This is a genomic window from Sorangiineae bacterium MSr11367 (genome assembly GCA_037157805.1).
GTDB lineage: Bacteria > Myxococcota_A > Polyangia > Polyangiales > Polyangiaceae > Pendulispora > Pendulispora rubella.
This window is the reverse complement of the sequence record CP089983.1, coordinates 8388261-8445931: the sequence shown is the minus strand read 5'-3', so window position 1 is coordinate 8445931 and position 57671 is coordinate 8388261. Positions and strand designations below refer to the sequence as shown.

The 57671-nt window shown below is 65.4% G+C and carries 29 protein-coding genes and 3 pseudogenes (2 of these 32 cut by a window edge); 16 read left to right on the top strand and 16 right to left on the bottom strand.

The genetic code is table 11. The features are described 5' to 3' along the window. Nucleotides 1-243 carry the start of a hypothetical protein gene (locus tag LVJ94_32625; GenBank protein WXB01650.1) on the bottom strand. The gene continues 321 nt to the left of window position 1, outside the view, so the window shows 243 of its 564 coding nt (coding positions 1-243); it begins with the start codon at nt 241-243; its stop codon lies beyond the left edge, outside the window. A gap of 60 nt (nt 244-303) precedes the next feature. Between LVJ94_32625 and LVJ94_32620 the strand changes: the two genes are divergently transcribed. From LVJ94_32620 to gndA, 3 genes are all read left to right on the top strand, one after another. Next, nucleotides 304-966, top strand: a complete 663-nt coding sequence (locus tag LVJ94_32620) for a cadmium resistance transporter (protein WXB01649.1) — start codon at nt 304-306, stop codon at nt 964-966. Between the two features lie 79 nt (nt 967-1045). Beyond that, nucleotides 1046-1618, top strand: a complete 573-nt coding sequence (locus LVJ94_32615) for a type I-E CRISPR-associated protein Cse2/CasB (GenBank protein ID WXB01648.1) — start codon at nt 1046-1048, stop codon at nt 1616-1618. 202 nt (nt 1619-1820) lie between these two features. Then, the gene (gene gndA, locus LVJ94_32610) at nt 1821-3200 is read left to right on the top strand and encodes an NADP-dependent phosphogluconate dehydrogenase (protein ID WXB01647.1); all 1380 of its coding nucleotides are present in this window, start codon (nt 1821-1823) and stop codon (nt 3198-3200) included. 3 nt (nt 3201-3203) lie between these two features. Here the strand turns inward: gndA and LVJ94_32605 are convergent, their stop codons facing one another. Then, nucleotides 3204-3866 (bottom strand): DUF2625 domain-containing protein, encoded by a 663-nt coding sequence (locus tag LVJ94_32605; protein WXB01646.1) that lies wholly within the window; start codon nt 3864-3866, stop codon nt 3204-3206. A 128-nt stretch (nt 3867-3994) separates the two neighbouring features. Next, complete coding sequence (locus LVJ94_32600) at nt 3995-4750, bottom strand: SDR family oxidoreductase (GenBank protein ID WXB01645.1); 756 nt, start codon at nt 4748-4750, stop codon at nt 3995-3997. A gap of 124 nt (nt 4751-4874) precedes the next feature. Between LVJ94_32600 and LVJ94_32595 the strand changes: the two genes are divergently transcribed. Genes LVJ94_32595 through LVJ94_32585 form a run of 3 tightly spaced genes read left to right on the top strand, consistent with a single transcriptional unit; the run spans nt 4875 to nt 6205 of the window. After that, complete coding sequence (locus tag LVJ94_32595; protein ID WXB01644.1) at nt 4875-5441, top strand: TetR/AcrR family transcriptional regulator; 567 nt, start codon at nt 4875-4877, stop codon at nt 5439-5441. A gap of 45 nt (nt 5442-5486) precedes the next feature. Further along, nucleotides 5487-5813, top strand: coding sequence for a hypothetical protein (locus LVJ94_32590; protein WXB01643.1), 327 nt, complete (start codon nt 5487-5489; stop codon nt 5811-5813). Between the two features lie 2 nt (nt 5814-5815). After that, complete coding sequence (locus LVJ94_32585) at nt 5816-6205, top strand: CBS domain-containing protein (protein ID WXB01642.1); 390 nt, start codon at nt 5816-5818, stop codon at nt 6203-6205. 71 nt (nt 6206-6276) lie between these two features. Here the strand turns inward: LVJ94_32585 and LVJ94_32580 are convergent, their stop codons facing one another. Further along, nucleotides 6277-7935: a thiamine pyrophosphate-binding protein gene (locus LVJ94_32580; GenBank protein WXB01641.1), complete on the bottom strand. Its 1659-nt coding sequence runs from the start codon at nt 7933-7935 to the stop codon at nt 6277-6279. Continuing rightward, nucleotides 7935-8696, bottom strand: a complete 762-nt coding sequence (locus LVJ94_32575; protein ID WXB01640.1) for a cyclase family protein — start codon at nt 8694-8696, stop codon at nt 7935-7937. Before LVJ94_32575 ends, LVJ94_32580 begins: the two co-directional genes overlap by 1 nt. 343 nt (nt 8697-9039) lie before the next feature. Between LVJ94_32575 and LVJ94_32570 the strand changes: the two genes are divergently transcribed. Further along, nucleotides 9040-9342, top strand: coding sequence for a hypothetical protein (locus LVJ94_32570; protein WXB01639.1), 303 nt, complete (start codon nt 9040-9042; stop codon nt 9340-9342). Continuing rightward, nucleotides 9339-10001 carry an HNH endonuclease gene (locus LVJ94_32565; GenBank protein WXB01638.1) on the top strand — a complete coding sequence of 221 codons (663 nt, stop codon included), beginning with the start codon at nt 9339-9341 and terminating at the stop codon, nt 9999-10001. The genes LVJ94_32570 and LVJ94_32565 overlap by 4 nt, the downstream gene beginning before the upstream one ends. A gap of 907 nt (nt 10002-10908) precedes the next feature. On the opposite strand, the pseudogene LVJ94_32560 reads toward LVJ94_32565, so the two are convergent. From LVJ94_32560 to LVJ94_32545, 4 genes and pseudogenes are all read right to left on the bottom strand, one after another. Then, nucleotides 10909-11013 (bottom strand): annotated as a pseudogene (locus tag LVJ94_32560) (transposase). 161 nt (nt 11014-11174) lie between these two features. Further along, nucleotides 11175-12464, bottom strand: a complete 1290-nt coding sequence (locus LVJ94_32555; protein WXB01637.1) for a right-handed parallel beta-helix repeat-containing protein — start codon at nt 12462-12464, stop codon at nt 11175-11177. A 323-nt stretch (nt 12465-12787) separates the two neighbouring features. Continuing rightward, nucleotides 12788-13447, bottom strand: coding sequence for an RraA family protein (locus LVJ94_32550; protein WXB01636.1), 660 nt, complete (start codon nt 13445-13447; stop codon nt 12788-12790). Nucleotides 13448-13461: 14 nt separating this feature from the next. After that, nucleotides 13462-15630 (bottom strand): serine/threonine protein kinase, encoded by a 2169-nt coding sequence (locus LVJ94_32545; GenBank protein WXB01635.1) that lies wholly within the window; start codon nt 15628-15630, stop codon nt 13462-13464. Nucleotides 15631-15744: 114 nt separating this feature from the next. Here LVJ94_32545 and LVJ94_32540 point away from each other — a divergent pair, with 114 nt between their 5' ends. Continuing rightward, nucleotides 15745-17103, top strand: coding sequence for an MFS transporter (locus LVJ94_32540; GenBank protein WXB01634.1), 1359 nt, complete (start codon nt 15745-15747; stop codon nt 17101-17103). A gap of 46 nt (nt 17104-17149) precedes the next feature. Here LVJ94_32540 and LVJ94_32535 read toward each other — a convergent pair whose 3' ends face one another. Together LVJ94_32535 and LVJ94_32530 are read right to left on the bottom strand one after the other, a co-directional pair. Beyond that, nucleotides 17150-18412: a VWA domain-containing protein gene (locus LVJ94_32535; protein ID WXB01633.1), complete on the bottom strand. Its 1263-nt coding sequence runs from the start codon at nt 18410-18412 to the stop codon at nt 17150-17152. Between the two features lie 281 nt (nt 18413-18693). Continuing rightward, on the bottom strand, nt 18694-19308 hold the full coding sequence (locus LVJ94_32530; GenBank protein WXB10766.1) for a VWA domain-containing protein: 615 nt from the start codon (nt 19306-19308) through the stop codon (nt 18694-18696). A 415-nt stretch (nt 19309-19723) separates the two neighbouring features. Between LVJ94_32530 and LVJ94_32525 the strand changes: the two are divergent. Together LVJ94_32525 and LVJ94_32520 are read left to right on the top strand one after the other, a co-directional pair. After that, nucleotides 19724-19843 (top strand): annotated as a pseudogene (locus tag LVJ94_32525) (response regulator). A gap of 519 nt (nt 19844-20362) precedes the next feature. Continuing rightward, nucleotides 20363-21205: a helix-turn-helix transcriptional regulator gene (locus LVJ94_32520; protein ID WXB01632.1), complete on the top strand. Its 843-nt coding sequence runs from the start codon at nt 20363-20365 to the stop codon at nt 21203-21205. Nucleotides 21206-21267: 62 nt separating this feature from the next. Here the strand turns inward: LVJ94_32520 and LVJ94_32515 are convergent, their stop codons facing one another. Further along, nucleotides 21268-22113 carry a hypothetical protein gene (locus LVJ94_32515; protein ID WXB01631.1) on the bottom strand — a complete coding sequence of 282 codons (846 nt, stop codon included), beginning with the start codon at nt 22111-22113 and terminating at the stop codon, nt 21268-21270. A 74-nt stretch (nt 22114-22187) separates the two neighbouring features. Between LVJ94_32515 and LVJ94_32510 the strand changes: the two genes are divergently transcribed. Then, complete coding sequence (locus tag LVJ94_32510; GenBank protein WXB01630.1) at nt 22188-22841, top strand: histidine phosphatase family protein; 654 nt, start codon at nt 22188-22190, stop codon at nt 22839-22841. Between the two features lie 352 nt (nt 22842-23193). Then, a complete protein-coding gene (locus tag LVJ94_32505) occupies nt 23194-24039 on the top strand; it encodes a hypothetical protein (protein WXB01629.1) in 846 nt (281 codons plus the stop codon). A 146-nt stretch (nt 24040-24185) separates the two neighbouring features. Here the strand turns inward: LVJ94_32505 and LVJ94_32500 are convergent, their stop codons facing one another. Together LVJ94_32500 and LVJ94_32495 are read right to left on the bottom strand one after the other, a co-directional pair. Further along, nucleotides 24186-25430 (bottom strand): DUF4982 domain-containing protein, encoded by a 1245-nt coding sequence (locus LVJ94_32500; protein ID WXB01628.1) that lies wholly within the window; start codon nt 25428-25430, stop codon nt 24186-24188. Continuing rightward, a complete protein-coding gene (locus tag LVJ94_32495; GenBank protein ID WXB01627.1) occupies nt 25345-27306 on the bottom strand; it encodes a hypothetical protein in 1962 nt (653 codons plus the stop codon). The genes LVJ94_32500 and LVJ94_32495 overlap by 86 nt, the downstream gene beginning before the upstream one ends. 1136 nt (nt 27307-28442) lie before the next feature. On the opposite strand from LVJ94_32495, the gene LVJ94_32490 reads away from it, so the two are divergent. Further along, a complete protein-coding gene (locus tag LVJ94_32490) occupies nt 28443-29324 on the top strand; it encodes an ester cyclase (protein WXB01626.1) in 882 nt (293 codons plus the stop codon). Nucleotides 29325-29388: 64 nt separating this feature from the next. On the opposite strand, the gene LVJ94_32485 is transcribed toward LVJ94_32490, so the two are convergent. Beyond that, nucleotides 29389-30354 (bottom strand): hypothetical protein, encoded by a 966-nt coding sequence (locus tag LVJ94_32485; GenBank protein WXB01625.1) that lies wholly within the window; start codon nt 30352-30354, stop codon nt 29389-29391. An 81-nt stretch (nt 30355-30435) separates the two neighbouring features. Then, entirely contained in the window at nt 30436-31413 is a 978-nt protein-coding gene (gene sbnA / locus LVJ94_32480; GenBank protein WXB01624.1) for a 2,3-diaminopropionate biosynthesis protein SbnA, read from the bottom strand. A 342-nt stretch (nt 31414-31755) separates the two neighbouring features. Here sbnA and LVJ94_32475 point away from each other — a divergent pair. Together LVJ94_32475 and LVJ94_32470 are read left to right on the top strand one after the other, a co-directional pair. Next, nucleotides 31756-31968 (top strand): annotated as a pseudogene (locus LVJ94_32475) (MbtH family NRPS accessory protein). 407 nt (nt 31969-32375) lie between these two features. Next, nucleotides 32376-57671 carry the 5' portion of a non-ribosomal peptide synthase/polyketide synthase gene (locus LVJ94_32470; protein ID WXB01623.1) on the top strand. Its footprint extends 12072 nt past the window's final position, so only the first 25296 of its 37368 coding nucleotides appear in the window; the start codon lies at nt 32376-32378; its stop codon lies off the right edge, out of view.

Sequence of the window (57671 nt, the reverse complement as noted above, 5' to 3'; positions counted from 1 at the left end):
GGGGGCCGCCTCGCTCAAGCCCCGGACCGAAAGCCGTGTGCGCGTGAGCGGCATCGCCCCGAGCACCTTCTCGCCCACCGCCGGCGTCGGGTCGGCCTGATCGCGCGCCGAGCGATCGTATTGCGCGGGGGTGATGCTCGCGTAGGCTCGTTCCCATTCGCGGGCCAGGCTCGAACGACCGACGAAATAGCCAATGGCTCCTCCGAGCCCCAACCCGATACATCCGATGAGAACGCTACGCATGCTGACGTGAAGCATTGTACGTTCGACGCGCGACGAAGTGTCGTCGCTCGAGCATCGCGGATGTCAGAACTCCTCACCTTGGTCGGCCTCGGTCTCGCGCTCTTCGTGTCGACGAACCTCGACGACATCTTCATCTTGCTCGGATTCTTCGCCGATCGCCGCTACCAGCGGTGGCAGATTGTCCTCGGGCAATACCTCGGTATGGGCGCGTTGGTGGCCCTCAGCCTGGGGGGCGCATTCGCCGCCGTAGCGATCCCGGCCAAGTACATCGGACTGCTGGGTGCGTTTCCCTTTCTGATCGGCGTCAAGAACCTGGTCTCGGCGTTCCGTGGCGAGCCCGCGCAAAAGGAGCCTTCGGCGGCGCCGTCCGTGTCCTCGGTCGCATCCGTCGCGCTGGTCACGCTCGCAAACGGTGGAGACAACATCGCGGCCTACGTGCCGGTATTTGCCACGCGAAAGGCGCACGAGCTCGCGGTGATTCTCGTCTGCTTCGCCGTGATGACCGGCGTGTGGTGCGCGGCAGGATCCTTCCTCGTGAATCATCGAACCCTTGGCGCACCCATTCGCCGTTATGGGCAGATACTCCTTCCGTGGGTCCTGATGGCCCTGGGCATCTCCATTTTCGCCTCGTCGAGAAGCGCAGCCGGTCTGCGCCCGAGCGTGGACAGCGACGCTCCGAACCAAACGGTCACCGCGCCGATTGGAAATCCTACCGAAGGTTAAATGTTCATTCAGGCCGCGTTGAAAGTGGCATTCGACGAGCGCGCCGGCGTAGCATCGACGCGCTTCGAAGGGGGAGCCCATGACACGACCCAACATGCAGGCCGCGCGCACCGCGTACGAGGCACTTTACGAGGGCACGCGAATCGAAACGACCATCCGCCATGCCGCGAGTTCCCTCGAACTCGTGCCGGCCCTTCATGCCATCACGCTGCCGCATCAGGAGATCGCACGGGCCGCAGGTGTCGCGGCCGAGGATCTCGCTGCGTGGTGGCGGCTCGGGATTGTGCTCCTCTTGTATCCCTACGCACGTCATCGCGTCGATGGTGGCTTCAACTTTGGTCGGCACGTCCATCGGCACGCGCCCCGCGCCGAGCGCTATTTCGATGTGCTTCTGACGCAAAAGGTCCCCGAGCGCGGCATGTTCGTCCGGGCCCTGCGCACCATTTTGATCCGAACGCGCCGGCAACATGCGCCGGTGGATTGGACCCTTCTCGGCGAGGACATCCTCTGGTGGAACTCGGAGACGAGCACCGCATGGAGGCAAGGCTGGAAGGGTGGCGATGGCGACGAAGAATCCCCCGCAAGCGGCGTTCGACCCGCGGCGGGAATCGTCCAGGACGAGCTGGCGCCCCGACGCGCTAGCGTCTCGTAAAAAATCGTCAGCGGCTGCTGCGCTCGCTCGGGAACTCGACCGGTTGCACGAGCGGAGGGATGAACGGCGCACGAATGCGCCAGGGGACCACACGTCCCCTTGAGCGTGTCGGTCGACTCCCTATACTCACGCCCACGGCTGATGCCCGGCCCATTTTCCAGGAGAACGAACTGTGAGCAAGCAGGCAATAGGCGTAATTGGCATGGCCGTCATGGGCCGCAATCTGGCACTGAACATCGAGAGCCGGGGTCATGCGGTCTCCATCTACAACCGCAGCCGCGAGAAGACGGACGAGGTTCTCGCCGAGAGCCCCAAGGCCAAGCTCGTGCCGACCTATACGATGAAGGAGTTCGTCGATTCGCTCGAGACCCCGCGCCGCATCCTCTTGATGGTCAAGGCGGGGGAGGCCACCGACAAGACGATCGCCGAGCTGCAACCGCTGCTCGACAAGGGCGACATCCTCATCGACGGCGGCAACACGCTGTTCACGGACACCGTGCGCCGCAGCGAAGACCTGGCCAAGGCGGGGCTGAATTTCATCGGCACCGGCGTCTCCGGCGGCGAGGAAGGCGCACTGCGCGGTCCCTCGATCATGCCGGGCGGTCAGAAGCAGGCCTACGAGTTGGTCGCGCCCATCCTCAACGAGATTGCCGCGAAAGCACCGGACGGTGACGCGTGCGTGACGTACATCGGTCCCGGCGGCGCGGGCCACTACGTCAAGATGGTGCACAACGGCATCGAGTACGGCGACATGCAGCTCATCGCCGAGAGCTACGCGGTGCTCAAGCACGTGGTCGGCCTCTCCAACGCAGACCTGGCCAAGGTCTACACCGAGTGGAATCAGGGCGAGCTCGATAGCTACCTCATCGAGATCACCTCGAAGATCTTCGGCAAGAAGGACGAGAAGACCGGCAAAGAGCTGGTCGACGTGATCCTCGACCGCGCCGCGCAAAAGGGCACGGGCAAGTGGACCAGCCAGAGCGCGTTGGATCTGGGCGTACCTTTGCAGCTCATCACCGAGTCGGTGTTCGCCCGCGTGCTCTCCTCGCTCAAGGACGAGCGCGTCGCCGCGAGCAAGGTCCTCCCGGGACCGAAGACCAAGCCGTTCGACGGCGATCGCAAGGCCTTCGTCGAGTCGGTGCGCCGCGCACTGTATTTGAGCAAGATCGTCTCGTACGCGCAGGGCTTCGCGCAAATGCGCGCCGCCTCGGACGAGTACAAGTGGAACCTCGACTACGGCAACATCGCCAAGATCTGGCGCGGTGGCTGCATCATCCGCGCGCGCTTCCTGCAGGACATCACCGACGCGTACAAGCACGACGCGAAGCTGGCGAACCTGCTCTTGGCGCCGAAGTTCCGCGAGATCGCGCTGAACTACCAAGACGCGCTGCGCGACGTCGTGGCCACCGCGGTGAAGGTGGGCGTGCCCACGCCGGGCTTCTCGTCCGCGATTGCCTATTACGATAGCTACCGCGCGGAGACGCTGCCCGCCAATTTGATCCAGGCGCAGCGCGACTTCTTCGGCGCGCACACCTTCGAGCGCGTCGACGAGAAGGGCAGCTTCCACGCCGACTGGGGTTAGCCTTCAGCGACCCGCGCGCGCGTGAAAGTCCCAGAGTTCCTCGATGGGCACGGTGTTGCGTGTCCGATGAGCAATCGGGGGGCCTTCCGCGGATAGAAACGGAAAGATCAAAATGCCCGATAGGCCGTCGACGGTGGCGATTTCCTGCTCCCAACCCGGCCATCGGGCATTTTCGTAGAATTTCGACAGGTCGCCGGTGAACGCCCAGTAGACCCAATCGGAATAGGCGAGGTCCATGTCTTCCCAGCGCAGTGTGTCCGGCGCCAAGTAAAAGACATTGCCGCGTTTGCCCTTGAAGCCCCCGCCGTTGACGGCGAAGAAGCCGCCCACCACGTCGTCGCCGACCAAGTAAGCCCCATCGAGGCGGTGCGGTGTGGCCTGCGCGGTCATGCCGTTCCAATCGGCGATGCTACGCGGCAATTGCGGGCAGCCTGCGCCGAGAATGCGCAGCCAGCCCCCATCGATCAACAGGCCGCCCGTCTCGTACGCAATCGCACCCATGGGCGAGCGCGTGGTGATCTGAAGCGCGAGAAGTGTGCGCTCACCTTCCGCCGGATCGCATGGAAGGCATTCGATCGAGTTTCGCGCGGAGGCCGTCCAACTGCGGACGAGGTCCATCCCGGGTTCGGTTTCATCCACGAGCTCATGCAACGTGCGCGCGGCCATGGCTTTTTCTCCCATGAATCGCCGCCACCGTCGAGATGCCGCGTTTCTCGATCGGGGCCTACCGCTGGCCTGGGGGCCTCGCGCGCCATGGCCTCGAGCGCATTTCTGCCTGGTCGTCTACCGGCCGATCATGCCCCGGCACCTCCGTCGGCCGGTACCACGGCGCCCGTGATGTAGGAAGCGCCCGGGGAGGCGAGGAACACGACGGCCGCGGCGATTTCTTCGAGCCGGCCGCTGCGCTGGATGGAGAGCAAATTGTTCAGGATGAGTGGCCAAGCGGTGTCGCGGTAGGGCGCGGCCATGTCGGTGTCCATGAGGCCTGCGTCGACGACGTTGACTGTGATCTCGCGTGGGGCCAGATCGCGTGCCGCGGCCTTGGAGTAGGAGACGATGGCGCCCTTCGTGCCCGCATAGTCGGCGATTCCGGGAAAAGCGGCGCGGTGCCAGACGCCGGAGCCGATGGTCACGATTCGTCCGCCTTTGGGGAGCACCTTGGCGGCGGCTCGAATGGTACGCACCACGCCCAGGGCGTTGACCTGCCATTGGCGTTCGAGCGCAGCGATGTCCGCGTTAATGTCGTCGAGGCGGCTCGGAATCGAGACGGCCGCATTGTTGACGAGGATGTCGAGCTTCCCAAAGCGTTGGACCACGGCGTCGACGAGGCGTTGCGGAGCTTCGGGCTCGCCTTGATCCGCTTGGAAGGCGGCGGCGCGAACGCCTTTGCGTTCGATCTCGCGAACCACGGCGGCGGCCTTTTCTTCCGACGCCACGTAACTGATGGCCACGTTGGCCCCTTCGTCGGCGAGCGCGCGCGCGAGTTCGACCCCGAGGCCGCGTGAGCCTCCCGTTACGAGTGCCACTTTTCCTTCGAGCTTCTTCGTCATGGATGCCTCCTTAAAATGTACCGATAGGTACATTACTGATGCGCAGAACATAGGCGCTGGACGGCCGATGGCAAGGTGGTTATGTTCCGATCGATACAAAATGGGACGTCCTCGGGAGTTCGACGTGGAAACCGCTCTGGTCCGTGCGCTGGAGCAGTTTTGGCGTCACGGCTACGAGGGTACGTCGCTCTCCGACTTGACGGCGGCCATGGGCATCAACCGGCCGAGTCTGTATGCGACCTTCGGAACGAAGGAGGAGCTCTTTCGAAAAGCGCTCGACCTCTATTTCGCGCGGTACACGAACATCGACGCGATCCTCGGGGAGCCGACGGCGCGCGCCGTGGCCGAGCGGCTTCTCTTCGAAACCGTCGTCCTGAACACGGGGATCTCGACGCCGCACGGCTGCCTGGGGACCGTCGCGGCGCTCGCGTGCTCGGTCGAGGTCGAGCCCATTCGGCAGGAGCTGATCGCGCGCCGCGCCTGCAACCAGGAGCGACTGCGCTTGCGTCTCGAAGAGGCGAAGTCCAGCGGCGAGCTTCCGGCGGACGCCAACCCGGCCTCCCTGGCCTTTTACCTGATCACCGTTGCCCAAGGCATTGCGGTGCAAGCCGCATCCGGTGCCTCCCGGGAAGAGTTGCGGCGGGTGGCCGAGCTGGCACTTCGCGGATGGCCTGCGCCACGGCACGAATAGTGGAAGTCCTCGTGGCGTAATCCGATTTGCACGGAGGAGCCGCGCATGCGAGTGACAGTGAAGACGGAAGAAGGGAAATCCGATTTTCCGCTTCCGGCGAAACCGGTGGTCGTCGATACCGAGGGGCTCGCCCCTCATATGGCCGACCGGCTTCGAGCTTTGGTATCGGCATCCGGCTTCTTTCACCTTCCCACGGCCATCGGCGTGCAAATGCGCAGCGCGGCCGGTGCCCGCAAACATACGATTTTCGTCGAGGATGGACCGCGCGCCCACCGCGTTTCGACGTTGGAAAGTAAAGCACGAGCGCCGCTGCGCGACCTCGTCGACTTCGTGGTGACCTATGGCACGCGCGTTTCAGGAGGAGTCGAGTAGCAATGATCCAATTAACGCGCACGGCACGCACCGTTGCGGAAATCATGAATCGCGATCTGGTGTCCGTATCCGAGGGGGCGACCAGCGAGACCATTCGGACGACGATGCTTCTGAGCGGCATCACGGCCGTGCCGGTGCTCGACCGGGATTCGCGGCCGGTGGGCATCTTTTCCTTTCGGGACGTCACCACGCGGGCCGCGCGCATCCCCAGGGCGCGCGCCGTGGCCACGGTCCCCGCCGATACGACCATCGAGGAGGCGAGCCGTCAGCTCGCCCGCATCGAGCGCCACCATTTGGTCATCGTCGACGACGACGGCAGGGCCATTGGCACGCTCTCGGCGATCGAGCTGCTCCGCGAATGGCTCGGCATCCCCAGTGCACGCAGGCGCTGAGCGCCGCGGTCACCCGTGGTCACGCTTACGACCGCGCTGGTAGGTCGTGGTTCCGATGGGTCAATTCGCTCTCAGTGGCCAAATGCCTCTTGGAGCCACCATGCCCCGCCGCGTGAGGTAATTTTCGCATCGAGCAGGAACGGCTGATCGCGCGGCCCCGCGAGCCAAGCCTCGAGCGGCGCGAGATCGGCGCGTGTGCGCACGGTGGTGGCATGAAAGCCGAAACCGCGTGCCATGGCCGCGAGATCGCGCTCGGGAAAGGTCACATGGGCCAGCGGGTGGCCGTCCGGCCCGAAGTGGTGGACCTCCGCGCCGTACGCGGCATCGTCGTAGACGACGACGAGCATCGGGATTTTCAGGCGAACGATGGTTTCCAATTCGGAGATGCCCATGAGGAATCCGCCATCGCCGAGGGCGGCCACGGGAAGTCGATCGGGGCGCGCAAGCGCGGCGCCCATGGCGGTGGCCAGGCCGAGGCCGATCGATTGAAAGGCCTGCGAGAAGCAGAATCCCTGTTCGTCGGGTACCTGCAGGTACATGGACGGGTATCCCATGAAGTTGCCCGAGTCGACGGCGACGATGCGTTCGACGGGCAGCATGTCGTCGAGGGCCACCGTCAGGGTGCGCGGGTCGATGCGCTCGGAGGTCGAATCGTCATCGTAGGGGATGTCACGCCAGCGTGACTGCGTCGCGATGCGTTGGCGGAGTTCTTCGGAGCGGTAGCCCGAGCGGGTCGGGTGCAGCCGCTGCCATGTTGCATCGATGCATTCTGCAACGTGGCGCACGTCGCCTGCGACGCCGCAATCGATGCGATGGTGGGCGCCGAGATCATCCGCGTGCAGGAGAACCTGCGCCACGTTGGCCGAGGGATCCACCAGCCGCCCGTGCCGCGTGGTCCACATGCTCAGGGCTGCGCCCCACGCGACGACCAGGTCTGCATGCTGCACGAGCTCCGCGGTGAGGGGCGAGGCGAATCCGCCGGAGACGTCGAGGTAGAAGGGGTGGCCTGCGAAGAGGCCTTTCGCGCGGGCGGATACGGCGAGGAGTGCGCCGCATCGGTCTGCGAGGCGGACGAGGGCATCGCGCGCCTGAGCGCGCACCGCTCCGTGCCCCGCGATGAACAGCGGGCGACGGGCGCTCGCGAGCAGGGCGGTGAGGCGCTCGGCGTTGGCCTCGTCGAAGGACGCGGCGGGGGCGGTGATGTCGGGCGGGGCTGGCGCCTCGTCGGCGAAGGCGCCGTTTGCCAAGAGATGCAGCGGGAACCCGAGCACCATCGTCCCTGCGGCCTGCACGGCGGCGGGGGAGGGAAGATCGGCCGCGCGCGCAATCGGCAGATAGCGCGCGCCCACGCCTCGGGCCAGTGCCTCGGCATCGAGGTAGAAATTCGACTTTCGCGACGTCGCCTCCGGCACGAGTGCAAGGAGCGGTGTGCGGCTCTTCGCCGCCTCGGCGAGGCCGGTCAATGCATTGGTGAACCCGGGCCCTTGGTGCACCGTCAGCACGCCGGTGCGCTGCGAAACGCGCGCATAGGCATCGGCCATGGTGGCCGCCCCGCCCTCGTGCCGTGCCGCGACGAAGTCGATACCGGCTTGGGTCAAGGCATTGACCAAATGGAAATTGCCACTTCCCACCAAGCCAAAGACGCGGTCCGTATGTGTCGACACCCACCGAGCCAGGACCTCGAGCGCGCCCGCCTGCCCGCCAGCCTGGTTCTCGACCCCGAACCGCATCAGCGCTCCACCAGCGCCAACACCCGGCACGGACTTCCCGAGCCGCGCACGATGGGCAACGGCCCCGCGATGACCACCGCACCGCGCACGGGCAGCTCGGCGACCCGCCGCAGCTGCGTGAGCCCGTATTTGTCATTGCCGAGCAAGTGCGCATGGCATGGAAACGGCGGCGCGAACGAATGGGCCGCCCCCGCATCCGTCCCCACGGTTTCCACACCGACACCGAGGATGGACGTTTCCTCGGCAAGCCACTTGGCACACTCGCCGGCCATTCCCGGCGTGCGCCCCTCGTTGAGGAAATCGTTTTCGCGATCCCCGCGCGCATCCCATCCCGTGCGGTACAAGAGCCACCCACCTTTGGGCAGCGGGCCATGCACACTCTCCCACGCGCGAACGTGCTCGATCTGCAGGAGGAAATTCGGGTCGGCCGCCGCCTGCCTCGTAAAATCGAGCACCACCGCCGGCGCAATGAGCCGCTTCACCGGCACCATCGACACATCGTGCCCATCCCGTCCCGTCACCCAATGCACCGGCGCATCGAAGTGCGTCCCCGTATGCTCCCCCGTCCGAATGTTGTTCCAATACCAAGCCGGCCCGCGCTCATCGTACCGACTGATCTCCTCGAGCTCGAACTCCGCCGTATTCCCAAAGGGAGCAGGCAGCCTCAAGATCGGCGTCTTCGCCTCCAGCGGCGCCGTCAAATCGATCACATCGATGGCACCCGTCGCGAGTCCATCGACAAGTTGGCCCAGGATTGACATCACGCCAGCATAGCCGGCCCCACGAAGCCGTGAAGGGCATGGAGAACGGTTCGGCTACCAGCCGGCGGTCCGCCGCCTTCCGGGCGGCACGCGCCTCCGGCCGGCGCTCCATCGGTGGGCGCACACCTCCTTCGCGCTTTGCAGATGGTCGATTGTGCTTGACGGCATTGCTCGATGAACGGGACGCGACGTCGTCGGCCGAGTCCAGAAGGGGCCATGAATCCCATTCAACGGCGCACATGCGGCGCTTTCGCACGCGCAACATCTCCGAGAGGCTCCGTGCCGACCATCCTTCGAGGATGGGGCGATACGAAGGACGAAAAAGGCGGGTATAAGACGAAGCATGAATATCACAGCTCTCTCGAACAGCGAATTGCTCTCGGGCATTCATGCATTGGTCGGCCAGGGGCGGGTGATTCTCGCCCGCTTGCTTGCATACCTCGCCGAGGTCGAGGAGCGGCGGCTGGACCTGCAATCCGCGTGTTCGTCCCTTTTCGACTTTTGCGTGCGCCGCCTGGGCCTCAGCGAAGACGAAGCCTGCCGTCGCGTCATGGCAGCACGCCTCGCACGCCGCTTTCCCCTCGCCCTTCGCCTCCTCGAGAGCTCCTCGCCTCACGCTTTCCCCGGCCAGCCGCCGCCTCGATGATTCGAGGCCGATGCGACCCTCTTTCCTCGGAGCAATACCAGGTGCAATTCACCGCCTCTGCGGAGCTGAAAGCAAATCGACCGCGCCGCCGATTTGATGCGCCACTCCAATCCGAGCGGCGGCTCTCCGTGCTCGTGGAGCGCGCCGTCGATCTTCTCCTCGCCGAACTCGAGAAGCGCCGGCTCGGCAAGACGACCCGTCCGGCCATGAAGGCGCCTCACGCAACCACGCGGGCCGGCTATGTGACCAGGTCCACGCGCCGCGAAGTATTCGAGCGAGACGGCGAACAATGCACCTTCGTTGACGAATCCGGCCGACGTTGCGAATGCCGCACGTTCTTGGAGCTCGACCACATCGAACCCCGCGCGCGTGGGGGCTCGGATGACCCGACAAACTTGAGGATTCGCTGCAAATGGCATAACGCCCTTGCGGCCGAACAGGACTTCGGCCGCGAGCACATCGAGAAGAAGAAGGCCGAGAAGACGAATTACCCGCGCCAGCGCGGGTACGAGCCTTCGTTGGCGCTGAGGGCGCTAACCTCGATGGGGTTTAGACGCCAGCAGGCAATCCATGCTCTTTCGATTGTCGAGAATCGACGACCCGGCATCGTTCCACCGATAGAAAGTGTTCTGCGCGATGCACTCGTGATCCTGACGTGATACTTTCTCGTGACGTCCCGGCCACTTACCCGTCGGCAGGACCGTTGTTTCGTAGGGTGACGGCCTGTCTCGCTACGCTAAGGAAGTGCTGTCGATAATCGTTGCGTCTTATTGTCTGAAGAGTGTGACTGCATACGTTGACGTGCATGAGCTCGAACTGTTCGAGCACGTCATGGTTTCCAACCCGGACGCCGAACCGCCATCCCGTTCGAACGTGATGGACGTCGTAACCCGACACGTGATGCCATTGGCTTCCATTGCACAGTTGGTGTTGCGCGCGGTGCACCCTTCCTGCGAGATGGCCTCGCAGGACACGGGGGAGCCCGGCAGGGTTCCGTTCTTACTTACATTGACGATTTGATCCGAAATAGGACCGCACGACCCATTGGCCTGTTCCACGAAATGGCCTATGTAGGTTGCGCCCGGCGTGGCGCATGGATTGGCTTCGTTGGTTTGCGGTGACGTATCGGTATCGCTGCTGCTGCTGCAGGAAACGATTCCAAGTAAAACGAGAGTGTACTTCAGATACTGCATGGAATCTCCCTTCTGGAGAATGCGTCCCTTTTCCAGCGCATGCGGCTTCCTCTGTCCCCGTGGGCTCATTGGCGAGCCGAGATGCCCTTTGGAATCGGGATGACGGGGATGAATCTGTCACCGAAAACCGCCGCCCGCCGCTATTTCCAACGCCAAACTTAGTTGCCTAAATCGTACCTCCGATGCACGGTTCAGCGTCGGTATGGCTCAACTCGAGACGAGCAGGGAGCTCCACCAAGGTGCCTTCTTTGAACCACGCTATGGGTTCGCCTTGATTTCCACAATCGGAGGCACCCGCGGTATACTCCGGCGCAGCGCCTCGATACGGCTACGCCGGCGCCCTTTACGAGTGTGCCGTGGTGATCGTTGGGGACGGGAGGTAGATAGGGATCGCCCCCGCCGCGGTGATGGTGTTGCGGACGACGCGCATCTTGTGAATATTGAGGTTGTCCATGATGACCACGTCGCCACGGCGCAGCCATGAGCAGAGTCGCTGCTTCACGGGTACGAAACCCCGACGCGCACGCGAGGCCCTGGAAATGATCGAGAAGCATTGGGACGGTCCGGGCTTATCCATCGAGACTGCCATTCGAGAGACACTCTCCATCTTGGCGTGATGCCACGACGACACGCGCCGGATCAGAACTGAATACTCGCGTTGCCGGAAAGAAAGAAGTTCTTCCCGCCCGAGACATCCTCATACCGGACGAGGCCGGGCGCATGCGAGCCATCCGCGTTGGTTCCCTGCACGTTGGGGTGCCATGTGTTGCCGGCGGCGTCGAGGCGCACCGAATCCCCGACGAAGATGCTGCTGTCCCCCAAGATGCGATTGAGCCCTGGAGCGGTGGCGGTGCCAAGATTCGCCATGGAAGAGTGGGCTTCGATCGCATGAGCTTCGCGGGATTCGACCGTGCTCTTTCGCAACGAGAGCCTCGACTCCTCGAGGGCACGAATTCCCCCCGAGCGCGTCGAAATCGTCGATTCCGAGATGGCGGCGGAGCTGCCCACGGCACCGAGGACGGCGTAGCTGTTCGTCGACGTCATCGAGATGGTCACCCGATTGAGCTTGGAGGTGACCGTCTTCGCCACGAACGCGATGCCCTGTTTGATGCACCCTTCGAAGGCGCTGTCCTCTGCTTCGAAGCGCCCGCTAGCCTCGACACAATCGTAGACGTTTTTGAGCGTGGAACGTCGCATTTGTACCATGGCGGACTCGCCATTGACCCAAATCCCGTGATCATGCACGTTCGGGTCGGCCGTGCCGCTTATCGTGCTGTCTTCGATGATCATCGAGGCCCGATCCAGCACGAAAACCTGAATAGTGGGGTCCTTGCACGCTGCCGAGGGCGCCGTTTGGGACACCGTGACGTTGGTCAGTGTGGCGCTGGAATCATTGGCCACGACGATGCCCGTATAGCCGAAATCGGTAAACGTGACGTTGGTCAGCGTTGCGCGGGCTTTCTTTCGCACCTCCATTCCGTTTGCGCAGGAGCCGGTCGCCGTGTCTGACGCTACCGTGCCGCGAAGGGTGGCGTTGCTGAGCGAGAGACGAGCCTCGTCCTCCACGCCCAACGCTGTACCCTGCACGTTTTCGATCGTCACGTCGTTCAACACGGCGTCGACGTTCTCGACGAACCACATGCCACCGCCGTTCACCTTCACGCTCGTGGCGCGAAAGGACCCCGCGTATGCACGGACGGCGAAGGGGCACGACTCGAACGCGATGCCGCGGATCTCCCCGCCTCCCCTGAAATGGAGGCAGTCGTTGCCTATTCCGGACAATACGGTCCTGCCCGTTCCCTCGATGGTCACGGCGTCAGGAACTCCGCGAGGCCAGACCTCGCCATTCGCCTCGCTGTACGTGCCATCGCTCAACGAGATGGTATGTCCTTTCTTTGCAATCTCGAGCGCCGCCTTGAGGGATCTCACCGGGTGCGCTTGCGTGCCCCGATTCCCATCGTTACCTGCGGGAGAAACGAACACCGTACATGGTACGTCCGGTGTCGCATCACACCCTTGTTCTTCCTCGGCGGAGTCGGAACTACAGCCCACGTTCGAAGCCAGCGACGCTGCGCATGCGAGAGTTGCTGCCATGAAACAAAAGCGATGTTTAAGACTGCTCATCTTTGGGTGAACCAAAATAGAACAGTTTGGCCCATACGCCATCGAAGAACGTGATTTCACCGACGGAGGAGCGAGCCCCGCCTCCTTGGCGCGAAATGCCAAATCGCCGGCGGGTTTCGCGAAGTTCCCTAATCCGTAAACGCCAACTTGCTCGGCTTGCCGCTTGCCAAGTTCTCGCGATGCGCGCTCACGTTGAGGCAGTGCACGAGGCTGCGGCCTTGGTCGATTTTCGTAATGGCCGCGGCCTCGGCGGCTTTGATGTCGCGTGCTGCCCGAAGCACGTCCATCGCGCGGCCAGGGGCCAAGACGACGATGCCCTCGGCGTCGGCGATGAAAATGTCACCCGGGGAGACGGTGACGCCGCCGCACGCGATGGGGATTTGCAATTCGCCCAGTTTGTTGGTGCCGCCGGCCATGGGGGTTACGTGGCGGCTGTATACGGGAAGGTTGCACGTGGAGACGTAGCCCATGTCGCGGTAGCCGCCATCGACGACGATGCCGGCGAGGCCGCGGCTTTGGGCGGCGCGGGCGAACAATTCTCCCGCATAGGCGATTTCACGGGCGCCGCCATCGACCACCACGATGTCGCCGGGGCTGGCCGATTCGATGGCCTCCACCACCCCGAAGAAATCGTCGCGACAGCGGACCGTGTAGGCCGGACCGCAGGCCCAGCGATTGTGCGAGCGCGCGCGAATACCGTGCATCACCCGGGTGGTCTTGTCGGCATCGCAAATGGCGGTGACGTCGACGTCGCGTGCAAGATTGCGAATACGTTCCAAGTCGCTCACTGTGAAATATCTCCCTAGGCTTTCCTAATTACCGGAGGCCGGAATTCGGCCCGCATGGTGCGTAGGTGATTCTCGAGAATCGGTGACGCCGCGCGAAGGACACGGGCCACGTCCGCACTCGGCGGATGCGCGGCCAGCAGCCAGCCGCGGTGGTCGCCCGCCAGCGGCGTGAGGAGCATCTCGCTCTCGTAAATGGCCGATTGCCCTACGAGGAAGTCTTGGGCCACTTCTTCGTACGGCGTCCGTTGCATGCTCATGCCGACCGTCTGCTGATCGCCAATGGCCTGCCGCGAAAAACTTCGTCCCAGCGAAATCGAATTGGCCAAGAGCACCGTGCCAATCGATGCGGGGGCCTGCTGCAGCGCCTTCGACGCCTGCCCGGAGAGCAGCGCCTGCGCGACCACTTGATGATCCACCGCGTAATAGACCCGGTCTTGGCTGACCATGACCAGCCAAACCTTGTCGGCCGCCGCCGCGCGGTCATAAATGAAGAACTGCCGGCGGAAGGCCTTCAGCGCCTCGGCCTCGAACGGGCTTCCCAGAGAGGTCAGCGCGCGCTGAACCTGCTCGGCGAGCCAGAAATAGCCCGTGGTGAAGGCATCGAAGATGTGCGCGTGAATCTTGTCCGTGATTTCCGCCCCGAGCGACGCAGGCGTGGTGACCTGCAACGTTTCATATCGGCCAATCGAATTGGGAATATTGATTTCCGTATGCGTATACACCGGGCCGGCGTGCACCTGGGGCGCCGTCGAGTCCTGCAGCAGAACGTGAAGCAGCCGATCGCGCTCCAGATCGGGACGGAACTTCAAAATGAGCGTGCGCTCGCCCATGCGAATCACGTTTTCCAGCGTACGAATCATCCCGCCTTGTTCACGCCCCAAGGACGCGAGCAATCGGTGCTTGCACAAGTTGGTAATCGCATTTTCGATGTGATCCAACTGGAACAGCATCCCGGGGCCCGTTCCCGCGTGGGGCAGGCCTTCGAGCAACCCGTCCAGCGTGGTCAGCAAATCCCGCCGTCGCTCGGGGGACGTGTACCACGCATGCTCCTTCATGCGATCTTCGAACGTGGCGGAGGGCCGTGTGACCTGCGCAGGTTGCGTCACCAGATTTTTCGCGGCTTGAATGGCCAGCATCGACGCCGCGGAATGCTTTTCCGACGGGATCTCCATGGAGACCGGCACTTGCGCCGCCGCCGCCACCTCCGCACCGAGGACGGCCCTCACGCAAGGAGCCACCCCCGAAAGCGGCTGGCGCAAGGTCTGCTCCGCAGCCTCGGCCAGGGCCTCGCGCATCTCGCGCGCCGACGGCCAGCGATCCCCTGCGTCGAATGACAGCGCCTTGTCGACGAATCGAACGATGGCCTCCGGCAAATCCGGCATGGCCGACGCCAGCGAACGCGCGCGCTGCGTCGCGACGGCGGTGAGGTGCTCGCCGCCAGCCCCGCTTGCCCCGTTCGCGCCGGCGTTCCTGCTGTCTGCGATGGGGTGAACGAATTCGCCCGTGAGGAGCGCAAACATCGTGGCGCCGAGCGCCCAGCAGTCGCTGTGCGGCCCGATGGCTTCCGGGTGCCCGGCGGCCTGCTCCGGCGGCATGAACACCGGCGTGCCGAACACCCGATCCGTACCGCCACCGGCCCCTACGCTTCGTGCGACGCCGAAGTCCAGAATGCGGACGCTGCCGTCGGTGGTGACGAACAGATTGTCCGGCTTGATGTCGCGATGCACGATGCCCTTCGCGTGCGCACTCGCAAGGACATCGAGCGCGTCGTGCATCAGCACGGCCACCTCGGCGATGGGCAAGCGCCGGCCAGCCCGCGCCCAGCGCGTCCCTAGCGTCTCGCCCTCGAGGAGCGGCATGATCAAAAACGCGCAGCCCTGGTCGTCGACATCGTCGTCCAGCACGGGGACGGCGCCGGCATGTCCCACTTGATTGGCCACGTACGCTTCGCGACTGAAGAGCTGGCGCAGGTCGGGCTCCGCGTCCTCGAGCAAGAACTTGATGGCCACCCGATGTCCATTGCGGTGCGTCGCGGCGTAGACGGTGGCCGTACCGCCCATGCCGAGCAGCTCGGTGATGCGGTATTTCTGCTGCACCGTGCTGCCAATGCGGGAAAGTGCGCGCCCGACACTGGACACCGGGGAGGACAGGCTGCTGGATGGACGAACCTCTGCGTCTGACATGCTACTGCCTTGTCTCCCGGCGCGACTCCCCATTCACAGCGCTCAAGGTTCCCCCAACGCGTGGCATGATGTTATGGACTCGGTGTCTTTGCAAGCCATGGTGGGGAGTTCGTCATGGGGGTTGAGCCGTTCGATTCGAATCAGGGGGATGCAAACGATTCAAGCGATGCGAACGACGGTGCGCGGGCCGTGCGCCGTGCGGCTGCGCACATCGTGCCGTTCCTCGTATTGAGCTACGTGTTGAACTTCCTCGACCGGGTCAACGTTGGGTACGCCGCCCTCACGATGAACGCCGATCTCGGAATGTCGGCCACGGCGTTCGGCCTCGGGGCAGGCATTTTCTTCGTGGGTTACGCGATTTTCGAAGTCCCCAGCAATCTGATTTTGCACCGTGTCGGCGCCAAGTTCTGGATCAGCCGCATCATGGTGACCTGGGGCCTCATTTCGGCATCCACGGCGTTCATCCACGACACCACGGGCTTTTACATCGTGCGGGTCCTCCTCGGCGTGGCCGAGGCCGGGTTGTTCCCAGGTGTCATTTTGTATCTGAGCTATTGGTTCCCCGCGAAAGACCGCGCGCGAATGACGGCGCTCTTCCTGTTTGCCATTCCGCTCGCCCAAGTTCTCGGGGCCCCGCTCTCCGCCCTCATTCTGCATACGAACGGCTGGTACGCATGGCAGCCTTGGCGGTGGATGTTTCTTCTCGAGGGCATCCCCGCTGTCCTGATGGGCGTATTGGTCTTCGCGTTTTTGCCGGACCGTCCCGCACGCGCCTCGTGGCTGCCACCTGCCGAGCGCGACTGGCTGGTGCGTCGTTTGGACATGGAGCGTCATGCCGTCGGCGGGCATCCATCGCTCTGGCGCGCGCTGTTGGATCCGCGCGTTCTCATTCTGAGCGTCGCCTATTTGGGAATTGTATACGCATTGTATACCGTCTCCTTCTTCCTGCCCCAACTCATCCGTGACATGGCCAAGGAACGAGGAACGACTTTGTCGCCGCTCGAAATCGCCGGTCCGGTGGCCATCGTCTACATCTTCGCCGCGGGGGGCATGTGGTGGTGGTCGCGTCGCTCCGATCGCGCCGCGGAGAGAATCTGGCACGTGGCGACCCCGGCGTTCCTGGGGGTTCTCGCCTTCGTTCCCATAGCGGCGATGCCCTCGTCCACCGCGGCGGTGCTCACCGGCGTTGTCATCCTCTCCGTCGGCACCTTCGCCGCGCTACCGCCCTTTTGGGCTCTGCCGCCCACGATGTTCGTGGGCAGCGCCTTGGCCGCCGCCATTGGGTTGGTCAATTCCTTCGGCAACCTCGGTGGCTTCCTCGGCCCCTACGTCACCGGCTGGCTCAAAGATCTCACTGGCAGCTTCCACGCCTCGTTGCTCGCCGCGAGTGGCACCCTCGTCGTCGCGGGGCTGGCCGTCCTCACGTTGGGCAAGCTCGCCCGCGTCGTGCGTCCCGCGGTCGCCGGCGCCTAAACAAATGAAGAAGGAACCGCCAGGACGCCCTGGCGGTTTCTTCCAACTAATTGACGATCGGGCCGTCGGGCGTTTGCGTCGGGCAGCCGAATTGGACACCCAGCGAGCCGCCCGAACTTCTCAGGCGCGTGCACGCTGCGGGGCACAACTTGATGGCTTTCGGATCGTCCCAATTGTCGTACCGCCAGCCGTCTCCGCACGTCTCGTTGAAGAGGATGGGCGTCGCCTGGCCATTCACCTGCAGAAGCACGTTGGTGGCTTTCTTGTCGAACGTCTTGCCCTCGGGGGGCGCCGGAATCGCGACATCGCACGAAGCAACCTGAGCGCGAATCTTGTTCAAGGCCTCGAGAAAGGCCTTCTTGGTGGCATTCGCATCATCGACATTCACGATGAAGGCCTGCCCGGTGCCGCCGCTGCGGGCGATGGTGTCCAGGTTGTCCTTCAAACCGTCCTGTCCGGGCGTGTTGACGCCAATGACGTACGTCTTGATGCGCTGGTCGCGTGCCGCTTTGGCCGCGACCTCGGCGGTTTTTGCCACGGTGCTCTCGTCGTTGCAGAAATCCTTCGGGTTCCCATCCGTCGCCAAGACGATGACCGTGCTCTCGGCTTCGTGCCGTGGATCGTTGGCAATCGAGACGGCCTGCGCCACTGCGCCTTGCATCGCCGGATACGTCGGGGTTGCGCCCGCGGGATCGGAATCGTCCAGGGCCTTCGAGAAGTCCGCACTTGGAAGGGCTCGCAGCACGACGTTCGCGCTCGAATACGTGCCCGCACTGCAACACGCCTCCGTGTAACCGGAGCCCAGCACGACGTCCGTATACGCGCCGCAATAGCCCGCCTTGTCGGGAAAGTAGATGCCCTGCTGCGAGAAGAACGTCAGCGACGCATTCATTCCTTTGGACTGGCCATCGCCGAAGAACGCCTTGGCCGCCGCCACGATGGGATCCCATTTGACGGCCCTCAGGGGCGCGTCGGTGTCTTGGTCGACCACCATGCTGCCCGAGCGGTCGAACATGAACACGAGATTCACCGTAGCGGGCTTCGCCTCGCTTCCGGCGGAGGCGCAACCGGGATCGGTGGTCGCGGCATCGCGAGGGCCAGCGTCCTCGACGGTCATGCCGCCGTCGGCCCAAGTTCCGCCCTGGCCTGGACCGCCCTTGTCGCCGGGGGGCTGGCCCGAATCGGCATCGACGTCTGGAGCGGCATCGAGGTCCTGAAACGAGGAGTCGCTACCTCCGCAGGCCGCGAACGCAAGCGTCGCGACGAGGAAGGATGCAGTGGAAACGATCATCGTGCCAAATCGGAGCATGGCGAACCTCGAGCTCGAAACGAAAAATCTCGTTTGCGGCTACGGGTGCGTTCCAATGACCGGCCCAACGCGAATCGTGCAGCTAAATCGAGATTAATCCGTAATTGTATCGGTCACTGTTGGCAAACAACTCGTCTGTAGTTGCAAGCTACGTCCATGACGTACGATGTGCGCGGGCTGCATTTGGTTGCGATCGTTTGCGCTTGGGGTGGACGGCGCTCCCGGCATTTTCCGCGGGCGCCGTTTGCGCTTGCGTCCTCGCCTGCTGAACCTCGCACGGCTTACTTGACGATCGGCCCGGTGGGCGTTTGCGTCGGACAGCCGAATTGGACGCTCAGCGAGCCGCCCGAGGCCTTCAAGCGATTGCACGCCGCGGGGCACAAGTTGATGGCCTTCGGATTGTCCCAATTGTCGTAGCGCCAGCCGTCCCCGCACGTCTCGTTGAAGAGGATGGGCGTCGCCTGGGCATTCGCTTGGAGGACCACGTTGGTGGCCCTCTTGTCGAACGTCTTGCCTGCGGGCGGCGCGGGAATCGTGACGTCGCACGAAGCCACCTGCGCGCGAATCTTGTTCAATGCCTCGAGAAAAGCCTTTTTGGTGGCGTCGGCATCGTCGACGTTCACCATGATGGCCTGCCCGGAGCCGCCGCTGCGGGCAATGGCGTCCAAGTTGTCCTTCAAACCGTCCTGCCCGGGCGTGTCGACGCCAATGACGTACGTTTTGATGCGCTGGTCGCGCGCGGCATTGGCCGCTACCGCGGCGGTCTTCGCCACGCTGCTCTGGTCGTTGCAGAAGTCTTGCGGGTTTCCATCCGTCGCCAACACGATGACCGTGCTCTCCCCCTTGTGGCGCGGGTCGTTGGCGACGGAGACGGCCTGCGCGACCGCTCCTTGCATCGCCGGATACGTAGGCGTTGCACCTGCGGGGTCGGCATCGTCGAGCGCAGTTGCGAAATCCGCACTTGGAAGGGCGCGCAGCCCCACGTTCGCGTTCGAATACGTCCGATCGTTGCAACATGCCTCCGTGTATCCGGAGCCCAGCACGGGATCTTGATACGCCCCGCAATAGCCCGTCTTGTTGGAGAGATCGATGCCGCCCTGCGCGAAGAACGTCAGCGAAGCATTCATCCCTTTGGATTGGTCATCGCCGAAGAACGATCGCGCCGCCGCCACGATGGGGTCCCACTTGACGCTTTTCAGGGACCCTCCGGTGGTCGTGTCGACCACCATGCTTCCCGAGCGGTCGAACATGAACACGAGATTCACGGTGGCGAGCTTCGCCTCACTTCCAGTGGAGGCACAACCGGGTTCCGTTCCGCCATCCCCGCGACCACCGTCGTAGGCGATGCCTCCTCCATCGCCAAAGGTCCCGCCCTGGCCTGGACCTCCCTTGCCACCGGGGGTCTCGCCCGAACCGCCATCTCCGTCTCCAAATGAGGACTCGCTGCTTCCGCAAGCCGAGAATGCCAGGGCAGCCACGAAGGCGGACGCAGCGGAAAAGACGATTTTGCCGAATCGGAGCATGTCGGACCTCGAGACGAAAGGAATATCGTTTATGGCAACCATGCTCCAATGGCCGGGTCCAACGTGACTCGTGGAGCCGACGTGACCTTGATTCGTAATCGTATCTGTCATCGTCGGTAACAACTAGTCCGTAGTTGCGCGCCACTTCGTGACGACCTCCGATGTATGTGGGATGCTTTCGTTTGCCATCATTCGCGCTTGTGGTGGATGCCCCTCGCGGAGTATGCTCACAGTCGTTCGGATGAATGGACCTGCAGAGAGCCCTTGGCTCTCTCGGTATTTCTGCGGGCACCGTTTGCGGACGCATGTACCGTGCAGATTGCACGCGTCGGCTGGAATCGACGGCGATCGTCGAGTGCGAGCCCCGTGCATTCCGCGCAGCGTTTGGAGCAACGGATTGGCCTCTTGGTACAGCACCGCTAGAGACATGACGCACGAGCCCGAGGAAAAGGAAGCGCGTTTGCGTGAATTGGGAGAGTTTTTGCGCAATCGGCGGGGGCGCATATCGCCCGGGAGTCTCGGCTTGTCGGTGTCCAAGGCGAGGCGCTCCACGGGATTGCGGAGGGTCGAAGTCGCCACGTTGGCCGGTGTGAGCCTATCCTGGTACACGTGGCTCGAGCAGGGGCGAAATATCGCCGTTTCCGCGAGCGTGCTGGCCCGCGTCACGAAAGCGTTGCAACTGAACGACGAAGAGAGCACGCATGTCTTCGAGCTGGCCGGCCAAGGACTACCCATTTCCGCGAAACCCGAAGCGGTAAACGAATCAACTCGTGCCCTATTGGACAATCTCGAGCTCACTCCCGCTTACGTCACCGGAGCGCGTTGGGACATTCTGGCTTGGAACGAGGCAAGCTCGGTCGTCTACGATTTTGGCGCGTTGGACCCGGCCGACCGGAATATGGTCACCTTCCTCTTTTGTGTTTCCCGAGCCCGCGCGCTCTATGCCGATTGGGAAAGCGTTGCGCGCCGCGCCGTGGCCCTTTTCCGCATGAGTGCCGGTCCTTTCTTGGGGGAGCCGAGGTTTCGCTCCTTGATCGACGAGCTCAAAACGCGGAGCCCGGAGTTCGAGCAATTCTGGACACACAAACACGTATTACGACCCAATACGTCGCGAAGAGAACTCCATCATGATTCCATGGGGTCGCTGCAATTCGACCGACACGTGCTCGATATGATGGAATCGCCGAATCTGCGGCTCGTGGTCGACAGCCCCGTGCCGGGTACTGGAACGTACGAGAAGATGCGAAACGTCGTGCGTGCGCGACAATGATCGGATGACCAAAACGATTCGGTATCCGTTCGATGGCCGTGAGACATCCGTGCGCCCGAGGGCTATCGAAACGCGATTTCCGTGACCAGCGACAATGGGGCGCCCCGCGTGGCGGTGAGCAGATCCACGCCGCTGTTCAGCGCATTGGCGGGGGACGTCCAGGGCTCGACGCACACGAAATCGCGCCCGCCCAAGGTCCACACGATCCAGCGCCGGAAGGGCTCGGGCGCGTCCACCACGATGATGTGCCCGTCGCCCAAATCGAGCTCGCACCGGCTCGAATCGTGATCCACGAGGTGCAAATCGACCTCGGTGCCGGTGAGGTCGAGCGGCCTTTCCAGCGTGAGGAGCTCCTTCTTCGCATTGTCCCATGCGCGGGTGGCCTTCGTCGGAACGTGCGTGATGCCCTTGGCCGATTGCGCAACTTGAAAATAGGGATGGAACCCTGCACCGAACGGCATGGGGTCATCGCCGGTGGTCTCGATCCGCTGCTCGATGCGCAGCGCACGCGGTCCGAGGACGTAGCGGTACGTGAGAACGAAGTCCCACGGATACACGGCGCGCGTTTCCTCGCTCGACGCGAGCCGCAGGGTCACCTCGTCCTCCGCGCGCGCCGCCACCTTCCAGGCCGCGTTGCGCGCGAAGCCGTGCTGCCCCATCTTCCCGGTGCGGCCGCCCCGCGAAAAGCGATCGTCGGCGAGCTTGCCCGGGGAGGGGAAGAGCACGGGGATGCCCCCGCGCACGTTCTTCGTGGTGTCGACGAGCGTCGCCTCGTCGAGGTAGAGGACGGGGCGCTCGCCCACGAAGAAACGGGTGACCATACCGCCGCGCCCGGGTGCGACGTAGGCACACGCATCGGCATGGGTGAGGACGACGGACTCGAGGGACGTCGGGACGGGGAGGGCCATCCCACCCAGATATCGAAGTGCTCCCGAATGATCCAGCGCGAGCGAGGCCCGGATGCAGGTAACCTTCGAGCATCGTGCAAATCGTCCTTTTGCGTCACGCCGAATCCCTGGGCAACGTCGACGAGTCGGTCTATTGCCGAATACCCGATCACGCGTTGCCGCTGACCCCGCACGGCGAGGAGCATGCTCGTGCGATGGGGCCCGACGTGCGTGCCTTGCTCGAGCCCGGCCCGGTGGCCGCCTACGTGAGCCCCTACCTGCGCACGCGGCAGACGCTGACGTTGCTCGGACTGGGCGGCTTGCTCGAGCGCACCTTCATCGAACCGCGGCTGCGCGAGCAGGATTGGGGCAACTTGCAGGACGTGACCGAGCAACAGGCCCTCAAGAAGCAACGCCAGGCCTATGGCCATTTCTTCTTCCGGTTGCCGCTGGGGGAATCGGGCGCCGACGTCGATGACCGCGTTGCCGCCTTCCTGAGCGAGTTGTGGCTTGCCGGCGCCGACTCGAGTCACCCGCGCACGGTGCTCATCGTGTCGCACGGCCTCACCATACGCCTCCTCTGCCGCCGCCTCTTTTCGTGGAGCGTCGAGCTCTTCGAATCGCTCACCAACTTGAAGACCTGCGAATACCGCGTATTGCGCCGCGAAGATGATCGGCGCGGTGCGTGGCAATTGGACCGCCCTTTCGAACAGTGGCGTGATTCGCCCGACGGCAGCACGCAAATGTGAAGAATTGCAGCGCACCGGGGAAGGAGTGCGCGGACCATGGACGTAGTACCTGGGCATGAAACTTCGGAATGCATTACGACGACTTTCTCGCAACGGTCTTGCGTCTCCGTCGTGCGAGGACGGCGGCAGCGGGACGATACCGGCGGGACCGGCGCGACGTGTGGTTCAGCAAGCAAGGATCGCCGTGACCTTCCGCGATCCTCGCTCCAGTACCGGACAAAAGGCGCCGGCCCCGCCGGGATTGTCCGGCTGCCGCTGGTCGAAAGCAACAGATTCGCGGGGCAGCGACGGGCTATCGAAAGCTGCGTTGGGTTGGACGAGCGCAGTCTTCCTCGCTGGCGCCATTGGCGTCGTGGCTTGTAGTTCCGACGACGACAAGTCGAACGGCGGCGATGACGATCGAGCGCCGAAGTCGGGTTTCGTGAGCGTCTTCAACTCGAAGATTGTCGTGGGTACGGTGGAAGCCGGGAGCTACCAGGCCATTGCTTCGTTCACGGACGCGAGCGGCGTCACCGGGGGCGTGCAAGGTGCGAAATGCGAGACGTCGAAGGACGGCGGTTGCACGCTCTCCCTCTGCCCGACGAGCAGCGGCACCGACGCCGGCCCCGTTGGCGACGCCGGCGCGGCGAAGATCGTCCATGCGGGCGCCATCGACATCACGGGGGCCAGCGAGTCCCCCATCAGGCTCGAACCGCAGTCGGATGGCCAATACAAATCGGCACAAGGCGGAAAGTCGATTTGGGCCGGCGGCGAGGATCTCAAGATTCACGCGGCGGGCAACACCAGCGGCGTCGGTGCCTTCGACGCAGCGTTGAAAGCGCCGTCCAACGTCAAGGTGACCGCACCGGCATGGGGCACCCAGGGACCGACCATCGATCGCTCCAAAGATCTCGAGCTGGCCTGGAGCGTTTCGGGCGGATCGGCATCGGGCCAAATCCAGACGCTCATTTCGGGTCTCGCCGCAGGTGGCGGCAAGTCGGCCACCCTGACGTGCACGCACGCCGTCGCCGACGGAAAGGCCAAGATTCCCGCAGCGCTCTTGGGCAAGTTCGAGGCCGCGAAGACGAATTTCTCCATGCTGGCCATCGAGAAGGGCACCCAAAACGTATCCCCCGATTGGAAGGTGACCCTGCTCCTGCAGAGCACCGCCACGCGCGAAGGCGGCGCCCCCGCCGCGGGCTTGGCCACGATGCAGTAGGCTTCCGTTGCGCAGAAGTGGGATATGGAACAGGGAGATCGGGAGATCGGGAGTTTTTGATTTGTTTCTTTAATACTCCCGACCTCCCGATCTCCCTGTTCCCCCAATCCAGCGAACATCTGTCGAAGATTGGCTTCCCCACCTCGTCAAGGGTGGGCGCGGAGCTCGGTCAGGCGCAAGAATCCCTTGTCGGTGCCGGGGTGGCGGCTCTTCATGGTCAACTCGAGGCGCGTCGTTTCGACGGGGTCGAAGGTGATGGTCGTCACCTGATTCGATTGGCGTGCCCAATCGATGCGCGGGTGCGTGACGGGGACGAAGCGGTTGCCGTTCCAATAGGCGACTCGTACGGAAGCCGGCAGTGCATGGGAGGTGTCGGCGGTGAAATTCGCTTTTAGCGCGGAGACTCGGCGCGGACGTGGCCAGCCGAGTGCGACCCAGTCGCTCGCGTGCGCTTTGCGCAGGCTGGGCAAGAGAGGGGTCGCTTCTTTGTAATAGGCATTCGACCAAGCCGTGTTCGGATCCCCGTCGATCATCGCGGCGGGAAGGGTGGTGGGCGCGCCGGAGTAGCTAGCATCCACCGCCGGGGGCGCGGACTCCTCCGCTGGGCTGCGCGTTCGAGCCGGCGGCGCGCAGCGCGAGAACACCGATGCCGCGCCCGAGAGCAACCCCGGCGACGTTGCCGTGACGACCACGCATGGTGCGCCTGCGTCCGCGCGAACGATGGCCAGCGCCTTCCCATGGAAGGCGCGGCGCACGGGCGATTGGTAATTCTCCTCGCTCTCCTGGCGGCCATTGTCCGTGCCCAATAGCTTTCCACCCTGCACGCGGAAGGTGATCCGCGCATCGGCACCGGGCACGGTGACGCCTCGAGCATCCACCACGTCGGCGGTGACGAACGACAGCGCGCCTATCTCCTCCGTACTCAAGGCGAGAGCATCCGCCGCCCCCGCTGTGGTGACCGTGTCGCGTGCCACCTCGACCCCATCGCGCTTCGCCACCGCGGCCAGCTTGCCCGGCTCGAAAGGCACCTCCCACGTGAGGTGCAGTTTGCCCGCGCTGCCGTTCGGACTCGTGTAGCTGCCGGGGTAGCGACCCGAGGTCACCGTCTTGTCGTCACCGGTGGGCTCCGTCGTTTCCAAGTACGGTCGACCGTCCAGCGTCGTTTTGCGGTCGAACTTCCGCACGCCCAGGGACTTGTCATTCAGAAATAGCTCCACCGTGTCGACATTGGAATAGACCCATACCTGGACCCGCTCACCGGGGTGGTGATCCGTCCAATTCATCGGCGCCATATGAACCATGGGCTCACGCGTCCATTGGCTCTTGAAGATGTGATAGGCATCCTTGGCAAAGCCCGCCGTGTCGACGGCCCCGAAGAACGAGGCCTTCACCGGAAATACGTCGTACGGCGTCGGCTCGCCGATGTAGTCGATGCCCGACCACAGGAATTGCCCGCCGAAGAAACTTGCGGTCGCGGTCCTTCTTCAACCCATATTCGGCGCTCATCGTCCAGCGCGCCAGGTTGTTGTCGTACGACGACGTCCCGCGCTTTCCCGGGGTCTGGTTCTCACCGGTGTTGAGCTGCTCGGGGTTCTCGTAAACTCCGCGGGTCGATGTCTCCGACGAAGACTCCGACTCGAAGAAGAAGGTATTCGGATAGCGTGCGTGCAGCCCATCGACCGCGGCGGCGCTGTTGTAATTCACGCCCACGCCGTCGAGCATCTGGGCCACGCGATCGGTGGCCGATCCCGGCTCTGGCACGCGATGGTAATAGTTCGAGCCGATGACCACGGGCCGGCTGGTGTCGATGGCCTTGACGTCGGCAATCAACCGCTTCGCAATGGGGACGCCTATCTCCATGGACGTCGAATCCGGTATTTCGTTTCCGATGGACCACAAGACGACCGCCGGCGAATTCTTCGCCGCATGGACCATTTCGGCGATGTCCGCATCGCTGTGGGCGTCGAAATAGCGCCCATAGTCATAATCGACTTTGGGCGTGTGCCAGGTATCGAAAGCCTCCACCATCATGACGATGCCCATCTCCTCGCAAACCGAGAGCATCTCCGGCGATGGCGGGTTGTGCGACGTGCGCAATGCGTTGACCCCCATGCTCTTCATGATGCGCATCTGCCGCACGATGGCCTCGCGATGCACCGCCGCGCCGAGGGCGCCGAGGTCATGGTGCAGATTGACCCCTCGAAGCTTGGTATGGGCGCCGTTGAGCGAAAAGCCCTCGGTCGGGGAGAACGTCGCCCAGCGAACCCCGAAGCGGGTCACCTCGGTATCGACGACCTTGCCACCGGCGACGAGCTGCGTGCGCAGCGTATAGAGATATGGCTCGTCGAACGACCACAGCGTCGGCCGCTCGATTTTCAAGTCGACGCTGTCCGTCCGCCCCTCCGCACCGAGGTCTGCGGGCTCCGAGCGGTGCGTCGCGATCGTGCGGCCGGCACCGTCTTCCACCGTGGAAACGATGCTCACCGGCGCCTTGCCGCCTCGCTCGTTCACCGCGCTCGTCCGAACGCGCACCACGGCGAAGCCCGAGGCGAGGTTTCGCGCGAGGTCGGGCGTGGTGACGAAGACGCCGTGGCGGGCCACGTGGACGGGATCGGTCACCACCAGGTGCACGCGGCGGTAAATGCCGCTGCCCGAGTACCAGCGGCTGCTCGGCAGATGGTTCTGCACCCGGACGGCCAGGACGTTGGGTGTCACCCCGTCGGTGTGCACCTTCGAGGTCAAATCCACGCGAAATCCCGTGTAGCCGTAAGGGTGGCTCGCGGCGAGCTGCCCGTTCACGTACACGCTCGACTCCATGTAGATACCGTCGAATTCGACCGAGACCTTCTTGTTCGCGAGCGATCGCGGCAACGTGAACGTCTTGCGGTACCAGCCGAGCCCACCTTGTAAAAACCCAGTCCCGCTGTCCGTTCCCGGGCCGGGTGTGGGATCGAGCTCGATGCTCCAATCGTGGGGCACATCGACGCTTCGCCACGCGCCGCTATCGTAACTGGGCTCGTACGCACGCTGATGAGCGCCCGTCGTGTCCCGAACGTCCGACGCGTTGACGAGGGCAAACTTCCATCCGGTGCCAAAATCGGTACTTCGATTTCCGATTTCGGCCGCCGCCCCCGTGATTCCCGGCGTCGCCGGGATGGTCCGTGAAACACGTGCGCCGGGTGCACAGCCGCCCGGCGCGATGCCCATCGCGAGAGCGCCAATCCAGACTGCATGTTTCGCGGCCGCGAAGCGTAGGTCGATCGTCATGAGCGTCGATGTCGTGCAAGGGGCGAGAAAGCCGAGTGGGGCGCGAGCCTAATCAGAAAGGGCGCACGACGTCGAGATGTGTGAACGACATTTTGCGTCGCTGGTTCGACTGCCGGATATGGCTGCGGAAATCCCAACAGCGGACTGAGTTCGATCCGATCGCCGATAACCGTCCGGACCTCGCGCAGTCCGGGAAGCATCCGATCCGCGACGTCATCCTGTTCTGGCTCGGATCAACGTCCCGTTGACACGCAGGTGCACCGCGAAGTTCAGGCGGTCGCGATGAATCCGCGTACACGGAAATGGCATCGCAATTGCGACTGGAAGAATTCCATTACGCAAACGACGAAGCTCATTTCGTACGGACACGAGAAGTTCGAAAACACACTATTCAGTTTGGGATCACGCTGCTACGAATCTCGTCGTTCCCTGGCGCGCGAAGATGTCGTCCAAAAGACAACATCGCGTCGAGCTTCGGAGGACTTGCGGATTGACCGCCGATGAGACGTCCATGTTCGAGTCAAAGGCGGTATTTCGACGTCTCGTCTCCGTCCGACGATTTGGTGACCGATTGACACGCGGTATTGACGGAGACGGGCTATCCAATCGAATCAACATCGAAATGGCAATGCATTGTGACATTTGCATGACATCGATCGTTCATGGCGGGGGTCTTTCCGAATCCGTCCATGCAATGCGTATCTCGACATCGATGCTGCGAGGAGCCCGCCGCCATGGTAAGAAAAGGTGCCATGTAGTACGTGCACCCCGTCGGGTTCATTGGTGGATCAATTGTATGAGAAGTCGCAATGCTCATACTGCGAAAAACCAAGTCTTTTTGCCAAGATCCGTCGGTGCTTCGGTACACCGCGCGGGCATTGGCGCGCTCGGCGCAATCGAAAATTCGCCGAGGCATGTATCTCGCAACGTGTTTCGCGAGCGTCTCGCGAAAGCCGTTCGGGAGGAGCCTGATACCGTTCTCGCCACGCTTTGCTCGCGTCGGGCCTCGAGTTCGAGGTGCCGAAGAAAGAGACTGTGTCGTCGTCACGAGGCGAGCTCGTCACACCAATGAGAAATCTTAATACGATTTAAGGATTGCCCATCAAGCTTCGTTGGGGGGATGTGCATTGAAGTGCATGCGCCGATTTCGGAGCGGCGCCACTCCGCCGGAGGTGCCATTGTCGCGAGAGCTTCACAGCGGTCTCATCGTTCGATACTTCGAAGAGGTCTGGAATCAAGGCCGCGTCGGAGTCCTCGACGAGCTTTTGCATCCTGATTACGTGAACCACACTCCCGCCCAGGCCGGGCTCCCGACGGGGATCGGTGGGTTGAAGCGGATCGTCGCGCTGTTGCGTGCGGATTCATCGGACATGCGCGTTCAAGTCGTGGACGAGATTCACGATGGAGATCGGGTGGCCGTTCGCTGCATCCACCGCGGAAAACTCGACGGCATTTTGTTCGGCATCGCTCCGACGGGGCGGCGGCTGGAGGTGGAGCAAGTCCATATTCTTCGTTTCCGTGAAGGAAGAATCTTGGAGCATTGGTGGCCAATTGCCTTGGCCACCGACGATGGCGCGAAGGAAGGCTCCCCCGACAGTGAACCGCTCTCCGTTCAGGGGCCGCCAAGCAGCATGGGCCAGCATGCCTCGGAGTCACCCTACAACCTCACCAAGCTTCTCCGACAGTATCTGCGCGGCGCGTTTCAAAGTGGAGCACCGGAAATGCGAGCCGCTGCGCGCCAAATGGGGATCGGCAGCCGCACGTTGCAACGTCGCCTGAACCAAGCGGGGACCACCTTCAGTCAGGAGGTCGATGCTGCTCGCCGAGAGCTGGCCTGCCAATACGTGCTCGAGCCGGATCGCCCATTTCGCGAGATTGCCGTCCGCCTCGGATTCGTGGACATCGGGTCGTTCTTTCGCGCCTTCCGCCGCTGGACGCAAACCTCACCTCGCCAGTTTCGAATGCGCTCCGTCCCCCCTGCGGTGGCACAAGACAGCGAACTTTCCCCGGCATCGTAAGATTCGAAGATCACCCACGGAGGCGCGGAGACGAATGCAACTCTCCGTGCCTCCGTGGTTTTCTTCACTCGAGTTCCTGGCCTCGATCGGTCGCGCGGGCGCGTTCCGCGAAGAAGCTGCCCAGGGCCACGTCGAAAACGGCCATGCCCATCGGATTGAACATCACCGGCATGTCGGGTGCATACTTGGCCATCGCATTGGACTGCACCAAGTCGGCCAGTGAGATGGCGCCCTCCCGTGTCAGCCCACACTCCTTGTGAAATGTTTCGATGTCCGTGGCCTCGCGGCAAACTTCGTCCCAATCATCGACGATGATGGCGTCTTTGACGAACGGGAACACGGCGGTCGTGTAATCGCGAAGCGAGACGTTCAACTGCAGAGAACCGCTCTTGGGGCGCTCGTCGATGTAGGGCGCCTTGGACACCGTGCACGTCATGAAGACATCGGCTTGGCGATAGGCGTCTTGCCATGTCGGCGCGGACACCACGCCGGGCGGGAGCGCGCCCTCGCCGGTGAAGGCTTCCGCGCGCACATCGTGCACCACCGTTCGAACCAGCCGATCGCCGCAGAGTTCACGGGCCATTTCGTAGTGGGCGCGCCCGATGGGGCCCCAGCCGGTAATGCCCAGGGTGATCTCGCGGCGATCGCGCACTGCGAGGTACGACTCGAGAACGAGGCCGCTGACCGCCGCCGTTCGCAAGACGCTCAGCATCGGTGTGTTGATGATGGCCGTGGGGACGCCGGTGGCGGCGTCGTTGAGAATCACCACGCTGTGAGCCCGGGGAATTCCGTGTTGGAGATTTCCAGGGAAGCTGGCGATCCATTTGATGCCTGCCGCCTCGAAGGGTTTCCCCACGTAGGCCGGCATGGCAATGATGCGATTCGTTGGATCGCCGTACCGCAAATAAGGCTTGATGGGTTGCGCAAATTCTTTGCGTCCGAGGCATACCGAGGCGTCGCGGATCACGCCGACGAGTTGACGGTAGTTCGAGTCCAGCGCTCGGAGTGAGCGTTCATTGAGATAGCGCATCGGTATTTCCTCTGGCACCCGGAGTTGGACGGGGCAACGTGTGCGGGGTGCCAAACGAGATTCGCACGGCGTGCCAAATCGTCATTGGAGGTCTGCGGCGACCTCGGCTGCACGATGATGGCCGCTCTGCATGGTGCCGCCGAAAAGCTGATCGCACCAATCGGGATTGTAGATGGTTCCAGCGTAGCGATCGCCTCGATCGGGGAAGATGGTGGCCACGACCGGCGCGGTGTCGAACGTCTTGCCGTGGAAATAGCTTCGCATGGCGGCCAGCGCGGCCCCCGAGGACCCGCCCACGAAGATGGAGTGTGCTTCCAGCAGCTCGTGGCACGCACGGACCGCCGACGCCTCGTCCACTTGAACGACTTCGTCGATCTTGGCGGTGCTTAAAATGTCCGGAACGATGCTGGCGCCGATGCCTGGGATCCATCGCGGTCGGGGTGCGCCGCCAAAGATGACCGAGCCGAGGACGTCGACGGCGATGACCCGCACTTTCGGAAAGTGTTCCTTGAGGCGGCGAGATATTCCCGAAATCGTACCGCCGGAGCTCACCCCCACGAAGACGTAATCGAGGCGGGGCAGGGCCTCGCAGAGCTCCGTCCCCAGTGTCGTGTAATAAGCCTCGGCGTTGATAGGATTGGCGTATTGGTTCAACCAATACGAATTCGGCGTGGTGGCCAATATCGACCGCACTTTGCGCAAGCGCGTCTGCAGATACCCGCCGGTTGGGTCGCGCTCGGTAACGCAGACCACCTCGGCCCCCAGCGAGCGGATCAGCATCTCGTTGATCGCGTTGATGCGTGGATCGATGACGCAGCAAAATCGCAATTTGCGTCGCGCGGAGAGCGCCGCCAGCGCGATGCCGAAGTTCCCCGACGACGATTCGACGAGCAGCGTTTTTTCGTTGATTCTGCCGCTCGCGAGCCCGTGGTCGATCATGTAGCGCGCGGCACGATCCTTCACGCTTCCCGTGGGATTGTTGAACTCGAGCTTGCAATACAGCTCCACCTGTTCGAGGCCGCGTGCCTCGAGGCGAACCATGGGGGTGCGACCGACCATATCAAGAATATGCGAGTTCACCATGACCTAGAGCTCCGTTGTCGAATGGCCAACTATGTTCACTGCTAGGATCGGTGCCAGGTGGTAATCGGCCCAATCTATAATCGCATTTAACTGACTCCGCTCATGTTTCGAGCAAGTGCAGAGAGTGCCAAAATCATGCGCTCCGTGTGCCAGCGAACCGCGCCATCGTCTGGCACACCCGGCTAATTTCTTTGGCACCAAGCGCACATTGCCGCCATCGTCTCGGATGCCAGAATCCGTAAAAGATCGGCGAGAACCGATTTTAATTCATCGGAGCACCGCGGAGGACCGCGGTGCTCTTTTGACACGGACGGGGCCATGCGCGACCAAGAAGAAGACACTAGGACGTACAAAGTCGTCGTGAACCAGGAAGAGCAATATTCGATCTGGCTGGCGCACAAGGAACTCCCATCGGGATGGCGCGAAGTCGGTAAGTCTGGGCTCAAGGAAGAATGCCTTTCGTACATCAAAGATATCTGGACGGATATGCGTCCACTGAGCCTTCGTAAAGCGATGGAGGAACTGGCCAAGAATCCTCCGCCGGCGCCCCCGCCGGTCCAGCAGGAGCCGCGTGATCCGTCGGGCAAAGACCCGCTGGTCGCGCGTTTGGAAGAGTCGCAACCGGTGGAGGCGGAGCTCCGCCCGGCGCGAACCGTGGAAGTGCTCCGCGAAGGCATCGATCGCGGCTACGTGTTCATGAAGTTCGAGCGCACCGGAACGGGCCTGGGAGTTCGTCTCGACCGAGCGGCATGCGACTTCGACGGCGCCGATTTGGGATCGGGTAAAGGCGTCATCAAATTAGTGGGCGATTTGGTGCTGAATTACAATAAAGTTCGTTATTGGGGCGAGCTGGATTTGGAGACGCTGAAGGGCACCGGACGGCTCGAATTCGTGGCAGCGACATAATCTCGTTTCAACGCACAAAAAGAGATTCGCGCATGACGATTCCCTCGCGGATTGTAACGCTCATCGATTTGCTGGAATTTCGCGCTTCGGAGGGGCCGGATCGGCTTCTTTACCGATTCTTGGACGAAGGCGCCGCGCATACGATGACGTACGCGCAATTGGACGTGCAGGCGAGGCGCATTGCCGCCTCCCTGCAGGAGATTGCGCGCGCGGGTGAACGGGCCGTGCTGCTCTACCCGCCGGGACTCGATTACATCGCGGGTTTCTTCGGGGCGCTCTACGCGGGAATCATCGCGGTTCCCGCATATCCGCCCAATCCGGCACGCCTCGAGCGGACCTTGGGGCCGCTCATGGGCATCATCGAGGACGCCGGCGCCACCGTGGTCCTCACCACGTCGATGATCCGCGATATGGCGGGCGCGTTCTTCGCGCAGACGCCGAGCTTGGAGCGCCTTCGATGGGTGGCCACCGATGCCATCGAAGCGGGGAGCGAAGACGCGTGGCGTAGACCAGCCATCGAGGGGTCATCGCTGGCGTTTCTGCAGTACACGTCGGGATCGACGGGGCAGCCGAAGGGCGTCATGGTGCGCCACGAGAATCTGCTGCACAATTTCCGGGCGATCTCGCACGCCTTCCAAACCGGATCGGAGACATCCACCGTCATCTGGTTGCCGCCGTACCACGATATGGGGCTCATCGGCGGTATTTTGCACCCCGTCGCAGACGGCTACCCCGCCGTGCTCATGTCGCCGTTCGCGTTTTTGCAGCGGCCCATGCGCTGGCTGCAGGCCATTTCGGAATACCAAGTTACCCTGAGCGGAGCCCCGAACTTCGCCTACGACCTGTGCGTGCGCAAGAGCACGGCGGAGGAGCGGGCGGCGCTCGATCTTCGCCGCTGGGACGTGGCCTTTTCCGGCGCGGAGCCGGTGCGGGCGGAGACGCTGGAGCGCTTCGTCGAGGCCTTCGGGCCGGCGGGTTTCCGCTGGCAATGCTTCACCCCATGCTACGGGCTCGCCGAGGGGACGCTCATCGTTTCCGGTTGCCATCCCGAGGTCGATCCCATCGTGTGCGGCGTCGACGCGACGGAGCTCGAGCAGAATCGGGCGGTCTCCAAGGACCCCAAGGCGCCCGGCGCACGCACGTTGGTGGGCTGCGGCAGGATGCTGCCCGAGCACGAGTTCCTCATCGTCGAGCCGGAATCGAAGACCGTGCGCGCGGAGGGGACGGTCGGCGAGATTTGGGCGCGTGGCCCGAGCGTGACCGGAGGCTACTGGAACAAGCCGGATATCACGGCCGAGATCTTCGATGCGCACCTCTCGGACGGCGCGGGGCCGTTCTTGCGAACGGGTGACTTCGGGTTCGTGCGGGACGGGGAGCTGTTCGTCACCGGCCGGCTGAAAGACCTCATCATCATCCGCGGACGCAATCATTATCCGCAGGACATCGAGGCAACGGTCGGCCGGTGCCATCCCGCCGTGAGGCCCGGATGCACGGCCGCCTTCTCCGTGAACGCGGAAGGGCAGGAGCGCCTGGTCATCGTCCAAGAAGTGGACGTGCGCCAGGGCGCGGATCTCGACGAGGTGGCGGCGATCGTCCGGCGCGAGGTGGCGCAGACCCACGAGGTGGATGCCTTCGCAGTGGCGCTCATCCAGCCAGGTTCGATCTACAAGACCACGAGCGGCAAGATTCAGCGCAGGGCGTGCCGGGCGGCCTTCCTCGAGGAGCGCCTCACCGCTGCGCGCATCGTTCGCTTCGAGACGGCCGAGCACGATCTCGAGTCGTATCTGCTGCAGCAAGTCGCCGAGATTTTGCGCGAGCCCCATGCGGAGCTTCGCATCGACGAGCACATTGGCTCGCTCGGTCTCGATTCGCTGATGGCCGTCGAGCTTCGCAACCGCGTCGAACGCGATCTCGGTGTCGAGCTTCCCCTGGGCCGGTTCTTCGGGGACACGAGCCTCCGGGACCTGGGCGAGCACGTGTCGGAGTCTCTGCGCGCAGGCGCGGCATCCGGACCTCGCGTGCTCCGCGGGGCGCGAGACGCGAACGATGCGAAGGTCGAGGGGCCGCTTTCGTACGGGCAGCGTGCGTTGTGGTTCCTGAATCGCCTCGCCCCCGAGAGCACCGCCTACAACGTGGCGGCGGCGGTGCAGATCGTCTCGCCGCTCGACGTGGCCGCCCTGGGCGAGGCATGGCGCAAGCTCCTCGAGCGGCATAGCGCACTGCGCACGACGTACGGCGAGCGCGATGGCGAACCGTTTCAGCGCGTGCACGCGGATGTGGGGCAGGCGCTGGAGCTCGTCGATGGAAGCTCCCTCGACGCCGCCGCACTGGCCGGGCGCCTGGCCGATGAAGTGCACCGCCCCTTCGACTTGGAGCACGGTCCCGTGGCGCGGGGCGTTCTCGTTTCGCGACCGCACGGGCAGTACACGCTGCTCCTGGTCGTTCACCACATCGCCGTGGACTTGGCGTCGTATGTGCTGCTGGCCGAGGACCTCGGGGAGATCTACGGGAAGCTCGCGCGGGGCGATGTTTCCGCGTTGTCCCTGATCGCGCAGCCCGAGTTCGATTACGCCGACTTCGTCGGTTGGCAGAGCAAGGTGCTCTCCGAGGAAGCAGGCGATCGGCACTGGGCATATTGGCGCGACGAACTCGCCGGCGAGCTGCCGCCACTCGATCTCCCGCTGGATCGATCGCGGCCGGCGCTGCAGACCTTCCGCGGTTCGTCGCATGCGTTCGCGCTGAGCGAAGCGCTGACGCAGGGTCTCGCCGCGCTCGCACGTGCGCGCGGCGTGACGCTCTACGCGCTGCTTCTGACGGCGTTCGAGGTGCTGCTCCACCGCATGACGGGGCAGGACGACATCCTCGTGGGCTCGCCGGTGGCGGGGCGTACACGTGGCGAGTTCGAATCGGTGGTCGGCTATTTCGTGAACCCCGTGGTGGTCCGCGCGAACTTCGCCGACGATCCGTCGTTCGCCAAGGCGCTCGAGCGCGTCGGGCGTGCGGTGCTCGGGGCTCTCGATCACCAGGATTACCCGTTCTCCCTTCTGGCTTCCCGCCTGCAGCCCGTGCGCGATCCCGCGCGCTCGCCGCTCTTTCAGGCGATGTTCGTGTTCCAGAAGTCACACCGCGCCGAGAGCCTGGCGGCGTTCGCGCTGCCGGATACCCCGGCGCGTGCTCGGCTCGGCGACCTGGAGGTGACCTCGGTCGCGTTGCCCGAGCGGGTCGCGCAGTTCGACGTCACCTTGACCATGGCGGAGGCGGATGGCGCGCTCCGCGCCTCGCTCCAGTACAACACCGACTTGTTCGAGGCGGGCAGCATGGAGCGCCTCGCCGCGCGTTTTCAGCGCCTGCTCCATGGGATCGTGGCCGATCCCGAGCGGGCGGTATCCGCGTTGCCGCTGCTCACCGATGCCGAAGCGCACGAGTTGCTCGTGGAGCGCAATCGCACGGCGCTCGATTACCCGCCGGACGCGTGCCTTCACGATTTGTTCGCCGCGCAGGTCGCGCGTACGCCCGACGCGATGGCGGTGACCTTCGGCGAGCAGCATCTGACCTACCGCGAGCTCGATCGTCGCGCGAGCCGGCTCGCGTCCCACCTGCACGGCCTCGGCGCCGGGCCCGAGACGTTGGTGGGGCTTTGCATCTCGCGTTCGCTCGATTTGATGGTCGGACTATTCGGCATTCTAAAAGCGGGCAGCGCGTACGTGCCGCTCGATCCGAGCTACCCCGCCGAGCGCGTGGGCTTCATGCTCCGGGATACCGGCGCGCCCATCGTGGTGACCGAGACGGCGCTGGTGCCGCAGCTTTCGGAGCACGGGACGCATCTCGTCTGCCTGGACGACTACGAACGAGCCGAGGCGAACGTTGCCGCGGCCGCGAAGCCCGATCATGTGGCGTACGTGATCTATACGTCGGGATCCACCGGTCGCCCCAAGGGGGTGATGATCCCGCATCGCAGTGCAGTAGCATTTGCATCATGGTCGCAAAAGACATTTAGTTCCGAGGAATTTCGGGGCGTTCTCGGGGCGACGTCGATTTGCTTCGACCTGTCCGTGTTCGAATTGATCGTGCCATTGTGCTGGGGCGGTCGGGTCATCCTGGCCAACGACGCACTCGCCTTGCCAGAGCTCCCGCATGCCGCGGACGTGACGTTGGTGAACACGGTCCCGTCGGCGATGGCCGCGTTGCTCGAGATGGGGGCGCTCCCCGCCTCGGTGACCACGGTGAACTTGGCCGGCGAGCCGCTCTCCGAGGATCTCGCGGCGAAGATTCTCGCGCGTCCGCACGTCGGGCGCCTCTTGAACCTGTACGGGCCCAGCGAGAGCACCACCTACTCCACGTATGCGGCGGTGGGGCGTGGAAAGCCGACCATCGGTGTGCCGGTGGGCAATACGCAGGTCTACGTGCTGAACGCCGACGGTGCCCCTGTGCCGGCGGGTGTGCCGGGGGAGCTGTACATCGGAGGCGTGGGGCTTTCGCGTGGGTATCTGGCACGGCCCGAACTTTCCGCGGAGCGCTTCGTTCCGTCGCCATTTTCTCACGGAGCGCGCGTGTACCGCACGGGCGACGTGGTTCGATGGCTGCCGGACGGAGAGCTCGATTTTCTCGGTCGCGCCGATCATCAAGTCAAGATTCGCGGCTTTCGCATCGAGCTGGGCGAGATCGAAGCGAGGCTGCGCGAGCACGCCTCGGTGCGTGCGTGCGTGGTCGTGGCGCGGAAAGACACGCCCGACGAGCAACGTGTGATCGCCTATGTGGTGAGCGAGCTCGGCGCGGACGTTTCTCCGGCCACCCTGCGTGAGCACATTCGCGCGGCCTTGCCGGCGTACATGGTGCCATCGGCCTTCGTGGCACTCGAAGCCTTGCCGCTGACGGCCAATGGGAAGGTCGATCGCAAGGCGTTGCCGCCCCCGGATGCGAGTCGGTTCACGGTGGACGGGGCGTACGTGGCGCCGCGAACCGCGGCGGAGGCCCAGCTCGCGGAGATATGGGGCCACGTTCTTCGGCTGCCGCGCGTGGGGGTGCATGACAATTTCTTCGAGGCCGGCGGCGATTCGATTCTGACCATCCAGGTCGTTTCGCGGGCAAGTCGCGCGGGGTTGTCCATTTCGCCGCGGTCGTTGTTCCAAAATCCGACCATCGCGCAGCTCGCCAAGGTGGCGCATGCGCGCGTCGAGTCGACCCTGGCGGAGCAGGGCACCGTCACCGGTGATGCGCCGCTCACCGCGATTCAACGGTGGTTCTTCGAGCAGCCGTGGCCCGCGCCCCAGCATTGGAATCAGGCGGTGCTTCTGGAGACCCCCGCGGCGCTGGACGCAGCTGCGCTCGAGCGCGCGTTCGAGATCGTCGCGCGCCACCACGATGCCCTGAGGCTGCGTTTCACACGCGGTGCGGACGGCACATGGACCCAGCGGCACGCGGAAGACGGTCCCCTCGTGGCGTTTCATCACGTCTCGGGGGCGACACCGGCCGCCGTCGAGGCGCGCATATCGGAGGAACACGCCGCCATGGACCTCGCCAACGGCCCGCTTTTGCGCGCCGTGTGGTTCGAGGGTGGGCGCGACGCTGGAAGGTTGTTCATTGCGGCGCACCACCTGGTCATCGATGGCGTGTCGTGGCGCATCCTTCTCGAGGACATCGAGCGCGCCCTCGCGGGCGAGTCGCTGCCCCCGAAGACGACCTCGTTCAAGCAGTGGTCGGAGAAAGTCGCAGGCCGGGCGCAATCGCCGGACCTCGAGGGCGAACTCGCGTACTGGCTCCACCGGCCCTGGGAGAAGGCGCACCGGCTTCCGCGCGACCACGAGCAGGGGGAGAATACGGGCGCGTCGGCCGAGGTGGTGCGTGTCACGCTGTCGTCGTCGGAGACCGAGGCGCTGCTTCACCGCGTACCGCAGGCATACCGCACGCAGATCAACGACGTGCTCCTCACCGCGCTGGCCCGCACATTGTCGGAGTGGACGGGCGCGGGGGCGGTACGCATCGACCTGGAAGCCCACGGTCGCGAGGAGCTCTTCGACGGGGTGGACCTTTCGCGCACGGTGGGATGGTTCACCGCGCTGCATCCCGTCGTGCTGGAGACGAACGGCACCGCGGACCGCGGCACGGAGCTGAAGTCGATCAAGGAGCAGCTACGAGCGATTCCGAATCGCGGAATCGGTTATGGCATCTTGCGCTACCTGCGCGAGGACGAAGGCGAGAGCGCGCGAGCGCTGGCCAAGCTGCCCGCCTCCGACGTGAGCTTCAACTACCTCGGGCAGGTGGATGCGGCGTTCGGTGCCTCCTGGCGCCTTGCAGGCGAGTCGCATCAGGGCGCGCGCGATCCGCGGGGGACGCGCGCATATCTCTTGGAGATCGACGGGATGGTCTCCGGCGGGCAGCTCCGCGTCGAGTGGACCTTCAGCGCGAATGCGCATCGACGTGAATCGGTGGCGGCGCAGGCCGAGCGCTTCATGGCGCATCTGCGCGCGCTGATTGCGCATGCCTTGCTCCCCGAGGCGGGCGGCCTCACGCCCTCGGACGTTCCGCTTGCCCGCATCGGGCAGGGCGCACTCGATGGGCTCGTGGGGACCGGCCGAGACGTCGAGGATGTCTACCGCCTCGCGCCCATGCAGCAGGGCATGCTGGTCCACACGCTGCGGGAGCCGCATTCTGGCGTGTACTTCGAGCAGCTTCGGTTCCTCGTGGACGGGCCGCTGGAGACCTCCATCTTCGAACGAGCCTGGCAGCGCGTGCTCGCGCAGCACGCGACGTTGCGCACGTCGTTCCATTGGGAGGGACTCGAAGAGCCGTTGCAGGTCGTGCACCGGCACGTGGCCTTGCCGTTCGTGACGGAAGACCTGCGGGGCCTCGACGATGCCGCGCGCGCCGAGCGGCTTGCGAAGTACCTCGCCGAGGATCGCGCCGCTGGGTTCGTGCTCACGGAGGCGCCGTTGCTGCGCGTGCGCGTGGCGCGTTTCGAGGCGGAGCACGAGGTGGTGCTCAGCTTCCACCATGTGTTGGCGGATGGCTGGAGCATGCCCATCCTCGTTCAGCATGTCTTCGAGGAGTACGAAGCGCTGCGCGAGGGCCGGGAAGCGCGCCGCGAACCAAGCCGTCCTTACCGCGATTACATCGACTGGCTCGCGCGGCAGGATGGCGACGCCGCGAGGACCTTCTGGCGCGAGGCGTTGCATGGCTTCACGGAGCCCACCTCGCTCCGCATCGCGCGCACGACCGGGGCGCGCGGCAACGCGGAGATCGAGCTTGCACTGCCGCGCGCGACGAAGGTCGCGCTCGACGCGATGGCGCGCAAGCATCGCCTCACGCTGAATACGCTCGTGCAGGGAGCGTGGGGCATCCTTCTGCATCGGTACAGCGGCGACGGCGACGTGGTCTTCGGGACCACCGTGGCGGGACGGCCCGCGGATCTGGACGATGCCGCGGCCATGGTGGGCCTCTTCATCAACACGCTGCCCGTGCGGCTTCGGGTCGAAGACGAGCGGCCGCTCGCGGGATGGCTCGAGCAGTTGCAGAAGCTTCAGGCGGACGCGCAGCATCACGCGTACGCATCGCTGCCCGAGATCCAAAGTGTGAGCGATGTGCCGCGCGGACAGCCGCTGTTCGACACGTTGCTCGTGTTCGAGAATTATCCCATCGAGGAGGCGCTCGCGGGTGGCCATCGCCGCATTCGTGACGTTCGCGGATTCGAGCAGACCAACTACGGGCTGACGGCCATGGTGCTGCCGGTGCTGCCCGGTCAGCACTTGGCCTTGCGCATCGCGTACGACGCGGGTCGCTACGAGCGCGCCGACGCCGAAGCGCTCGCACGCCATTGGTGCAACCTGTTGGAGCAGATGGCCGCAAACCCCGATGCGACCATCGGCGAGCTCTCGCTGTTGGACGGCGCCGAGCGGCGGCGGGTGCTGGAGACGTGGAACGCGACGACGACGGAGTACGCGCGACACGCGACGGTGCACGGGTTGTTCGAGGCGCAGGCCGCGCGGACGCCGGACGCGGTGGCCGTGGTGTTCGAGGATGAGCAGCTCACGTTTGGGGAGTTGAATCGGCGGGCGAATCGCCTGGCGCACCACCTTCGCGCGCAGGGGGTCAGTCCGGAGACGTTGGTGGGGCTGTCGGTGGAGCGCTCGCCGGCGATGCTGGTGGGGCTGCTGGGGATTCTGAAGGCGGGAGGCGCGTACGTGCCGCTGGATCCGGAGTACCCGGCGGAGCGGATTCGGTTGATGCGGGAGGAAGCGCCGCTGGGTGCGATGGTGGACGCCCAGATCGACTTGGCGGGGCAGCCGGAGACGAACCTGCCGATGGCGGTGGGGGCGGAGAATGCGGCGTACGTGATGTTCACGTCCGGTTCGACGGGGCGTCCGAAGGGGGTGACGATTCCGCACCGCGCGGTGGTTCGCTTGGCGACGGCGCGCAATTACGTTCGGATCGCGCCCGGGGACGTGCTTCTGCAGTACGCGCCGGTGTCGTTCGATGCCTCGACGTTCGAGGTGTGGAGCGGGCTGCTGCAAGGCGCGCGCGTGGCGATGGCACCGCCGGGAGCGCTGTCTCTGGAGGAGCTGGGGGCGGTGGTGAATCGTCACGGCGTGACGGTGATGTGGCTGACGGCGCCGCTGTTTCATCAAATGGTGGACGACGGTGTGGAGCGGCTGCGGGGTGTGCGCGCGTTGTTGGCGGGTGGCGATGCCCTTTCGGTCACGCACGTGCGACGTGCCCGAGAGGCCTTGCCGGATTGCCAGATCATCAACGGGTACGGGCCGACCGAGAACACGACGTTCACGTGCTGCTGGCCCGTCGATGAGGAGGTTCTGGGGGCGACGGTTCCGATCGGGCGGCCGATTGACAACACGCAGGTGTACCTGCTGGACGCGAACCTGGAGCCGGTGCCAGCAGGGGCGGTGGGCGAGGTGTATGCCGCAGGCGACGGGCTCGCCCGCGGCTATCTAGGCCGACCTGAGCTGACGGCGGATCGGTTCATCGCGAACCCGTACGGGGAAGGACGGCTGTACCGGGTAGGGGACCTGGCGCGGCACCTGGAAGACGGTCGAATCGAGTTCCTTGGGCGGGTGGACCACCAGGTGAAGATCCGGGGATTCCGGATCGAGCCAAGGGAGATCGCGTCGGTGCTGGAGGGGCACGGCGCAGTGCAATCGAGCGTGGTGCTGGCGCGCGAAGACGGAGGAGAGAAGCGCCTGGTGGCCTACGTGGTGGGCGAGGGCGAGCTCTCCGCGGCGGTGCTGCAAGAATACCTGCGTGCAAAATTGCCCGGCTACATGGTCCCAGCTGCATTCGTGCAGCTCGAAGCGTGGCCGCTCAACGCGAACGGCAAGGTCGATCGCAAAGCCCTGCCTGCGCCCGAGGCCCGAGAGATCTCCACCGGCTACGAGGCGCCGCGGACGGACGTCGAGGCCCTGGTGGCCTCCATCGTGGCCGATGTGTTGAAGGTGCCCCGCGTCGGGCTGCGCGACGACTTTTTCGCCTTGGGGGCGCACTCGCTCCTGGCAACGCAGATCATTTCGCGGCTCCGCACGACCTTCCGCGTCGAACTGCCCATTCGAAGCCTCTTCGAGGAGCCGACCGTCCTCGGCCTGGCCGCGCTCATCGCCTCCGCGCAGCGAGCCCACGCCGAGCCGATCCCACCGCAGTCGGAGGGCTTGGCGCTCTCGTTTGCCGAGCAGCGATTGTGGTTCTTGGACAGCCTGGAACCGGGCGGGAGTGCGTACAACATCGCCGCCGCGCTTCGCCTCGACGGCGAGCTCGATCACGCTGCGCTGGAGCGCGCCCTCGCCGAGGTGGCGCGCCGCCACGAGACCCTGCGCACCACCTTCGTCACCCTCGAAGGCAAGGCCTCGCGCGCGGTGCATCCGCCCATGGATCGGTGGGCCATCCCGGTGATTCCCGCCCACGACGTGGATGCGCAGGCCCGTGACGAGGCCCGTCGCCCGTTCGATCTCGCGACCGGCCCGCTCTTGCGCATGACGCTGCTGCGGCAGTCCGCGCGCGAGCACGTTCTCCTCGTGACGATGCACCACATCGTATCGGACGGCTGGTCGATGGGCGTCCTCGTCGACGAAGTGGGGGCGCTCTACACGGCGTTCACGCAGGGCCGGCCGTCGCCGCTGCCGGAGCCGCCGATCCAATACGCCGACTTCGCCGTGTGGCAGCGAACGTGGCTCTCCGGGGACACCCTCGAAGCGCAGCTCGCCTACTGGCGCGCGCACTTGGCTGGTGCCGCCCCGCTCGAGCTCCCGACGGACCGCCCGCGTCCTCCCGTGCAGACCTACCGCGGCGCCACCCAGCGCGTGGTGCTCTCCGCGGAGCTCACCACGGCGCTTCACCGCGTGGGCCGCGAGCAAGGCGCGACGTTGTTCATGACGTTGATGGCCGCCTTCCAGGTGCTCCTGTCGCGCTACGCCCGCGCGGGCAACGTCTGCGTGGGCACACCGGTGGCCAATCGGAATCGCGCGGAAGTCGAGCCGTTGATTGGCTTCTTCGTGAACACGCTGGTGTTGCGGAGCGATCTCTCCGGCGACCCACGCTTCGTCGACGCCTTGAAGCGCGTGCGAGACACGGCGCTCGCCGCCTACGCCCATCAGGACGTACCGTTCGAGAAGCTCGTGGAAGCCCTCGGCGTGGAGCGCGATCCGAGCCGCACACCGCTCTTTCAGGTGATGTTTGCGCTGCAGAACGCGCCGATGCGCGAGCTCTCGCTGCCCGGGCTCGAGCTGTCCCCGATGGCCGTGGAGTCGGACATTGCCAAGTTCGACCTCACCTTGATGCTGGCCGAGGAGGACGGCGAGCTTCGCGGTGGCCTGGAATACAACCGCGATCTGTTCGATGCCGAAACCATCGCGCGGATGGTGGCCAACCTCGGCACGCTCCTGGACGCCATCGCGCGTTCCCCCGAGCGTCCCGTCTCCGAGCTCGCGCTCCTCACGGCGGCGGAGCGCACCACGGTGCTCGATACGTGGAATGCGACGGCGACCGCGTACCCGCGCCAGGCCCGCGTGCACGAATTGTTCGAAGCGCAGGCCGCGCGAACGCCGGATGCCGTGGCGGTCGTCTTCGGCGAGGCGCAACTGAGTTACCGCGAACTGAATCGACGCGCCAATCGGCTGGCGCACCACCTCCGAGCGCAGGGCGTCGGGCCGGAGACGTTGGTCGGCCTCTCCGTGGAGCGCTCGCTCGAAATGGTCGTCGGTGTGCTCGCCATCTTGAAGGCGGGCGGCGTGTACCTGCCGCTGGATCCGGAGTATCCGGCCGAGCGCATTCGCTTGATGCTCGAGGAAGCACCGCTCGGTGCGATGCTGGATCCCAACGCGGATCTCGACGACCAGCCGGAAACCAACCTGCCGATCGACGTCGTTGCGGACAACGCCGCCTACGTCATGTTCACGTCGGGGTCGACGGGGCGGCCGAAGGGCGTGTGCATCCCGCACCGCGCGATCGTGCGTTTGGCCATGGCTCGAACGTACGTTCGCATCGAGCCGGAGGACGTGCTGCTGCACGCCGCGCCCCTGGCGTTCGATGCCTCGACGTTCGAGATCTGGAGCGCCCTCCTGCAGGGGGCGCGCGTCGTCGTCGCCCCGCCCGGCCTCCTGTCGATCGACGAGCTCGGGGACGTTTTCAGCCGTTACGGTGTGACGACGACGTTCCTGACCACCGCCCTGTTCAACCAGCTCGTGGAGCAGCGTCCGGCCGATCTGGCGGGCCTGGCGAAGCTGCTCACCGGTGGTGAAAGTGCCTCGCCGGGGGCCATGCGAACGGTGAAGGAGAAGCTGCCCTCGGTGCGCTTGCTCCACGTCTACGGCCCGACGGAAAACACGACGTTCACGACGTCGACGGACCTCGACCACGCGGATACGGAAGGCCCGCGCGTGCCGATTGGGCGGCCCATCGACGACACGCGGACGTACCTGCTGGATGAAAGCCTGGAGCCCGTGCCCATCAGCGCCCCCGGCGAAGTCTATGCGGGCGGTGATGGCCTCGCGCGAGGGTACCTGAATCGACCCGAGCTCACCGCGGAGCGCTTCGTGCCCAATCCGCACGCCGCCGAGGGCGGATCGCGGTTGTACCGCGTGGGCGATCTGGCGCGGTACTTGGCCGACGGGCGCATCGAGTTTCTCGGGCGCGTCGACCATCAGGTGAAGATCCGCGGCTTCCGCATCGAGTTGGGCGAGATCGACGCGGTGCTCGGTGAGCATCCATCGCTGCAAGCCAACGTGGTGATCGCCCGCGAGGATAGTCCCGGACGAAAGCAGCTCGTTGCCTACGTCGTCGCGCAGCCGGGCGCATCGCTTTCCGTGAGCGCACTGCGCGAGCACCTCGAGGCGCGGTTGCCCGCGTACATGGTGCCAGCGGCCTTCGTCGAGCTCGAAGAGCTGCCCTTGAGTCCAAACGGCAAGGTCGCCCGCAACGCGCTGCCTGCGCCGGACGCGGCACGGATGACCGGTGGCGCGGCCTTCGAAGCGCCGCGGACGAAGGCCGAAACCGTGCTCGCCGAGATCTGGGCGCAGGTGCTCGGGCTCACGAAGGTGGGCATTCACGACGACTTCTTCGAGGTGGGAGGCGACTCGATCCTCACCATCCAGATCGTCGCCAAGGCGAAGCAGGCGGGGTTGCACCTTTCGCCGAAGCTCCTGTTCCAAAATCCGACCGTCGCCGGACTCGCGGCGGTGGCCTCGAGCGATGCCCCGTCGGTTCGTGCCGAGCAGGGGCCGGTGACGGGCGAGGCGCTGCTGACGCCCATCCAGCGATGGTTCTTCGAGCAGGAATTGCCGTCGCCTCACCATTTCAATCAATCGGTGATGCTCGAGGTCGATCGCTTGCTCGACCTTGCGACCGTGGAGAATGCTCTGCGCGCCGTGGTCCAGCACCACGATGCGTTGCGGCTGCGGTTTACATGGGAGGACGGGCAGTGGCGGCAGCGCCATGCCGAAACGGACCACGCCGTGAGCCTCGAACGGGTCGACCCACAGTCGGCGCACGCGAGCCTCGATCTGGCACGCGGGCCGTTGATGCGCGCCGTCTGGCTCGATCGCGACGAGGGCGCTCGGCTGCTCCTGGTGGTGCACCACCTGGTCATCGATGGTGTCTCGTGGCGCATCCTGCTCGAGGATTTGCAGTCCGCCGTGCGCCAGCTCCTTTCGGGCCAGGCCGTGGCGTTGCCTCCCAAGACGACGTCGTTCAAGCGTTGGGCCGAGCAGCTCGCGGCCTATGCACGGTCCGCGGAGCTGGACGGCGATCTCGCGTATTGGCTCGAGCAACCTTGGCAAAAGGTTCGAGCGTTGCCGCGCGATGGTTCGGGGGTCGAGAACACGGTGGCCCATGCCGAGACCGTGCACGTGGCGCTGACCGCCGAGGAGACCGACGCGCTTCTCAAGCGCGTACCGCAGGTTTACCGCACGCAGATCAACGACGTGCTCCTCACGGCGCTTGCACGGACCCTGGGCGAGTGGACCTCTGCGCCCGCAGTGTTGGTCGATCTCGAGGGCCACGGCCGCGAAGATCTGCTCGACGGCGTGGACCTTTCCCGCACCGTGGGGTGGTTCACCGCGCTGTATCCGGTGGTCCTGAAGTTGGACCAGGGCATGGCCCTCACGTCCATCAAAGAGCAACTTCGCGCCATCCCGAAGCGGGGCGTCGCGTACGGTCTCCTCCGGTACCTGCGGGGTGAGGCCAAGCTCGCCGGGTTGCCGGCCGCCGAGGTCAGTTTCAATTATCTGGGTCAGGTGGACGCAGGGCAGGGGGCGTCGTTCCGCCTGGCCTCTGATGCATCGCCCGCGCACGATCCGAGCGGCCGTCGCGCGCACGTGCTGGACATCACGGGCATCGTGGCCGAGGGGCGTCTCTCCTTCGATTGGACGTTCGCCCTCGGCGCCCACGTGCGCGAAACGGTGGCCGCGCAGGCGGCGGCATTCGCGGGCCATCTGCGCGCGCTCATCGCGCATTGCCTTTCGCCCGAGGCGGGCGGCTTCACGCCGTCGGACTTCCCACTCGCCCGGCTGGAGTCCGCGGCGCTGGATCGGCTGCTCGCGCAATCCGGCGGATGGCGCTCCGTGGAGGACGTGTACCGGCTTACGCCCGTCCAGCAGGGAATGCTCTTCCATACACTGCGGGAGCCGGACTCCGGCGTCTATCTCGTGCAACTCCATTGCACGATCGAGGGCGCCCTGGATCGCGCGGTGTTCGAGCGCGCCTGGCAGCACGCGGCCGACACGCACACCATCCTGCGCTCGTCCTTCCATTGGGACGGCCTCGAAGAGCCGGTGCAGGTCGTTCACCGCGGGGCACGAATCCCGTTCGAACAGGAGGAAGTGTCGCGCGGCTTCGACCTCACCGCCGCGCCCGCGGTGCGGATTCGACTCGTGCGAACGGCGGAGACGCGTCACGAGCTCACCGTCACGCTTCACCACATCATCGCCGACGGCTGGAGCCTGCCGCTCGTCTTCAAGGACGTCTTCGACGCCTATGCGCGCCTCCGCGCGGGCGAGCGGCCCTCCGAGGCGCGCGTCGTCCCGTATCGGGATTACGTGGCGTGGCTCGCGCGTCAGGATGCGCAGCGCGCGCAGTCCTTTTGGCGAGAACGCCTTCGCGGCTTTTCGGCGCCCACGGCGCTGCGCATCGAACGACCCGCGGGCTCGACCGAGCGGGGAGGCCGCGAGCTCGTGCTGCATCTGTCGACGGAGCTGACCCGGCTCCTCGGCGACCGCGCGCGCGAGCACGGACTCACCTTGAACACGCTGGTGCAGGGGGCGTGGGCGATCCTGGTGAGCCGCTACAGCGGCGAGAACGACATCGTGTTCGGCGCCACACTTTCGGGCCGGCCGACGGACCTCGAGGGGGCGCCCACCATGGTGGGCCTGTTCATCAACACGCTCCCCGTGCGGGCCAAGGTCTCCGAGGGTGCGCTCCTTCTGGACTTCCTGCGACAACTGCAGGATGCACAGATCGAAACTTCGCAATACGAATACAGCTCGCTGGTCGACGTGCAGGGCTGGAGCGACGTGCCACGCGGGCAGTCGCTGTTCGATACCATCGTGGTCTTCGAAAACTATCCGCTCGACGAGACGTTCCGCACCGACGCGGACCTGCGCATCACCGACGTTCGCGGAGCCGATCGAACCAATTATCCGCTGACCGTGGTCGTTGCCCCTGGCCGCCGCCTCTCGTTGAAGATCGCCTTCGACACAGCGCGGTTCGAAGGCGAGGCCGTCGAGCGGCTCTTGCAGCATCTGAGCACCTTGCTCGACGGCATGGCGGCCGAGCCGCGTCGCCTCGTGGGCGAGGTATCGATGCTCACGCGTCCGGAGCGGCATGCCCTCTCGAAGGGGAGGGACCAGGTCCAGGACCACGCGCGACCGGAGTGCTTGCACGAGCTGTTCGAGGCGCGGGTTCGCGCGACACCCGATGCCGTGGCGGCCGTCTTCGGGGACGACCAAATCACGTACGGCGAATTGAACCGGCGCGCCAACCGGCTCGCACACCGCCTTCGGGCGATGGGCGTGGGGCCGGACGTCCTCGTCGGCCTGAGCGTCGAGCGGTCGCTGGAGCTGGTGGTCGGCCTTCTGGGGATCTCGAAGGCGGGCGGAGCCTACGTGCCGCTCGACCCGTCGTACCCCAAGGAGCGCCTCGAGCGCATGGCCCGCGACGCCCGTCCCCAGGTGATCGTCACGCGGGAGTCCGACCGCGCCTCGCTCGCCGAGGGGACGGCGCAGCTCCTTCGGCTCGATGCGGATTGGCCGTCGATCGCCGGCGAGAGCGACGCCAACCCGGTCAGCGGGACCACCCCGGACAGCCTGACGTACGTCATCTACACCTCGGGGTCGACGGGCACGCCCAAAGGTTCTCCGGTCACGCACGGCAACGTCACCCGCCTCTTCGGTGCCACCGATGCGTGGTTCCACTTCGACGCGCGCGATGTCTGGACCATGTTCCACTCGTACGCGTTCGACTTCTCCGTCTGGGAGATCTGGGGCGCGCTGCTCTACGGCGGGCGCCTGGTGGTGGTGCCCTTCGAGGTGAGCCGGTCGCCGGAGGCGTTCCACCGCCTCCTCGGCCGTGAGCGCGTGACGGTGCTCAATCAGACGCCGTCCGCGTTCCAGCAGCTCATGGCCGCCGACGCCGTGTCGACACCGGGAAGCTTCGCACTTCGCTCGGTCATCTTCGGTGGCGAAGCGCTGGATATTCCGAGCCTGCGGCCATGGTTCGAGCGACACGGCGACGAGCAGCCGCAGCTCGTCAACATGTACGGCATCACCGAGACCACGGTTCACGTCACCTATCGGCCGCTGTCCCGGGCCGATCTCGACGGGGCGGGGTCCAGCGTGATTGGCATTCCCATTCCCGACTTGCAGGCCTACGTCCTCGCGGCGGATGGTCAGCTCGTTCCGGTGGGCGTGCCCGGCGAGCTGTATGTCGGCGGCGCCGGTCTGGCGCGCGGCTACTTGCACCGACCCGAGCTGACGGTGGAGCGCTTCGTCCCCGATCCGTTCGGTGCGGGCGAACGGCCGGGGGCCCGCCTGTACAAGACGGGGGATCTCGTGCGGTGGTCGCCGGGTGGCGGTCTGGACTACCTGGGGCGCATCGACCAGCAGGTGAAGATTCGAGGTTTCCGCATCGAGCTGGGCGAGATCGAGGCGGTGCTCGGCGAGCACCCCTCCGTGCAGACCAGTGTCGTCGTCGTGCGCGAGGACGCAGGGAACAAGAGCCTCGTCGCCTACGTGGTCGCCGATGCGGAATTCACGGCATCCGCCCTGCGTGAGCACGCACAGGCTCGATTGCCCGCGTACATGGTGCCGGCAGCCTTCGTGCGGCTCGAGGCCTTGCCGCTGAACGCGAACGGCAAGGTCGACCGCAAGGCGTTGCCCGCGCCCGAAGCCGAACACGTGGCCTCGCCGTCCGCGTACGAGGCGCCGCGAACCGACGTGGAGTCGTTGGTGGCCGGGATCCTGGCCGAAGTGCTGCGCCTTCCGCGCGTCGGCGTGAACGACGACTTTTTCGCGCTGGGCGGGCACTCGTTGCTCGCCACGCAGGTGATCACGCGCCTTCGTGCGACATTTGGCGTCGACGTCGGCCTGCGCACGCTGTTCGAGGCGCCCACGGTTGTCGCCCTCGCGCATGTCATCGCCGCGGCCCGGCAAGCGGGCGACGCGAACAGCGCCCCGCCGATGGATCCGGTGCCGCGCGACGAACGGCTTCCGTTGTCGTTCGCCGAGCAGCGCCTTTGGTTCTTGGACCAACTGGAGCCGGGCAACGCATCCTACAATCTGCCGTCGGCCCTCCGGCTCCGCGGCGCGCTCGACGCTGCGGTGCTCGAGCGCGTGTTCGCCGAGTTGGTGCGGCGCCATGAGACGTTGCGCACCACCTTCCGAACGGAGGACGGCAACGCCGTGCGCCGGATTCAGCCGGCGGCGCCCACCTTCGAGATGCCGGTGATCCCCGCCGCCCCGGGCTGGGAGAGCATGGTGGCCGACGAGGCGCGTCGCCCGTTCGATCTCGGCGAGGGCCCACTCCTCCGGGCCAAACTGCTGCGCCTTTCCGCCGAAGACCACGTGCTGCTGGTCACGATGCACCACATCGTTTCCGACGGCTGGTCGATGGGCGTTCTCGTCCACGAGGTGGCCGCGTTGTACGCCGCCTTCGCCCAAGGCAAGCCCTCGCCGTTGCCGGAGCTCGCCCTGCAATACGCCGACTTCGCCGTTTGGCAGCGCCAATGGCTTTCGGGGACCGTGTTGGAGTTGCAGCTCGACTACTGGCGCAATCGCATAGCGGGTGCATCGACGTTGGAATTGCCAACGGATCGCCCTCGGCCGGCGGAGCAGACGTACCGCGGCGGCGTGCTCCCGGTGAAGATCCCCGTGGAGCTGACGGCGTCGCTCGAGCGTCTTGGCCGGCAGAATGGCGCTACCCTGTTCATGACCTTGTTGGCGGCCTTCCAGGTTCTGCTCGGCCGCTACAGCGGCCAGGCGGACGTCAGCGTCGGAACGCCCGTGGCGAACCGCACGCGCGCCGAGGTCGAGCCGCTCATTGGATTCTTCGTCAACACGCTGGTGATGCGGGGCGATCTCTCCGGGGATCCGACCTTCGAGGCACTCCTTGCGCGGGTTCGCGATGGTGCGCTCGAGGCCTATGCCCACCAGGACGTGCCGTTCGAGCGCGTGGTGGAAGCGGTGGGCTCCGAGCGCGATTTGAGCCGCACGCCGCTGTTCCAAGTGATGTTCGTGTTGCAGAATACACCGGTCCGAGCCCTCGAGTTGCCAGGGCTCGAGCTCACGCCCGTGCCGACGGAGTCGGACGTGGCGAAGTTCGATCTGACCTTGGCGTTGAACGAGGGGGCGGAAGGCCTTCACGGGATCCTCGAGTACAACGCCGACCTGTTCGATTCGGCGACGGTCGCGCGCATGGGCGCGCACTTCGAGGTGCTCCTGCAGGCCGTCGCCGCGCACCCGGCCCGGCCGATCGGCGAGCTTTCCCTGATGCCCGACTGGGAGCGCCAGCGGGTTCTGCGCGAGTGGAACGAGACGGACATCGAGGCGCGACCGCATGCGAGCTTCGTGGAGACCTTCGAGGAGCAAGTCGCGCGGGCGCCGGACGCGCTGGCCGTGGTGCTCGGCGAGCAGCAGCTCACGTACCGCGAGCTGAACGGCCGCGCCGACGACGTGGCGCGCGCGCTCCGGAGCGACGGGGTCGGCGCGGAATCGGTGGTGGCCCTCTCGATGGCCCGCGGTCCGGAGTTTTTGACCGCGATGCTCGCCGTGTGGAAGGCCGGCGGTGCGTACCTTCCGCTGGATCCCGAGCACCCCGCCGAGCGCATCGCCGATGTAGTGGCGCGAAGCGGCGCTCGATGGGTGATAACGGCGGGCAGCGGCGATTCCGTGGCCGCGGAAACGCTTTCGCCCGAGGTGAAGGTCGTTGCTCTCGAGGCCCTGCAGCGAGCCGGCTCGACGATGGGCACGACGCCGGCGACCCGCCCCCGCGGCCCGGGCCAGATGGCGTACGTGATCTACACCTCCGGCTCCACCGGCGTCCCCAAGGGCGCCATGGTGGAGCAGCGCGGAATGCTGAACCACCTCGATGCCAAGGTGGCCGATCTGCGGCTCACGCCCGGCGATGTGGTGGCCCAGACGGCGTCCCAATGCTTCGACATCTCCGTGTGGCAGTACCTGTCGGCCCTCGTGGTGGGCGGTCGGGTGCACGTCGTGCCGGACGAAGTCGCGCACGATCCGCGCAGGCTTTTCGAGGAGGTTTTCTCCTGCGGGGTGACCATCCTGGAGGTGGTTCCGTCGCTGCTCCGTGCGGCCCTCGACGACATCGAAGCCCGCGGTGAGGTTCCCTCCCTGCCGTCGTTGCGATGGCTCCTGGTGACCGGCGAAGCGCTGGCCCCGGAGTTGTGCCGCAAATGGCTGCGCATCTATCCCGAGATCCCCTTGATGAACGCCTACGGGCCGACGGAGTGCTCGGACGACGTCACGCATTACGCCATCGAGGCACCGCTGGACGCGGCCGTCGTGCATACGCCGATCGGGCGGCCGATTCAGAACACCGGGCTTTACGTTCTCGATGGGCATCATCAACCGGCGCCCATCGGCGTCAATGGTGAGCTCTACGTCGGCGGCGCCGGCGTAGGCCGTGGGTACTTGAACGACGCGCGCCGCACGGCGGAGAGCTTCGTGCCGGATCCCTTCGCGCAGGGCGGTGCACGTCTGTACAAAACCGGCGACGTGGCGCGCTGGCTGGTGAGCGGGGACCTCGAGTTTTTGGGTCGTGTCGACCATCAAGTGAAAGTGCGGGGCTTCCGCATCGAACTGGGCGAGATCGAGGCGGCCCTCGAGCAGCACGATGCCGTTCGCGACGTGGTGGTGACCGCCCGGCACGCGGGGACGAACGGGCACGGCGACAAGCGCCTCGTGGCGTACGTGGTGGCGGAGGAGGGGACCGAGCTGTCGGTGCCGGAGCTTCGGGAGCACCTGAAGTCGAAGCTTCCCGCGTACATGGTGCCGTGGGCCTTCGTTGCGCTCCCCGCGCTGCCACTGACCCCGAACGGGAAGGTGGATCGCAAGGCGCTGCCCGCCCCCGATGCACCGCAGGCCGATACGGAATACGAAGCGCCGCGAACCCCGCTCGAAGAGCAGCTCGCCGACATCTGGAGCAACGTGCTGCGGCTGCCGCGCGTGGGCATCCACGAGAACTTCTTCGCCATCGGCGGCGATTCGATCCTCACCATTCAAGTGGTTTCGCGGGCCCGGCAGATGGGCGTTGCGCTCACGCCGCGCCTTCTGTTCCAGCACCCGACGATCGCGCAGCTCGCGAACGTGGCATCCCCTGCGCACGAGGACGCGCAGCCCTCGGATGCGTCGCTGACCGAGCTCCCGCAGGCGGAGCTCGACGCGCTCGTGGCCGAACTCCGCGACGTCGAGGACGTGTACCGCCTGGCGCCCCTCCAGCAGGGGATGCTCTTTCACACCTTGCGCGAAGCGCACTCCGGCGTGTACGTCGTGCAGCTGAGTTGCATCATCGAAGGCGCGCTCGATGTCGAGCGGCTGGAGCGCGCGTGGCAGAGGACCGCGGCGCGGCACACCACGTTGCGGACGTCCTTCCATTGGGAGGGGCTCGCCGAGGCGGTGCAGGTCGTTCATCGCGACGCGGTGCTCGGCATCGACGTCGAGGACCTTCGCGGGTGGACGAGCGAGGCGCAGGCCCATCGCCTCGAGGCGTACCTCGTCGAGGATCGACGGCGCGGCTTCGACCTGGCCAAGGCACCGCTGATGCGGCTTTGGCTCGGTCGAATCGGCGACGAAGCGTATCGCCTCGTGCTCACCACGCACCATCTGATCAGCGATGGTTGGAGCTCACCGGTTTTCTTCAAGGACGTCTTCGAAAGCTACGAACGACTCTCCGACGAGGTGCCCCCGAGCTCGCCGCGGCAAGGCCGTCCTTACCGTGACTACGTGGCGTGGCTCGCGCGCCAGGATCTCGCCAAGGCGGAGGCCTTCTGGCGCGAGAAACTTCGCGGCTTCTCGGCGCCGACCCCGTTGCGTCTTCGCGCCGGGGCGGAGGGCGATGGAGCGCGCGAAGCGCAGGTGAAGCTGTCCGATGCGGCGACGGCGGCCCTCGATGCGGTTGCACGCAAGCACCACCTGACCTTGAACACCCTCGTCCAGGGGGCGTGGGCGGTCCTTCTCCATCGCTACAGCGGTGAGAAGGACGTCGTGTTCGGCGCCACCGTCTCGGGCCGGCCGGCGGAGCTCCCGGGCGTGGAGTCGATGGTCGGCTTGTTCATCAACACGCTCCCCATGCGCACGCAGGTGAGCCTGGAGCGGCCACTCTTCCCTTGGCTGCGCGAGCTGCAGGAGCAGCAGGTCGAAACGCGGCAGTTCGAGTACAGCCCGCTGGTCGATGTCCAGGCGTGGAGCGAGGTGCCTCGCGGGCAGGCGCTGTTCGACACCATCGTGGTCTTTGAGAATTTCCCGATGGGCGAACAGGGGAGCCCCTCGAACATGCTTCGCATCCGCGACGTTCAGGCCGCGGAGCAGACGAACTACGGCCTGACGGCCTTCGCCTTCCCTGGACGCGCGCTCGAGTTGAAGATCCTCTACGACGCCGCGCAGTTCGATCGCGGCTCCGTGGAGCGCCTCCTTGGCCACTGGTGCACGCTGCTCGAGGGAATGGCGCCTGCGGCATCCACGAGCGGCCGAATCGGCGAATTGCCCATGCTCACCGACGCCGAGCGGCACACGGTGCTGGAGGCATGGAACGACACGACGGCGGCTTACCCCGAAGCGCCCGTGTACGAGTTGGTCACCACACAGGCGTGGCGAACGCCCGACGCGGTGGCCGCGGTCTTCGAGGACGGGCACCTCACGTACGGCGAACTTGACCGACGGTCCAATCAATTGGCGCACGCCCTGCGCGCGCTCGGTGTCGGTCGTGGCGTGCTGGTGGGGCTGCTCCTGGAGCGCCGTGCGGAGATGCTCGTCGCGCTCTTGGGCATCGCCAAGACGGGGGCGGCGTACGTGCCGCTGGACCCGGGCCATCCGCCATCGCGCACGGAGCTCGTCCTGGCCGACGCGCAGGTGTCGGTCCTGGTGACGGAGGAGCGGCTGCTGGCGAAGGTGTCGCTGCGGCCGGATACCGTCGTGTGCCTCGACACGGACCGCGCGGCGATCGCCGGAAAGCACGAGGGCCCGCTCGGCGTCCGCGTATCGGGCGACGACCTCGCCTACGTGCTCTACACGTCGGGTTCGACCGGGCGCCCGAAGGGCGTGGCGGTTCCTCACCGCGCGCTCACGAATTTCCTGAGCGCCATGGCCAAGCGGCCGGGCATTGCATCCAGCGATCGCTTGCTCGCGGTCACCACGCTGTCGTTCGACATTGCGGGGCTCGAGTTGTGGCTCCCGTTGATCGCGGGTGCGTGCGTCGAGATCGCGGGACGGGACATCGCGTCCGATGGGGAGCAGCTGTCGCTGCACTTGCAACGGAGCGCGCCGACCATCATGCAAGCGACACCGGCCACCTGGCGCATGCTTCGCGATGCGGGGTGGGCAGGCTCCAGCGCTTTGAAGCTTCTTTGCGGTGGTGAAGCGTTGCCGCCGACCCTCGCCGCCGACTTGGCGGAGCGAAGCGCCTCCCTGTGGAACATGTACGGTCCGACGGAGACGACGATTTGGTCGGCCGTCGAGCGGCTCGAGGCGCCCCGCGGTCTCGTGCCCATCGGGCGCGGCATCGACAACACCACGCTGTACGTGATGGACGCGGAGAACGAGCCCGCCGCGATGGGCGTCGCCGGGGAGCTCTGGATCGGAGGCGACGGCGTCGCCCACGGCTACCTTGGCCGCCCCGACCTGTCCGCGGAGAAGTTCGTCGCCGACCCCTTCGCAAACGCCCCCGGGGCGCGCGTGTATCGAACGGGCGATCTGGTGCGGTGGCTGGGCGAAGGGCAGCTCGAGTTCCTCGGCCGGGTGGATCACCAGGTCAAGATCCGCGGGTTCCGCATCGAGCTCGGTGAGATCGAAGCCGCGTTGGGCGAGCACCCCAAGGTGCGCGCGTGCGTGGCCGTGGTAAGGGAAGATGCTCCGGGGGAGAAGCAGCTCGTCGCCTACGTGGTTCTCGACGAGGGCGCCGCGCTGGATTCGCTGCGGGCACACCTGCATGCAACATTGCCCGCGTACATGGTTCCGACGGCATTCGTGCCGTTGGAGGCGTTGCCGCTGAATACGAGCGGGAAGGTCGACCGGAAGGCGTTGCCGGCCCCCGACGCGCCCAGTGCCGCAGGCGATCGGTACGAGGCACCGCGGACCGATGCGGAGGAGTTGCTCGCGGGCATCTTCGCCGACGTGCTCCGCCAGGCCAGGGTGGGGGTGCGGGACGATTTCTTCGAGCTCGGTGGTCATTCGCTTCTCGCGACCCAGCTCGTCTCGCGGCTGCGCGCGGCCTTCGGTGTCGAGCTTCCCTTGCGGGCTCTGTTCGAGGCGCCGACCGTCGTGGGGCTCGCCGCCCGGCTCGAAGATGCACGGCGCGAGGGCACCGCCGTGACCCCGCCGATCGAGGCACTCCCGCGGGACGGAGACGCGCTGCCGCTGTCGTTCGCCGAGCAGCGTCTTTGGTTCTTGGACCAACTGGAGCCGGGTGGCACCTCCTACAATCTGCCCGCGGCGTTGCGACTGCGCGGCGCGCTCGATACCACGGCGCTCGAGGGAGCGTTCGCGGCGCTGGTGCGCCGGCACGAGACGTTGCGCACGACGTTCGGCTCCAAAGATGGCGCGGCATGGCGGACGATTCACGACGCCCCCGCCACGTGGACCATCCCGGTGCTGGATCTCTCGTCGCTCGCGGAAAAAGAGCACGAGGCCGGGCGCCGGATGCGGGAGGACGCGAATCGTCCGTTCGACCTGGCCGGCGGCCCGCTGCTCCGCACCTGGCTGCTGCGCCTCGGCGACGACGACCACGTGCTCCTCGTGACGATGCACCACATCGTGTCGGACGCATGGTCGATGGGGGTCCTCGTGCAGGAGCTCGGTGCGCTGTATGCGGCGCTGGCCGAAGAAACGCCGTCGCCGCTTCCCGAGCTGGGGACTCAATACGCGGACTTTGCCGCGTGGCAGCGGCGCTGGCTCGCGGGCGCCACCCTCGACGCGCAGCTCGCCTATTGGCGCGAGAAGCTCTCCGGTGCGGCGGCCCTCGCGCTGCCGACGGACCGCCCGCGGCCGGCCATTCAGACGTACCGCGGTGCAAGCCGCGAGGTGCGGGTCCCCGCCGAGCTCACAGAGGCGCTCCGCCGCGTAGGCCGCGAACGCGGTGCGACGCTGTTCATGACCTTGATGACCGCGTTCCAGGTCCTTCTCGCGCGCTACAGCGGCTCGACGGACGTGAGCGTGGGTACGCCGGTGGCCAATCGGAATCGCGCCGAGATCGAGCCGCTCATCGGCTTCTTCGTGAACACGCTGGTGATGCGCAGCGACCTGTCGAACAATCCGCGCTTCGCGGATGCCCTGGCTCGGGTGCGGGAGTCGGCCCTGGGCGCGTATGCGCACCAAGACGTGCCCTTCGAGAAACTGGTCGAGGCGCTCGGTGTGCCGCGCGATGCGAGCCGTACGCCGCTCTTCCAGGTCATGTTCGTGCTCCAGAACGCACCGCTTCGCGCGCTGTCGCTGCCCGGGCTGGAGCTGTCGCCGGTGACCGTGGAGACGGAGGTTGCGCAGTTCGACATGACCCTGACCATGGGGGAGTCGGACGGCGAGCTTCGCGGCGCGCTGGTCTACAACCGCGATCTGTTCGACGCGGAGACCATCGAGCGCCTGGTTGCCAACTTCGGTGTGCTGCTCGATGGCATCGCCAAGGCGCCCCAGGAGCGCATCGCCCAGCTGCCGCTCTTGACGGATGCGGAGCGGACCACACTGCTGGCCTCGTGGAACGACACCGAGGTTCGCTACCCCGAGGCCACCATCGGCGCGATGTTCGAGGCCCAGGCGATGCGGACCCCCGATGCCGTGGCGGCCGTCTACGAAGACCGCTCGCTGACGTACCGGGAGCTCGACCGCCGCGCCAATCGGCTGGCCCGTCGCCTCCGCGATCTCGGGGTCGGTCCCGAGACCTTGGTCGGGTTGTGCATGTCACGCTCGCTCGAGCTCGTGATCGGGTTGTTCGGCATCTTGAAGGCGGGTGGCGCCTACGTGCCGCTCGATCCCGCGTACCCGAGCGAGCGCGTTGCGTTCATGCTCGAGGACACGGGCGCCCCCGTCGTGGTCACCGAACCGGCGCTCTTGCCGCGCTTGTCCGAGCACGGCGCGCAGCTCGTTTGCCTGGATGCCGGTGAAGAAGCCGAGAGGATCGAA

Bases quoted from the DNA above. Each gene is read 5' to 3' on its own strand.
- sbnA (WXB01624.1), bottom strand. From the start codon at position 31,413: ATGGTCGGTCGCACCCCCATGGTTCGCCTCGAGGCACGCGGCCTCGAA.
- LVJ94_32495 (WXB01627.1), bottom strand. From the start codon at position 27,306: ATGACGATCGACCTACGCTTCGCGGCCGCGAAACATGCAGTCTGGATT.
- LVJ94_32520 (WXB01632.1), top strand. From the start codon at position 20,363: ATGACGCACGAGCCCGAGGAAAAGGAAGCGCGTTTGCGTGAATTGGGA.
- LVJ94_32530 (WXB10766.1), bottom strand. From the start codon at position 19,308: ATGCAAGGAGCGGTCGCGCAGGCCGTCTCCGTCGCCAACGACCCGCGC.
- LVJ94_32590 (WXB01643.1), top strand. From the start codon at position 5,487: ATGCGAGTGACAGTGAAGACGGAAGAAGGGAAATCCGATTTTCCGCTT.
- gndA (WXB01647.1), top strand. From the start codon at position 1,821: ATGGCCGTCATGGGCCGCAATCTGGCACTGAACATCGAGAGCCGGGGT.
- LVJ94_32540 (WXB01634.1), top strand. From the start codon at position 15,745: ATGGGGGTTGAGCCGTTCGATTCGAATCAGGGGGATGCAAACGATTCA.
- LVJ94_32565 (WXB01638.1), top strand. From the start codon at position 9,339: ATGATTCGAGGCCGATGCGACCCTCTTTCCTCGGAGCAATACCAGGTG.
- LVJ94_32605 (WXB01646.1), bottom strand. From the start codon at position 3,866: ATGGCCGCGCGCACGTTGCATGAGCTCGTGGATGAAACCGAACCCGGG.
- LVJ94_32545 (WXB01635.1), bottom strand. From the start codon at position 15,630: ATGTCAGACGCAGAGGTTCGTCCATCCAGCAGCCTGTCCTCCCCGGTG.
- LVJ94_32570 (WXB01639.1), top strand. From the start codon at position 9,040: ATGAATATCACAGCTCTCTCGAACAGCGAATTGCTCTCGGGCATTCAT.
- LVJ94_32535 (WXB01633.1), bottom strand. From the start codon at position 18,412: ATGCTCCGATTTGGCACGATGATCGTTTCCACTGCATCCTTCCTCGTC.
- LVJ94_32620 (WXB01649.1), top strand. From the start codon at position 304: ATGTCAGAACTCCTCACCTTGGTCGGCCTCGGTCTCGCGCTCTTCGTG.
- LVJ94_32580 (WXB01641.1), bottom strand. From the start codon at position 7,935: ATGCGGTTCGGGGTCGAGAACCAGGCTGGCGGGCAGGCGGGCGCGCTC.
- LVJ94_32490 (WXB01626.1), top strand. From the start codon at position 28,443: ATGCGCCGATTTCGGAGCGGCGCCACTCCGCCGGAGGTGCCATTGTCG.
- LVJ94_32585 (WXB01642.1), top strand. From the start codon at position 5,816: ATGATCCAATTAACGCGCACGGCACGCACCGTTGCGGAAATCATGAAT.
- LVJ94_32575 (WXB01640.1), bottom strand. From the start codon at position 8,696: ATGTCAATCCTGGGCCAACTTGTCGATGGACTCGCGACGGGTGCCATC.
- LVJ94_32485 (WXB01625.1), bottom strand. From the start codon at position 30,354: ATGCGCTATCTCAATGAACGCTCACTCCGAGCGCTGGACTCGAACTAC.
- LVJ94_32515 (WXB01631.1), bottom strand. From the start codon at position 22,113: ATGGCCCTCCCCGTCCCGACGTCCCTCGAGTCCGTCGTCCTCACCCAT.
- LVJ94_32615 (WXB01648.1), top strand. From the start codon at position 1,046: ATGACACGACCCAACATGCAGGCCGCGCGCACCGCGTACGAGGCACTT.
- LVJ94_32600 (WXB01645.1), bottom strand. From the start codon at position 4,750: ATGACGAAGAAGCTCGAAGGAAAAGTGGCACTCGTAACGGGAGGCTCA.